The sequence below is a fragment of the Nocardia sp. PLKS1-43 genome, assembly GCF_059510335.1.
Map to the genome: position 1 here is coordinate 282,696 of NZ_JCAJZQ010000004.1, position 57,671 is coordinate 340,366.

The window sequence follows — 57,671 nt, forward strand, 5'->3', positions numbered from 1 at the left end:
ATAGGCGGTATCGCTCGGGGTGAGACCGCCCTCGCGCGCCCATTCGCCCAGCAGATCCGCCACGTCGCGCAACCGCGCCGCGTCCACCGGGGCCAGCTTCACCAGCGAGGGGGCACGCCCCTGCCGCCACCGCTCGACGTGCGCAGAGGTCAACCAGCCCAAGCCGACCAGAACATCGACGGTGGACACGTATTTGTGCTGGGCCAGTGCCGCTTCCGCGGCCGCGACCACCCGACGCCGGAGCTTGGACATGAGATGAACCATAGAACACGGCGGCGACAGTCCCCGCGCCCCGATTCACGGTGCGGGCCGGGGCCGATGACCCGTCGTATCGCCGCGTCCGGTCAGGGCGCCACCGATGTCCAATCCGCGAAGCCGGTCGGATCGTGCCGCCCGATACTGGCGTGTTCGAACAGGCCCCAGCCCTCGGCGTCACCACATCGAGCGCTCGCGACATGGTCGATCACACCCCACGGAATGCGTCCGGCGACAGCGGGATCGGTCAGATCGTAGCTGCTGGAGGACGACCAGTCCGCCCCCTTCCACATGCCGTGCTGCCAATCCGGGTCGCCGCCGTAGCCGCAGCCGATATGCAGTGCCATGAAGGTGCGCGGCTCGATCAGCACCTCCACCGGTTTTCCGTCCGCGGCCGTCATCTCCAGCCGGGCGCCCACGGGAATCCTTGTGCCGGAACGATAGTCGATGTGCACGCGAGGCCACCCGAGTTGCTCGACGCGACCGTCGGCCCAGATCCGGGTGGCGTCGTTGAGGGTGCGGTATCCGTCCGGATTCTCCTGCACGATGACCACGATGGCGAAATCCTCGAACCGCAGCGGCGCGTACATCCACCAGAAGCCGCCCGGTCCGGAGGCGCCGGCGCGCCCGGCCGGCTCGGTCTCCCCGACCGGCCGGATACCCCACGACCGGTCCCGGCTCCCGGTCCAGATCTGCGGATCCACCGCGATATCGGTCCCGTCCACGTGCAGCGTGCCCGCCCACGAGCCCACCTGCGCGAACCGGGACGCGTCGATGATCGGCCGATTGCCGGCCAGAATGAGATGCGGCTGTTCCAGGATCGCCGGGAAGGCTCCGGACCAGGTCAGGTCGAAACCGAGATCCTCGTGCTCGCAGACGACCCGGATGCGATCGAGCGGTTCGAGCACCTCGACGCGGTAGCCGCCGACCCGCTGGTCCAGGCCACGCTCGCCGAGTTCGGTCGAAAAGCGCACGGCACGTTGGGTTTCCCCGCGTCGCACGGCCGCGTACGCGTCGATGACGCCCAGGTTCGGATAGACCCCGAGACCGGTCACCAGGAAGGTGCCCCCGTCCCGGTCGTGTCCGTTGAAATAGCTGCGGTCGTAGAAGTTCCGGTCGCTGGTGCCGACCCGGGCCAGCGACAGCGGAGTCTGGTGGATCGGATATTCGTCCAGCGGTGCGGGGGCCGGGCCGACGCCGCGGCCGTCGGATGCGCTCATAGCTGTCGATCCCATTCGTAGGTGCGGTCGAGCAGAGCCTCGAGGCTCTTGCGGTGCATCACGTAGTCGTCCCGATCGGGGGTGTCGGTGTCCTCGCCGAAATGGATCATCCGGCGTTTGACCCGGGCCATCACCACGCCGTGCCGCAATGCGGCGTAGACCAGGTAGAAGTCCAGATCCCGCAGGCGATATCCGGTGGCCCGCTCGTACAGCGCGACCACATCCTCGCGGCGCAGGAAATCCGGCAGTCCCGGCTGACCGAACTGCGTCGCCAGGTCCTGGAAGAACCGGTGGATGAAGATAATCCACGCGACGTCGAGTTCGCGCGGGCCCAGTGCGGCCATCTCCCAGTCCAGCACCGCGACCGGATCGAACTCCCGGTAGATGATATTGCCCGGTCGCGAATCGCCCCAGCTCAGCACATCGGCGCCCGGATGCTCCGGCCAGTGCTGCTCGAGCCAGTCGAATGCGCGCTCCAGCAGCGGGATCGAGTATCCGTCCTCGGCCAGGGCCCAGCGGTACCAGGCGCGGGTGGCATCGACATGACGGCGCAGCGAGTCGCCGGGTTCGGCCAGCGCCGGGAACTTCGCCGCCGGATCGGCGATGGCGTGGATATCGGCGATGATGTCGATCGTGTTGCGGGTCAACAGCATTCGTTGCTCCGCGGTGGCATCGAACAGCCAGCCGATGAATACGTACGGCGGATTGTCCTCGGGGATGCGTCCGTCCACGCGCTGCATGACGAAAAACGGTGCACCGAGCGCGGATTCGTCCGCCTCGAACCAGCACAGCGGCGGCACCGGCACCGAACTGTGTTCGGCGACCCCGGCCATCACCCCGTATTGCCTTGCCAGATCATAGGTTTCGAAGACGGGGAAGGAATCCTCCTCCGGCGCCATCCGCGCCACGTAGGAGCCGCCGACCGTCTTCCCGTCCACCTGCCAGGAGGCGTCGAACAGGACCGACGAACTCGACATGCCACCGGCTCGAGGCCGGCGCAGGTCGGTGAGCACCGGCGTACCGTCGCAGCCGACCTTGTCGGCCAGCCAGCCGGTGAGGCGCTCGGCGAGGTCGTAGAGATCCCGGGCGCTGGTGGTGAGTTGTCGCCGCTGTTCGGGATCTGGCTCGGAATCGTCCGACATGATCGGGACCTCCTGGCTTGTGGAAATGCCTGCGTGTCGCGGGCGCGGCGCGTGCGCGGGCGGCACCATGGAGGGAATGTAACGCGTTCCAGTCGCTACGCGTGGTGGAATTCGGCAGGGCTTTTTCGCCGGTACCGATGACCGGGATGAGTGGTTGCCGTCGCCGGGGCGGCCTGCTGAGGATGCCGCTGCGGGGTGTATCAAGAGAACCTGAGGATTCGCGGGGGGGTGTCCGGCGGGAATCGATTTCGGCTGCGTGGATTCGATCGGGAGGGCGAGCATGAGCGACGGTGTCCAGGAGCGGGACGACGTATCGGAGATCCGGCCGCAGAGGCAGGACTCGACCGCGTGGAACCCGTTGACCCGCATTGCTTTTCGGTTCTTTTTCAGCTACGCAGGAGTGTTGTGCCTGACGATCCCACAGATCACGGCCGTATTCGCGGGTTGGTTGCACACCTGGTCGGCACAGCGGACGGTGACCGGGCCGGCGAAGTCGCTCGAACCGGTGTTCGGCTGGGTCGGCCGCACGGTATTCGGTGCGAACGATGTGCGGTTCTATCCGAATGGGAGCGGTGACCAGGCGATCTACTGGGTGCAGGTCTTCTGCTTGCTGGTCGTGACGCTCCTCGCCACAGCGGTGTGGTCGCTACTGGACCGGTGCCGGCTCGAATACCGCACGCTCGCGGGCTGGGCGCTGCTGGCGCTGCGACTGTTCCTCGGCGGGCAGATGCTCTTCTACGGATTCGTCAAACTGATTCCGACGCAGATGCGCGCTCCGTCGCTGAGCACGCTGCTCGAGCCGTACGGGCATTTCGATCCGATGGCGGTGCTGTGGAATCAGGTGGGGTCGTCCCATCCGTACGAGATGTCACTGGGACTGGCCGAGGTGCTGGCGGGGCTGATGCTGTTCATCCCGCGTACCGCCGTGCTGGGCGCGATGCTGAGTCTGGTGGATATGGCCCAGGTGTTCCTGCTGAACCTGACCTTCGATGTGCCGGTGAAGATCCTGTCCGGACATCTGCTGCTGATGAGCCTGATCCTGCTCGCACCGGAGGCCCGGCGGCTGGTCGACGTGCTGCTGCTCGGCCGCGCCGCCGGACCTTCGACCGCGCCGTATCCGTTCCACACGGCGCGGTCCCGGCGGATCGCGGCACTGGTCCAGGTGCTGCTGGCGGTCTGGGTGGTTATCGGCCTGGGCCACATGCAGTGGCTGAACTGGCATTCGTACGGCCCCGGCCGGCCGAAACCGCCGCTGTACGGCATATGGACGGTCACCCGGTTCACCCGGGACGGGCAGGATGTGCCACCGTTGGTCACCGACGGGGACCGCTGGTTCCGGGTCGTGTTCGACTATCCGGGCGTGCTCGGGTTCCAGCATATGGACGGCACGCTGGACGGCCTGCCCGTAACGGTCGATCCGGCGACGCACCGGATCACGATCACGACGGTGCCCGGTTTCCCGGCCCCCACGGGTGTTCTCACCTTCCAGCAGCCCGCGCCCGATCGCGCGGTGCTGACCGGTGAATTGAACGGCCACCCGGTGACCGTTTCGCTCGAGCACTTCGATGCCGATCGATTGCCGTTGCGCAGCAACGGATTCCACTGGGTTCAGAACAATCCGCGGCATCCCTAGGACAGCGGTTCGCCGTCGGGCCGGGTCCGCCGGGACGTCCCGGCCACGATTCGGCCGGTGCGGCTCGCCGGTCGTCGCGAGGACGCGCGGGAATTCCGTTGCGCCGCGCCGGGTTCGCATTCGGTATGACAGCCGAGTTCTCCGAAAATCTGAAAAAGCTGCTGGACGACACCGCGGTCTTCGCGACGTTGGCGACCGTCGGGCGCGACGGGCAACCGCACCTCACCGTGATCTGGCTCGAACGCGACGGCGACGAGTTGGTCTACTCCACCACGGTGGACCGACAGCAGTACAAGAACGTCGTGCGCGATCCGCGCGTGACGGTGATGATCGTGCCGCCGGGCGATCCGTACGTCTACGCGGAGATCCGCGGCAGCGTCACGGTGACTCCCGATACCGCCCGCGAGCTGCCGGATAGGTTGTCGCACAAGTACACCGGCAAGCCCTACGCCGAGTTCAACCCGGCCTCGGTGAACGACGGTGAGCGCGTGATCGTGCGCGTCACCCCCACGGCGGTGCGCGGACGTCTCTGAACGGCGCAAGGGCGGGTCGTGGGTGGTTGCCGGAGGCGAACGCGCGGCCCGTAGGCTCGAAACTTGTGCCGAACACGCAGGACGACCAGCAAACAGGTGACCCGAACTATGTCGTCGGGCTCGATCTCGTGGGCCGCCGCGTCGTCGTCGTGGGCGGCGGTTCGGTGGCCCAGCGCCGGCTGGGGCTGCTGATCGCCTCCGGCGCCGACGTGCGGGTGATCAGCCGGACCGTGACCCCGGCGGTCGAGGGGATGGCCGCCTCGGGGCAGATCGACGTCGAATTGCGCGATTACGCCCCGGGGGATCTCGACGGCGCGTGGTACGCCGTCGCCTGCACCGACGAGCCGGAGACCAATGCCGCGATCGTCGCCGAGGCGACCGAGCGGCGCATCTTCTGCGTGCGCGCCGACAACGCCCGGCTGGGCACCGCGGTCACTCCGGCCACCGCCCGGTACGACGGCATGACCCTGGGCGTCCTGGCCGGTGGGCGGCATCGCCGCTCGGCCGCGGTGCGCAACGCTCTGCTGGAGGCGTTGCAATCCGGTGTGGTGGCCGGGGATTCCGAACCGGCCGCACCCGGCGTGGCGCTCGTGGGCGGCGGGCCCGGCGATCCGGATCTGATCACCGTGCGCGGACGGCGGTTGCTGGCGCGGGCGAATCTCGTTGTCGCCGACCGGCTCGCGCCACCGGAACTGCTCGCCGAACTCGCCCCCGATGTCGAGGTGATCGACGCGGCGAAGATCCCGTACGGGCGGGCCATGGCCCAGGAGGCCATCAACAACGCACTCGTCGAGGGCGCGAAGGCCGGAAAATTCGTCGTGCGGCTCAAGGGCGGCGATCCGTACGTGTTCGGGCGCGGCTACGAGGAGCTCGAGGCATGTGTGGCCGCGGGCGTTCCGGTGACGGTCGTTCCCGGGGTCACCAGCGCCATCTCGGTGCCCGCCCTGGCCGGGATCCCGGTCACCCATCGCGGCGTCACCCACGAGTTCGTGGTGGTCAGCGGGCATATCGCGCCCGATCACCCGGATTCGCTGGTGGATTGGCCCGCGCTGGCCCGGCTGCGCGGAACGCTGGTGCTGCTGATGGCGGTGGAGCGGATCGAGAAGTTCGCGGCCGCACTTCTGGACGGTGGGCGGCCCGCCGATACACCCGTCACGGTCGTGCAGGAGGGCAGTCTGCGCACCGAGCGCGTGCTGCGCGCGGACCTGTCCAGTGTCGCCGAACGGGTACGCGCCGAGGGCATCCGGCCGCCCGCGATCATCGTCATCGGACCGACCGCCGGGTTCGATGCCGCGAGACCGGATTCCGCGCGGATCGCCGCGGCCGAGTAATCGTCGCCGAGTGTTCCGGCGTGCCATCGGGTTTCGCTTGTGATCAGCGGTTATGGCCGTATTTTCCGAAGTTCTCGCGGTTCTCGGGGCGGGATTGTACGACGCGATTTCTGTGTGACATGGATCACATATCAAGTTGTGTCAGACTTGCCACAATTCCAGGTAACCGGGTTACTGTGTGATCGGTAGATTCCCCCGTGGGGCAATGCGGCGCTACGGTCACCAGCCCTGATCTGTCGCATGCTCTCCGGTGCGATCCCGGCGTCGCGAGTGGCCGTCACCCTCGGGTGGGGGCTGATCGCCCCTGCCGGTCGTCGCGACGGCGGGGTGCTGCGTAGTGGCCCGGCCGAAGGACCTGCCGCGATCTTCACGTTCGAGAAGCGGGATGGAAATATGGCTGTACGATCTGTCGATCCCATTGGCCGAGGTGTCTGGGAGGTTGCCCGCTGGCGGGCTCATGTACGTAGGCATCCGTTGCGCTATCACCTGGTCGTCATCGCGCCGACTGCCGCGGAAGTGGTGCGGTGCGCGGGCGGATGGGTTTTCGACCGGACGAGTGCGGGCTGGGAGGTGACCGCCCTGGTGGCCGAGTGCTCGAATGTTCGCTCCCTCGGAATTCTCGGCGCGACGGTCCTGGATCTGGAGCAGGCCCTGACCGTCCTCGAGCGTGATATGCATCCGAACGCGGTGGCCGTGGCCTCGCAGACGTATCTGTCCGACGATCGTGTGCGCGAGGGCGTGCACGAATATCTCGACAGCCGGCCCGTCGAGGTCGCGCTGTGGGGGGATGGACTGCCGACGGAACTCGACGAGCGGATCGAGCCGGTCTCTCGCCGGATGAGCAACGCGGCGCGGGTATTCAAGACCTGCGCGCTGGCCGCCGCGGGCTTGCCGGGCGAATCGGCCGCTATGACCGAGGTGTTCCGCACTCGTGAGCTGCCGCCGCCGAGTTGTAGATACGACGGAGATCTCGTCTCCGCCAAGTGAATTCGCGGGTCGATCCAGCAAAGCCCTTGTGCCCGTGTGGGGATGGCGTTCGCGCTGTCGAGTCGAGGGTGTGATCGGCCGCGCGGCGCGAGCGCCCCGGCACTGCTGTGCCGGGGCTATCGGCGTCCGTAAGTTGTTCGGCGGCAACGGGTTTGGCGTCCGTTTCCGAAATCGTCCGTAGGCCCGTGAGAGGCCGCGCGGGCTGACGTATGCCAGTGCGAAATGATATTCTCGCGATCGAGAAGCAGACTTTCATTTCGCAAGAGTGAGGTACCGCAATGACGTTGCAGTCGGTATTGGACGATCTACGCAAGCTGCCCGGAACGGGTGAGGTCATTCCGGTCATCGACCCGGCGACCGAGGAGCCGATCACCGAATTCACCGACTGCGGGCCGGAGGCCGTCGACGAGGCGGTGAAGCGGGCCCGGGCGTCGTTCGAATCGGGTGTCTGGCACGTCATGCCGGGCCGTGAGCGCGCGAAGATCATGTGGCGCATCGCCGATCTGATGGATCACTACGCGGAGGATCTGGCCCAGCTGGACTCGCTCAATACGGGTATGCCGCTCGCGCAGGCACAGATGATCGTCCCCACCTGCGCGGAATTCTTCCGCTATTACGCGGGATGGTGCACCAAGGTCAACGGCACCGCGCACGAAGTGCAGATGACCGGCGGAATTTCCGGCGCCTACGCCGATATGCACGCCTACACCCTCAAGGAGCCGTACGGCGTGGTCGGGCTGATCTTCCCGTGGAACGGCCCGGTGTTCAACGCGTGCGCCAAGATCGCTCCGGCGCTGGCCGCGGGGTGCAGCAGTATCGTCAAACCCGCCGAGGAGACTCCGTTGTCGGCCCTGCTGCTGGACCGCATCATCGCCGAGGCCGGGGTGCCCGAGGGCGTGGTCAACCTGCTCAACGGCTACGGCCGCACCGCGGGCGCGGCGCTCACCGCGCATCCGGACGTGGAGAAGATCGCCTTCACCGGTTCGACCGAGGTCGGCAAGGAGATCGTGCGGGCCTCCGCGGGCAACCTCAAGAAGGTCATGCTCGAACTCGGCGGGAAATCGCCGGTGCTGATCTACGACGACGCCGATCTGGACATGGCCATCATGATGGCGGCGATGGGCATCTTCATCCATTCCGGACAGGGGTGCGTGTGCGGCTCGCGGATCTTCGTGCAACGCGGGGTCTACGAGCGGGTCGTCGAGGGCATCGCGACGATCGCGAAGAACCTGAAACTCGGCGGGCCCAAGGAGGAGGGGGCCATGATCAGCCCGCTGATCAGCGCCAAGCAGCTCACCCGGGTACTGGGATACCTCGAAGAGGGCAAACGGGACGGTGTCGAGATCGTGACCGGCGGTGAACGACTCGATCGGCGCGGATACTTCGTCCAGCCGACCGTGCTCACCAATGTCGACCCCGCCACCAGCCGCCTCTACCAGGAGGAGATCTTCGGGCCGGTGGTGACGATCCTGCCGTTCGACGACGATGACGAGGCCGTGGCCCTGGCCAACGACACCACCTACGGCCTGGCCGCGACCGCCTGGACGACCAACCTGAGCCGCGCCCACCGCATCGCCAAGCGCCTGCAGGCCGGCACGGTCACCCTGAACTGTCAGCTGGTATTCGACCACGCGGTGCCGTTCGGCGGATACAAGCAGTCCGGTTGGGGTCACGAATTCGGTCGCGAGGGTATCGAGGCGTACCTGCAGACCAAGTCGGTCTGGGCCCAGCTATAGTGAATTGCGCCAACGGTCCGTCCCGCTCGTTGTGAGCCGGGGACGGACTGTCGGCGCATGCGGAGTTGCGTGTCGCGTGCGACCGGTGCGATCGTGCCGGGATGCTGGAGGAATGGGAGCCGAACGTGGCGCGTGCGGCCGGAACTGGCGCGTTTTTGACCCGGCCGGTATCGGTTACAGTGGCTCACTGTGCCAGATAACCCCGCTGCGACCATGGACCATCCGATGACCCAGCGGGCGTTCGGGCTGCCGATTCTGATCCTCAGCGGGTTGAATCTGATGGTGATCCTGGACGGGACCATCGTGATTCTGGCGCTACCCCGGCTGCAGGAGCAGATGGGGCTGTCGAGTTCGGGCAGTGCCTGGACGGTGACCGCCTACGGTTTGACCTTCGCCGGACTCATGCTGCTCGGCGGACGGATCGGAGATCTGTTCGGGCGCAAGCGAGTTCTGATGATCGGTGTGGCGGTGTTCACGCTGTCGTCGCTGGTGTGCGGGTTGGCGCAGGACGAGATCATGCTCATCCTCGCCCGTGGCGTCCAGGGGATCGGCGGTGCGATCGCGGCACCGTCGGCCATGGCTCTGGTGGTCAGTACCTACACCGCCGGTCCGGTGCGCACGCGGGCGATCGCGATCTTCGGCTCCATGCAGGCCATCGGGTCGGTCGGCGGATTGGTGATCGGTGGTGCGCTCACCCAGCTGAACTGGCGGCTGGTCTTCTTGATCAACGTGCCGATCGGAATCCTGATCGTGCTCGGTGCGATCTTCGTGCTCCGCGACACCGAGCATCACCGGCTGCCGCTGGATGTGCCCGGTTCGGTGCTCGGCACCGCGGCCTGCGGTGCGGTCGTCCTCGGTGCGACCGAGGGACCCAACTGGGGTTGGACCAGCCCGGTGATTCTCGGTTCGCTGATCGCGGGCGCGGTATTGCTGGTGGCGTTCATCGCCGTGGAGCGGTATGCAGACAACCCGGTGCTGCCGTTGTCACTGCTCAAGAACCGCGACCGGTCGGTGACGTTCGTCGCGTTGCTGCTCGGGTCCGGTGTGCTGGGCGGGATGACCTACTTCGTCGCGCAGTTCCTGCAGAACGTCGTGGGCTACAGCCCGCTGGTCGCGGGTGTGGCCTCGATTCCGTTCACACTCGGGGCCGGTGTCGGCACGGCGGTGGCGTCCAAGTCGGTCGTCATGGTCAAGCCGCGCTGGTTGCTGGTGTTGGCGGGGGTCTTCCTCGCCGCCGCGGGCGTCTACGGATCGACGCTGGACGGGAGTGTCCAGTACTGGCCGACGTTGCTGATCCTGTTGCTGGGAGCCGGTTTCGGCGTCGGATTGGTGATCGTCACCGGACCGCTGTGCCTACTGGTCGGTGTACCGGTGGCCGAGGTCGGCCCGCTCTCGGCGATCGGGCAGATGATCTTCAGCCTGGGCACGCCGCTGTCGGTCGGCATCCTGACCCCGATCGCCGCCTCCCGCACCCTGTCCATGGGCGGGCGCACCGGACGTGCGGCGGGGATGACCGCGGCCCAGATCGAAGCGCTCAGCAGCGGTTACACCCTGGTACTGCTGATCTGCGGCTTCGGTGCGCTCATCGTGGGCCTGATCGGCTTCACCCTGCGCTACACCCCGCAACAGCTCGCGCTCGCTCAGGACGCGGAGAAGGAATCGCAGCAGTTCTGATCGCGCGCTGGTGATCGGGTCCGTACTCGTCATCGGCTGCTGCCATGGATCGCGGTGAGCAGCGGATCTCGTGGTAACCGGTGCGACTGTGGATCGTGCAGGCGGGATCGGTGGTCGTCGAGACCGCTGGACGCAGTCGGTCGCCGGCGAGGGGAGTCGGTCGTGCGCGGGCGCGAATTCATCGCACCCGTTTTCGGTAGACGCACTCGATTCATGGTGGGATGCGGGTGAGTTCGTTGTGCAACGGGTGCGGCTGCGAATTGATGCTGGTGGCTTGCCGCTGGGCCTGATTAGGGTGGGCCGGGTCGGGGGAATGGGCCCTCGCGCAGGGGACGGAGGGGATCATGTCTGCGGGAATGGGCGGTGGGGTCGGCGAGCAGTCCGGAGCCGGGCGGCGGTCTCGTGCGCAGTCGCGTGCGCTGGATCTGCCGCACGACTGGGAATTGGTGGAGGGGGTGGTTGTGGTGCGCGGTCGAATCGGGTACCGGCACAGGCTCGTTCGAGATGCGTTCGTCCGGACGCTGAGATCCGCGCGGCGAGCACCGTACGCGATTCACACTGACCAGCGCATGGTGCTCGGCGAGTGCAGTGTGCTGCGACCGGACGTCGTGGTGGTCGACGAGTCGGCCGTCGAGATGTACGCCGCCGAGGGGATTCCGGCGGCCGCGGCGGTGCTCGTGGTGGAGATCGTCCTGGACGATTCCCGCGGTGACGATCGGGTCCGCACCCCGCGGCTGTACGCCGCGGCGGGGATCGCCAATTTCTGGCGGGTCGAGCGCGGGCGGGACGATCGCCCGGTCGTTCATCAGTATTGGCTCGATCCGCAATCGCGTGACTACGTTCCGGCGCCCACGCCGATCCACAGCGGGATGTTGTCCACTGCGGTGCCGTTTCCGGTACGGCTGGACCTTTCGGCGATCTACACGCCCCGGCCGGATGGCTGGGCCTCGCGCGAGCCGGGTGGCAGCGGGCTGTCGTCGCGGTGCGGTGGCGGGTACCGGCGCCCGGTCGCGTCGGTTACGACCGGGCGGTGAGCGCGCATGTCGAGGCGGTCAGGCAGCGAGCCGGACCACGGCGATCGCGGGCTCGGCGAGGGTGCCCAGATACAGGGTGCCGTCCTGTTCGGCCACGCCCGTGACCATCGCGTAGCGATCACCCTCGCGTTGCAGGTCGTGCACGAGCGTGCCGTCGAAGCTGTAGGCCTGCACCCAGGCGGTGCGCACGGGTTTGGGTTGCAGACTCGCCGGTATCGCCCAGATCAGTTTGCGCAGGATGCCGGGCAGCGGAAGAAGCATGTCCAGCAACGGATTTCGCGGTGTCACCAGGGCGACCCAGACCAGTCCGTCGCTGCCGAGGCCCATATTGTCGGGAAGGCCGGGCAGATTCTCGATCAGATGGTCCGAGGTACCGGCCTTCGGGCCGGACAGGTGGTAGCGCGTGATGCGGTAGGCGGCGGTCTCGGCGACCAGGATGTGCGAGCGATCCGGGGCGAGCACCACGCCATTGGCGAATTGCAGTCCGTCCGAGAGGGTTTCGACCCGGCCGTCGGGTGTGCGGCGAAACAGTCGTCCGGTGCCGGAATGTTCGAAGAAGTCGCCCAGGTAGTCGTCGAACGAGTACCGGCGAGTGGAGGCGGAGAAGTAGATCGTGCCGTCCTCGTCGGCGACGACGTTGCTGGTGAAATTGAGCCGCTCGCCGTCCACCTCGTCCACCAGGACCTCCAGCGTTCCGTGCGGTTCGCTCAACCGCAGCAGGCCGCGTTCGGAATCGCAGATCAGCAAGGAACCGTCGGGGTAGGCGTGCAGTCCCAGCGGTCGCCCGCCGGTGTCGGCGATCTGCTCCACCGCGCGGTCGCGGGGATCGACCAGCAGGATCGCGCCGCCGCTGATCCCGGTCACGATCCGGCCGTCCGGCGCGAGCACCACGTCCTCGGGAACGGCGCCTGGCAAGTCGAGCAATCGCGGTTCGGGCATCGGCGGCACGCTGTGGCTCTCACGGGCGCGCGCCGGGGCCTTGGGCGGTGTCCATCGTTGTGGTCGCAGCGACATGACCGAACCGTACCGCTCCGCTGCCGGGCCGCGGTGCGAATCGTCTCCGGCCGTATCGATCACGCGATGCCGCACGGGCCGGGAGTGTCACCCCATACCGCGCCGACAGTTGCGGCGCCCGGTCGTCGGGGCCGTGGTGACCGGCGGTGGGGTGGCCGCGGGTGCGGGCCGAATTCAGGCTGTCCGGGCGTCGGCGATCGCGAGCGCCTCGTCGAGAATCGCCAGGCCCTCCTCGGCCTCGGCTCGGGTGATCGTGCACGGCGGGACGACATGCAGGCGGTTGGCGTTCACGGCCAGAAGCAGCCCGGCCGCACGACAGGCCGCGTCCACCTCGCGCACGGCCGTCCCGGTGCCGCCGCGAAGCGTCAGCGGTTCGCGAGATTCCTTGTCGCGCACCAGTTCCAGGGCCCAGAACACACCGAGTCCGCGCACCTCGCCGATGCAGCGATGCCGCTCGGCCAGCTCGTCCAGGCCGGGACCGAGCACGCGCTCGCCGATCTCGGCGGCGTTCTCCACGATGCGTTCCTCGGTCATCGCGGTGATCGTCGCCACGGCCGCCGCGGTGGCCAGCGGATGCCCGGAGTAGGTCAGCCCGCCCGGGTACACCCGGTCATCGAAGGTCGCCGCGATATGCGGTGCGATCGCGACGCCGCCCAGCGGCACGTAGCCGGAGTTGACGCCCTTGGCGAAGGTGAGCAGATCGGGCACGACAGTGCGGAATTCCGCTGCGGTGGAAGGGGATTGGGTGGCTCCGGCCGGGGCGGCATGTTCGATGGCGAACCATCGCCCGGTGCGTCCGAAACCGGACATCACCTCGTCGGCGATGAGCACGATTCCGTGGCGATCACACAGTTCACGGACTCCGGCCAGATATCCGGGCGGCGGCACCATGATCCCCGCGGTGCCCGGGACCGATTCCAGGATGATCGCCGCGATCGTCTCGGACCCTTCCAGCAGGATCGTCTGCTCGAGGTGTCCGAGGGCGCGCTCGCACTCCTGCGCATCGGATTCCGCGTGGAACTGCGAGCGGTACCGGAACGGCCCGTGGAAGTGCACCACCGCGGCGGCGCCGCGATCATTCGGCCAGCGGCGCGGATCCCCGGTCAGATTCACCGCCAGATCCGTTCCGCCGTGGTACGAGCGGTAGCGGGCCAGCACCTTCGTGCGGCCGGTATGCAGTCGCGCCATTCGCACCGCGTGCTCGACCGCGTCCGCGCCGCCGTTGGTGAAGAAGATGCGGTTCAGCTCGCCGGGGGTCCGCTCGGCGATGAGCCGGGCGGCCTCCGATCGCGCCGCGTTGACGTGCTGCGGCGCGACCGTGCACAGCCTGGCGGCCTGTTCCTGCACGGCCGCAACCACTTTCGGATGTTGATGGCCGATATTGGTGTTCACCAGTTGCGAGGAGAAGTCCAGCAGGCGGTGGCCCGCACCGTCCCACACGTAGCAACCCTGCGCGGCGCTGATCGTCATCGGGTCGAGTTGTCGCTGCGCGGACCAGGAGTGGAAGACGTGCCTGCGGTCCAGTTCGCAGGCGCGTTCGGCCTCGGCGCGGGCGGCGGTGATGCTCAGGCTGTTGGGCAGCGGTGCGTCCGGGATCGGTACGGTGCTGTGCGCCATCGTCCGGAAATCTCCTCTCGGTGGTCAGCTGTTCTGCGGGAAGCCGAGATTCAGGCCGCCGTGACTGGGGTCGAGCCAGCGGGAGGTGATGGCCTTCGTGCGGGTGTAGAAGTGCACTCCGTCCGTTCCGTGCGCGTGGGAGTCGCCGAACAGCGACGCTTTCCAACCGCCGAAACTGTAGTAGGCCATGGGCACCGGGATCGGCACGTTGATGCCGACCATGCCGACCTCGACCTCGTTGTGGAAACGCCGCGCCGCGCCGCCGTCGTTGGTGAAGATCGCGGTGCCGTTGCCGTACGGGTTCGCGTTGATCAACGCCAGCGCCTCCTCGTAGGTCGCGACGCGAACCACCGACAGGACGGGCCCGAAGATCTCGTCGGTGTAGACGCTCATTCCCGGGGTGACGTTGTCGAGCAGGGTCGGTCCCAGCCAGAATCCGTCCGCACCGCCGTCCGGCCGCACATGCCTTCCGTCGAGCGCCACCGTGGCGCCCTCCGATTCTCCGGCGGTGATGTAGGCGGCGACCTTGTCCCGGTGTGCCCGGGTCACCAGTGGGCCCATATCGCTGTCCCGGGTGCCGTCACCGGTCTTGATCGTCTTGGCGCGCTGGGTGATTCGCGCGACCAGATCGTCGGCGATCTCGCCGACCGCGACCAGGACGCTGATCGCCATACAACGTTCACCGGCAGAGCCGAAGCCGGCGTTGACCGCGGCGTCGGCGGCCGAATCCAGATCGGCATCGGGCAGCACCACCATGTGGTTCTTGGCCCCGCCCAGGGCCTGCACCCGTTTCCCGGCGGCAGTGCCGCGCTCGTAGACATAGCGGGCGATCGGCGTGGAGCCCACGAAGGAGACCGCCTTGATCGCCGGATTGTCCAGCAGTTCGTCGACGGCGGTCTTATCGCCCTGGACCACGTTGAACACCCCGTCGGGCAGGCCGGCCTCGGCCCACAGCCGCGCCAGCCACAGCGCCGCCGACGGGTCCTTCTCGCTCGGCTTGAGCACCACGGTATTGCCCGCGGCGATGGCGACGGGGAAGAACCACATCGGCACCATGGCCGGGAAGTTGAACGGCGAGATGATCGCCACCGGCCCCAGCGGCTGCTGGATCGAGAAGATGTCGACCTTGGTGGAGGCGTTCTCGGTGAAACCGCCCTTGAGCAGATGCGGTATGCCGCAGGCGAATTCGACGACCTCGAGACCGCGGGTCACCTCGCCGAGTGCATCGGAGAGGACCTTGCCGTGTTCGGCGGTGATGATGGCGGCCAGATCCTGCTTGCGCTCGTTGAGCAGTTCACGGAAGCGGAACAGCACCTGCACCCGCCGGGTGAGCGAGGTGTCGCGCCACGCCGGGAACGTCGCGGCGGCGGCCTCGATCGCCACCCGGACATCGGCGGTATCCGCCAGCGCGACCTGTCCGCTGACCTCGCCGGTGGCGGGATTGGTCACCGGCGCGGTCGCCTCGCTGGTTCCGGCGAACGGTTTGCCGTCGACCCAATGCGCGATGGTCTGCATATCTCTCCTCGAATCCGGACCGGACTGATGGTTCCACTGTGTCCCGCCGCGGCCGCAGTTGCGCCCGACGAAATGTCGGCCTCGGGCGCGGATGTATTACGATTCGTCGGTGCTGCCCACTGTCGCCGAAATTCTCGACATGCCCGTGGTCCGGGCCGGAGAACCTCGGGTGATCGGCGGTGCGCAGGGGCTGGACCGGCCGGTGCGCTGGGTGCATGTCAGCGAGACCGCGGATCTGGCCACCCTCGTCTCGGGCGGGGAACTCATCCTGACCACCGGTCAGCCGCTGGCATACGGAGCCCCGGCGACGGGGGCCTACTTGGAATCACTGTCCGCTGCCGGGGTGGCGGGGCTGGTCGTGGAACTGGGCCGGTACGTCGCCGAACTGCCCGCCTTCGTCGCGACCGTCGCCGACCGGCTCGGGCTGCCGGTGATCGCGCTGCGCCGGATCACCCGGTTCGTGGAGGTAACCGAGGCGGTGCATCGGATGATCGTGGCCGACCAGTATGCCGAACTCGAATTCGCCCACTCGGTGCACGAGACCTTCACCACCCTCAGCGTGCGCCGCGCCTCCCTCGAGGAGATCGTGAAAACCGCTGCGACCCTGCTGAATTCGTCAGTGGTACTGGAGGATCTGGCGCATCGGGTGCTGGCGGTGTCGGCGCGGGGCACCTCGGCCGCGGCGCTGCTGGAGAACTGGGAGAGTACCTCCCGCATGCTGCCCGACGACGCGGACAGCGCCGTCCCGGTCGGCCCGCACACCCAGCGTTGGGGACGCCTGCTGCTGCGTTCGGAGAGTATCCCCTCGGCCCGGGCGCGGATGGTCCTCGAGCGCGCCGCGCAGACGCTCACGCTGCACCGGATGATCGAGAAGGATCGGTTCGGGCTGCATCGGCAGGCACAGACCGGCCTCATCGACGATATGGTCGCCGGGCGCGTGATCGACGAGCAGGAGGCGGTGGCCCGCGCCGCGACACTGGGCCTGGCCCGTCGCGCCCGCTACGTTCCGGTCGCGGTCCGGGTGGCCGCGGTGAGTGAGCCGGATCCGGTGGCCCGGCAGCGGCGCGCGGCCACGCTGCTGGACGCGGCCGGTCATGGCGTGGCACTGAGCCGGGCGACCGCCCTGAGCGCTGCCGACGAGCTGCGGCTGACTCTCATTCTGGGCCTCGGCCGGGACGGCGAGCTGGACCTTCAGCTGGAACAGGTCTGTGCCGCGCTGGCCGCGGAGCTGCGCCGCACCGACGGCGTGCAGCGGATCGCGGTGGGTGTGGGCGCGGATTCGGAATCGCTGCTGGACGCCGCGCGCGAACTCGCCCATGCCGCGCACGTCGCCGAGATCGCGTTATCGCTGGAATCGGCAGTGCCGCGCTCGTTCTACCGCAGCGGCGACGTGCGGCTGCGTGGGCTGCTGTCGCTGATCCGCAACGAACCCGGCGTCCAGCGTTTCGCCGAGACCGAGCTGAGCGCCCTGCTGCGCCACGACATCCGCCACCGCGGCGACCTCACCCCGACGTTGCGGCGCTTTCTGGATCTGGCGGGCAACAAGACCGAACTCGCCCGGCGGCTGAACATCTCGCGCCCGGCGCTCTACGACCGCCTGGCCCGCATCGAGCGCATCCTCGGTGTGGATCTGGATGACGGCGAGATCCGCACGTCCCTGCATACCGCCCTGCTGATCCGCGATCTCACCGCGGAGCCCGCAGCGGTATGACACGCGCCTGAACACGAACTGCCGAGTTGCCGCCGCGAGGCGGTAGGGCAGCATGAGTCGCATGATCATCGCCGAACGCATGCTGGACGTCGCCATCGATCAAGCCCGGGTGGGGCTGTCGCAGGGCGGCATTCCGATCGGCGCCGCACTGTTCGACGCGGAGGGAAACGTCCTGGGCCGCGGGCACAATCGGCGGGTGCAGGACGATGATCCGAGCCTGCACGCGGAGACCGCCGCATTCCGTGATGCCGGGCGGCGGCGGGACTATCGCGACACCGTCATGGTGACCACACTCTCGCCGTGCTGGTACTGCAGCGGCTTGGTGCGGCAGTTCGGCATCGGCGCGGTGATCGTCGGGGAGTCGCGGACCTTCACCGGCGGACACGAGTGGCTCGCCGAAGCCGGTGTGTCGATCACGGTGCTCGATGATCCGAGGTGTGTGGAGATGATGAGCCGCTTCATCGCCGAGCAGCCGCAGCTGTGGTACGAGGACATCGGCGTGACGGGGTAGCGAACACCGGGAGTTTTCGGAGGCGCCCGGCGGCTTTGCCATCCACCGGGCGCCGTGTTGCCGCCCATTTCGCGCTCGGGCGAGGCGGGAACGGATCAGGTTCTCGGCGACGCGTCCTACCGTTGGACCACCTCCGCATGAGAGCGCGGAGAGCCGGAGATGAGCCGGCACCTCGTCGCGGTCGTCCGTTTCCCGCCTCCTCGAGTTCGGCGGCGAAATACTCAATCTGGAGCGAGAGTCTGAGCTTGCCGCGGCTGCCTCTACCGATTGGGCTACCCGGGCCCGTGCCCGGGGCGGGGTTCGAACCCGCACTGATACCGCGAATCAGATTCATGTTCAGTTTGAGCTTTGCGCTCCTCGCGCTTCCCCCGCCCGTGCGGCGGGGGAATTCCATGGGGATCCGGGCAAACCCGGATCCGGTGCTAACGGAACAGATACCCGAACACGACCTCGCCGACCTTGCGGTCGGTCACCTCCGTCGCATTGGCCTCCTCGCGGGCGAATTGCACTGCCTGACGCAGCTTTTCGATTCGGTCGGCGAGCTCGTTGACGCGCCGGGCGGGCAGGGCGCCGGAGAACTTGGTGGTGGTCCAGTATCCGATCGCGATGTCCTCGTAGTACACATCGACCTGGGCTGGGTGCTTCTCGGTGGCCTCGGCCTTGACGTGGTTGCGCGGAACCTTCTTGGTGCGGATCGTGCGCACCGCGTCGGTCCGCCACGTATCCGCGGAGTCGTCGAACACCCACGCCTCGGCGGCGTCGAGCACCGGCAGCTTCTTGGTGAAGGCCAGCAACTCGCCGAGCTGCTTCTCCAGGAACAGCAGATAGGTGACCGGTACGTCGTGCAGCAGCGTCTCGCCCTCGACGGTCACGTCGGCCGTGGCATGGCAGTTGGTCCAGTCCTTGGTCGCGGTGACGTCGAACAGGCGGGTCAGGGTGTCGGCCGTGCGGCGCAGCACATCCTCCGACTTCAGCTGCACGCGAGTCGCTTCGGGCGGCAGCTGCTCGCCCTCCTCGTCCTTGGGCTGATACGACCGCGAGATGCCGGCCAGCAGGGCGGGCTTGTTCAGGCCGGCCTGGACCTCGGCGAGTTCGCGCAGCGCGCCGCTCTTGACGCCCTTCTCCACCGCGATGATCTGATTGAGCTTGGTCATGGTGATGCCTCCCTCCGCACCGTTCTCGTACCGTGCAGCAGTCGTCGGAAAAGCTTGTGCCACACCTGGAGTCGTAACCGAGTGCGAGCGACGAACAGACGGTACGGGACTCGCCGCGAGGGCGCATCCGAATTATCGGGTGGTGCGCGGACCGATCAGTTGTAGGCCCGCGCCACACCGTCGAGCAGGTGCTCCATGGTGTCGTAGCTGGGCGTATCGACCACATCGACCAGCTGAGGGTTGACCGGCACGTGGTATTCGGTTGTCACCGAGGCGAATTGGGCCGGATCGCCGGTGCGGAAACCGTGTTCGGCGGCCAGCTGCTGTAGCTCGGGATCGGTGGACAGCAGCTTGCCGAGACGGTCGCCGTCGGTGTTCAGCGGTACCAGGGTGTGCCGGGACAGCACCGTCGGCGACGGGTACATCAGCACCATGTCCGGGGTGATCCGGCCGGCCACCGACGCCTCCACGTACTGCGCCTCGTAGATCAGCACCATCGGCGTCGGGCCCATGCCGCCGGAGAGGTACTCGTCGAACGGACCCTTACTGGAGTTGTCCGAATAACCCTGGCCGACAAACAGTTTCGAAACCTTCTGCACCGCATTGTCTTCGGCAGTGGCGCCCCGCACGATCGTGTTGTCGTTGGCCACATAGCTCGCGATCGCCAGATACATCGCGGCGGAGTTGGAGCTGCGCGGGTCGGTGGTGGAGACCAGGATGTTCTTCGGCACCTGATAGGTGGTGTTGCCGGGCAACTGATTCCACTGCGTGCCGGTGCCGACCAGATCCAGATAGCGCTGCATGTCCAGGGTCGGCACCGGGCCCGGCCGCACGACACCGGCCGCGGTGAGCAGATCGACGATCGGCTTGAAGGTCGCGATCGCCATCGGCGAGGAGAACGGTGTGTAGCGCGTGGTGATGTTGCGTTTGCGCAGTATCACTTCCGCCGCGGGAGTGCTCGACGGGAAGGCGAAATCGTACTTGTCCAGATCCACCGACGTGGCGATCTGCCGCGACCCGGCCGGCTCGACCTGCACCCGCAATCCGTGCCGGGCCAGTTCGTCGATCACCTTCGGGTCGTTGAAGTAGGCGAGCTTCTCCGACCCGATCACGCCGTGCAGGGTTGTCACCGAAGACGTTGCGGCCGTGATGGATTGATGTGAGCCGCCGACGCCGAAGGTGAGCGTTACCACGACCACCGCGACGATCGCGGCGGCGACCGGGCCGATCAGGTTCCGGCCACGCCACGGCGGCGGAAGCAGATCCATTGCCGCGGAACGCAATCGGTCCGCGATGTCGGCTCCGGTGGCCCGCGGCGCAGTCGACTCCGGCGCAGTCGACTCCGGCGCTGTCTCCGCGGACTCGGCGGTGTGCTCGGGTTCGCCGTCGAGTGTCCGGCGGGCGACCCGCTCGACCAGGATCGGAATGAAGTCGCGGATGGCGTGTCCGTCGAAGCGGCTGCGCGCGTCGCCGATCGCGGTGTGGACGTCCTGCTCGGCATGGGTGCCCGTGTAGTCCGCGACCAGTCGATCGGTCAATTGCCGCAATGCTTTGTCTTCGCGTTCGCGTGCGGCCTTGTCTTCACGTAGGGAATGGATACCCACGCCGAGCTCCTCGACATCACAGGGAATGAATGCGCGGCATTATCCGGTGCGTCCCGAAGACATTACGGCACGGACGCCGTCGTTCCCAAGCGAGACAATAAGTTACGTGTCAGTTGCTGCGGAAATGCCTGCATGCTTTGCGAATTCGGGAAAATAGTTGCATTTTCCGATGTGCCGCGTTCAATTTTGCGATACCGGAAATTCATCTCAGGTGAGCACGAGAAGTTCGGTGGAGGAGGCGATTTCGATACGCAGTCCGGCTTTTTCGGCGATCAGTGCCAGGCCCGCGATATCGGTGGGCTCGGCGCGGCTGAGCACAAGCGCGCGAGCGAGCAGGCCCTTGTGATGCTTGTTGAAATGACTCACCACGGTGCGGCTGCCGTCCGGACGCTCGGTGAGCACGGTCGCGGTGACCGCGCCGGGGACCCGGCCCAGCTGCTGATAGGTGCCCGAGCGCAGATCCACGACCAGCTGCCCGGCGGTCTCCTCCCGCAGCGCGGGCGTCAGCACCGGCTTCCACAGCGAGGCCAGCGTGGTCAGACCGGGCAGCTTGGATCCGCCCGACAGGCGGTAGGCCGGAATCGGATCGCCCGCGCGCACCACCCCGAACAGGGCCGAGCCGATGGCCAGCCGGGCGCGCGCCTTCGCGCGCTGCGCGGGGGTGAACGCGCGGGCGTCCAGTGCGTCGTAGAGCACTCCGGTGTACCGCTCCAGCGCGGGCCGCGTGGGCGAGGTGCGCAGCGCGGCATTGCGGGCGATCTCCATATCGGCGGCTTTGCCCAGGCCCAGGGCCGCGCGGGCGGCCGCCGGATCGGCGGCCAGCTCGACCAGTTCGGTCACCAGCTTGTCGCGCACGGTGGTGAGCTGCGGCAGGGACAGCTCGTTCAGGTCGAGCGGACCGAGTTTTCCACCGTCGGACTTGGTTTCGGAGGGAGGCAGCAGCACCAGCACGAGCCGATACGGTACCGGCGCGAAGCGCCTGCGTGGGGAGGTGGTGGCTCGCCGGTCCGAGCGCCGAGGCAACGGTCTACTCTGTGCATCCGTGATCACCCGTCTCTCACACCTGTTCCTGCGCACCCTGCGTGACGATCCCGCCGACGCCGAGGTGCCCAGCCACAAGCTTCTGGTCCGCGCCGGATACGTCCGCCGGATCGCGCCGGGCGTCTACTCGTGGCTGCCGCTGGGGTTGCGGGTGCTGCGCAAGGTGGAGCAGGTGGTGCGCGAGGAGATGAACGGCATCGGCGCGCAGGAAATCTCGCTGCCCGCGCTGTTGCCGCGCGAACCCTACGAGGCCACCAACCGCTGGACCGAATACGGTGACGCACTGTTCCGGCTGCAGGATCGCAAGAAGGCCGATTATCTGCTCGGACCCACGCACGAGGAATTGTTCGCCCTCACGGTGAAGGGCGAGTACAACTCCTACAAGGATCTGCCCGTCACCCTGTATCAGATCCAGACCAAGTACCGCGACGAGGAGCGCCCGCGCGCCGGAATTCTGCGCGGCCGCGAATTCGTCATGAAGGACTCGTACTCGTTCGACCTGGACGAGCGGGGTTTGCAGGCCAGCTACGACGCCCACCGCCAGGCATATCAGCGGATCTTCGACCGGCTCGGGGTCAGTTATGTGATCGTCGCGGCGACTTCCGGCGCGATGGGCGGCAGCGCGTCGGAGGAATTCCTGGCCGACAGCCCCGTCGGCGAGGACACCTACGTGATCTGCCGTGAATCGGGATACGCGGCGAACGTCGAGGCCGTCGTCACTCCCGCGCCCGCGGAGATTCCGCTGGACGGCCAGGCGCCGGTACAGGAATACGACACTCCAGGCACGCCGACGATCGCCTCGCTGGTCGATTGGGCCAACGGCGCCGGGATCGCCGAACAGTACGGCCGGCCGGTCACCGCCGCGGACACGTTGAAGAACGTGATGGTCAAGCTGCGGCACCCGGACGGCAAGACCGAGATCCTGGGCATCGGCGTGCCCGGCGACCGCGAGATCGACGACAAGCGTCTGGGCGCGTCGCTCGAACCCGCCGAGGTGGAACTGCTCACCGAGGACGACTTCACGGCGAACCCGTTCCTGGTGAAGGGTTATATCGGCCCGAAGTCGCTGCAGGCCAACGGTGTTCGCTATCTGGTCGACCCGCGGGTGGTGACCGGTACCTCCTGGATCACCGGTGCGGACGCACCCGGGCGCCATGTGGTCGGCCTGGTCGCCGGACGCGATTTCACCCCCGACGGCACCATCGAGGCCGCCGAGGTGCGTGACGGCGACCCCTCGCCCGACGGCCGCGGCACACTGGTGGCCGCGCGCGGTATCGAGATCGGGCACATCTTCCAGCTCGGCTACAAGTACACCGACACCTTCGAGGTCGACGTCCTCGGGGAGAACGGCAAACCGGTCCGGCTGATCATGGGCTCGTACGGCATCGGCGTCTCGCGCATGGTCGCGGTGCTCGCGGAGCAGATGCACGACGACAAGGGGTTGCGCTGGCCGCGCGAGGTCGCCCCGTTCGATGTGCACGTGGTCATCGCCAACAAGGACGAGGGCGCCCGCGCCGGTGCGGAACAGGTTGCCGCCCAGCTGGATTCGGCCGGCCTCGAGGTCCTGCTGGACGACCGCACCGCATCGCCCGGCGTCAAGTTCAAGGACGCCGAACTCCTCGGCATGCCGTTGGTTCTGGTCGTCGGCCGCGGCTGGGCCGACGGCAAGGTCGAACTCCGCGACCGCTTCGCCGGAACCGGCGACGAGATTCCGGCGGAGAGTGCTGTTCAGGCGGTCCTGGACAAGGTGCGCGGCTGATCCGGCCGGACGGTCGGCCGGGGGAATCTCGGGCCGTGATCGCGTCCGGTGATCGCCCGGCCGGATCGTGCCGACCCGGGACACCGCCGCACCGAGGCATTCGCCGGTGACGCTCGGACAGGGCGCAACCGGCAGGCCGAGGTGAGGTGGACCTCGCTGCGGCGCAGAACTTTCGGCGCACGGTATACCGCGCGCCGAATTTCGGTCCGGTGCGCGGGGCGACCTTTGCACGGGCGCTGCCGAGTAGGCTGCGCTCGCCAGGCCGTGTCCGGCTGTGCCCGCACCGTCCGGGTGCAGGTGACCGGTGCGGCTGGTCGCTCAGGCCCTGCCCGGAAACGCGACCGTGGCCGGATTCGTGCCCAGGATCTTCTGCCAGGTGGCCAGGCGGACCGAGCAGTCGGTGAGCGCTTGCGCGCCGGTGCGGCGGACGGCCTCGGACTCGGCGCGTTCGACCGCCGAGCGCCAGGCGATCGCCGTATCGGTCTCCACCGTGACGGCGAATTTGGCGGCGGGGATCGGATCGTTCACCGGGAACGGCGGCGGGTAGGCCGCCGCCGGACCGGGCACGGCCGCACCGGTGGCCTTCAACGCGTCGATGGTGGCGTCGCGGCGGGCGCGGTGGGCGGCGGTGAAGTCGGCGACGATCTGGTTGCGGTCCGCGGCCGCGTAGGCCGAGATGACGCCATAGGCGTAGACCGCGGCGTATTCGGCGTGCAGCGCATCGGTCAGCGCTTGCTGATCGGCGGTGCTCACAGCAGGACCTCCACATGGGCGGCGCAGGACGCGCTGATCGAGGCCAGCAGTCCGGCCCGGTAGGCAGAATTCGCCGGTGCGGCGTCGGCGGCCGACTTCTGCGACGCGGCCAGGCGGCTGCGCAGGGCGTCGAGGGTCGGCGGCGGCGACGGGGCGACCGGAGGCGTGACCGGCGGGCTCGCCGACTTCGGTTTGGTGCCGTCGCCGTACAGTCCGATGGCTCGATCGATCTCGGCGCGCAGGGCGTCGGCGTGGGCGGTGCGCTGGGTCGCGATTACGGTCAGCGCGGCGGCTTTGTCGGGCGCGGTCGCGGCGGCGGCCTTGGCCCACACCGCGTCGGTGCGAGCCGAAACCTCGTGCGGGAGTAGCGCGTCCGGCTCGAGCGGTTTTTCCTTCGCGCAGGCCGCGGCGCTCAGCGACATGATCGCGAACGCACCGCCGCCCGCGACCCGCAGCAACGCCCGGCGGTCGAGCGGGACGGAAATGCCGGCACCGGCGGTGGGCGGCGCGGAACTGCCCGGAGGATGGATGCGTTGACTGGTCGGCACGCGTACATCGTGCCAGTCATGGTCCCGACCGGGGACGGCGGGCGCACCCCGCCCCGCGCTGCCATGCCGTCCGCGATCCGCCCGGCGGATTCTGCTGCGGCCCGGACACGTTCGCTGCCCGGATTCGCGCCGAACCGGTCGATCGCGTCGATCGGAGCCCGCGGCGGCCGCTGTGAGCACGGGAAACCTGAGAACGGAGGCTGGTCCTTTACACTCTTGCAGCGCGTTACGCTAGACCTCCGAGGCGAGTATTCCGCAGCCGCCGCGCGCCGACCATGTTCGACCAGGACCGATACCGACAACTCCACCCCGCCACAACTGAACCAGGAGCCGCCCCACATGCCGATGCCGACCGAGGAAAGGGTGAGCCAGCTCGTTGCTGAGCTCGTCGAGAGTCGAGGGTTCGATCTCGAGGGCGTCGCTGTGTCGGGCGCGGGCAAGGACCAGGCGCGGGTCGTGGTCACCGTCGACAGCGATGCCACCGTCGATCTGGACGCCGTGGCGGATCTGAGCACCGATATCTCCGAGAACCTGGATCGCGCGGGGGATTTCGGTGAGACTCCGTATCTGCTCGAGGTCACCACACCCGGCGTGGAGCGCCCGCTGACCCTGCCGCGGCACTGGCGTCGCGCCCGCGGCCGCAAGGTGCGCATCACGCTGCGGTCCGACGCGCCCACCCCCGAGGGCAGCGGCAAGTTCGACGCCCGGGTCGGCGAGGTCACCGAAACCGAGGTGGCCTTGGTACTGGGCGGACGGCGCAAACCACACCGCGTTCGCATCCCGCTCGCCGATGTCGAGCGCGCGGTGGTCCAGGTGGAATTCTCCGCGCCGGGCGCGGCGGAGATGGAACTGGCCGGGGGAGTCGCCCCCGGACGCCCGGCGCCCGGGGCACAGGACGACCAGGGAGCAATCCAATCAGCGGCAGCTTCGACCGAAGGGACCATGGCATGAACATCGAAATCGAAGCCCTGCGCGCGATCGTCGCGGACAAGGGCATCGCGATGGAGACCGTGATCTCCGCGATCGAGTCCGCGCTGCTCACCGCCTACCGGCACACCGAGGGCCACGAGCCCAACGCGCGCATCGACATCAACCAGAAGTCCGGTGTGGTCCGCGTGATGGCCCGCGAACTCGACGCGGACGGCAACGTCGTCTCCGAATGGGACGACACCCCCGAGGGGTTCGGCCGCATCGCCGCGACGACCGCGCGCCAGGTGGTGCTGCAGCGGTTGCGCGATGCGGAGAACGAGAAGTCCTTCGGCGAGTTCTCCACCCACGAGGGCGATATCGTCGGCGGCGTCGTGCAGCGCGACGCCCGCATGAACGCCCGCGGCACCATCGTGGTGCGCATCGGGAGCGAGGCGCACGGGGCCGAGGGGGTGATCCCGCCCGCCGAGCAGGTGCCGGGAGAGCGGTACGAGCACGGCGACCGGATCAAGTGCTATGTCGTGGGCGTCTCGCGCGGTCCGCGCGGTCCGCAGATCACGCTCTCGCGCACCCACCCGAACCTGGTGCGGCGGCTGTTCGCGCTGGAGGTGCCCGAGATCGCCGACGGCTCGGTGGAGATCGTCGCGGTGGCCCGCGAGGCCGGGCACCGTTCCAAGATCGCCGTGCGGACCACCGTGTCGGGGGTGAACGCCAAGGGCGCGTGCATCGGCCCGATGGGCCAGCGCGTGCGCAACGTGATGAGCGAGCTGGCGGGCGAGAAGATCGACATCATCGACTACGCCGACGATCCGGCCACCTTCGTCGGGAATGCGCTGTCCCCGTCGAAGGTTGTCTCGGTCACGGTCGTCGACGCGGAGGGCCGTGCCGCGCGGGTCGTCGTCCCGGATTTCCAGCTCTCGCTGGCGATCGGCAAGGAGGGCCAGAACGCCCGCCTGGCCGCGCGCCTGACCGGTTGGCGGATCGACATCCGCAGCGATGCGGCGCCCGACGCGGCCGGTCCGGTGCGTTCGGAGGCCCAGCGCGGGTGAGAGATTTCTCGCACGGGATGACAGGTTGGTAACTAACCAGAGGGCTGGATGCGGGGTTCCGGACATGGCAGCGGTACAGTGGACGTTGGCTCAGCGCGAGTCTTCGGCTTCGCCGCGCACCGGACCCGTCCGGACGTGCGTCGGATGCCGGAAACGCGAGCTGGCCGCCGATCTGTTGCGGGTCGTGGCGCAATCGTCCGAATCGGACAGCATTGCGGTCGTTCCCGATCCGCGGCGCAGACTTCCCGGAAGGGGTGCCTGGTTGCACCCCTCTTCAGCTTGTCTGAGCACTGCGGAACGGCGCCGATCGTTCGGCAGAGCACTACGAGTGTCCGGAAAACTGGATATCTCAGCCCTGGAGCACTACGTCGAGAACAGGCACGAGCACTCATGAGCACACCGTGAAGTACCAGCGATGAACGTCCATCGGAGATAACCCGAGGTCGTGCGGGCCACCCGTCCATAGGTGACGGGCCGCCACGCTCGACCTCTCAGTGAGGAGAGCAGTGGCAGGCAAGGCCCGCGTGCACGAGTTGGCCAAGGAACTCGGTGTCACGAGCAAAGAACTACTCGCAACGCTCAAGGAGCAGGGCGAGTTCGTGAAATCGGCGTCGTCGACGGTGGAGGCACCCGTCGCGCGTCGTCTGCGGGAATCGTTCGCGTCCAAGTCCGCGCCCGCGAACGGGAGCGCCAAGTCCGGCGGCCCCCGCCCCGGTCCGGGACAGCAGTCCGCGCGTCCGGGACCCAAACCCTCGTCCGGCGCGACGCCCGGTCCCCGTCCGGGACCGCGTCCGGCGCCGTCCCCGGCCCCGTCGCAGCCCGCGGCTCCGGCCGCCAAGGCGCCGACGCCGAGCCCCCGTCAGGACAACGCGCCGGCCGCCAAGCCCGGTCCCGCGGTCAAGCCGGGTCCGGCCGCGGCCGCCAAGCCCGCACCGCAGGAGCAGGCGCCGCGGCCGAACGCGGACCGGTCCGGCCCGCGTCCGACTCCCGGTGGCCCGCGCCCGGGTCAGCAGCAGCGTCCGGCCCCCGCGCAGGGCGGCGGCCCGCGTCCCGGCGGCCCCAAGCCCGGCCCGAAAACCCCTCGGGTGGGTAACAATCCGTTCTCCTCGGCGCCCGAGCGTCCCGCGCCGCGTCCGGCTCCCGGGCCCAGCGGCCCGCGTCCGGGTCCGTCGCAGGGCGGTGGCCCGCGTCCGACTCCCGGCCAGCGTCCCGGTCCCGGCCAGGGCGGTCAGCGTCCGGCGGCGGCGCAGGGCGGTGGTCCGCGTCCCGGTGGTCCGCGGCCCAGCCCGGGCTCGATGCCGCCGCGGCCGAATCCGGGTGCGATGCCGCAGCGCGCGGCGCGTCCGGGTCCCAGCGGCGCCGGTCGTCCGGGTCGTCCGGGCGGCGCGCCCGGCGGTGGCGGCGGACGTCCCGGTGGCGGCGGTGGCGGCTACCGCGGTGGCGGTGGCGGCGCGGGTGGTCCCGGCGCCGGTGCGGGTGCTCCCGCGGCCGGTGGCTTCCGGGGACGTCCCGGTGGCGGCGGTCGTCCCGGTGGTCCGGGTGGTCGCGGCGGTGCCGCGGGCGCCTTCGGACGTCCCGGTGGCGCGCCGCGTCGCGGCCGCAAGTCCAAGCGGCAGAAGCGCCAGGAATACGACTCGATGCAGGCGCCCGCCGTCGGCGGCGTGCGGCTGCCGCGCGGTAACGGCGAGATCATCCGGCTCGCCCGCGGCGCGTCGCTGTCCGACTTCGCCGAGAAGATCAACGCCAACCCGGCCTCGCTGGTGCAGGCGCTGTTCAACCTCGGTGAGATGGTCACCGCGACCCAGTCGGTGAACGACGAGACGCTCGAGCTGCTCGGCAGCGAGATGAACTACGTCGTGCACGTGGTCTCCCCGGAGGACGAGGACCGCGAGCTGCTGGAGAGCTTCGACCTCACCTACGGCGAGGACGAGGGCGGCGAGGACGAACTGCAGGTCCGTCCGCCGGTGGTCACCGTCATGGGCCACGTCGACCACGGTAAGACCCGACTGCTGGACACCATCCGCAAGACCAACGTCCGCGAGGGCGAGGCCGGCGGTATCACCCAGCACATCGGCGCCTACCAGGTCCTGACGAACGTCAACGACGAGGATCGCCTGATCACCTTCATCGACACCCCGGGTCACGAGGCGTTCACCGCCATGCGTGCCCGCGGTGCGAAGTCCACGGACATCGCGGTGCTGGTGGTGGCCGCCGACGACGGCGTCATGCCGCAGACGGTGGAAGCGATCAACCACGCGCAGGCCGCGGACGTGCCGATCGTGGTGGCGGTCAACAAGATCGACAAGGAGGGTGCGAACCCGCAGAAGATCCGCCAGCAGCTGACCGAGTACAACCTGGTGGCCGAGGAGTTCGGCGGCGACACCATGTTCGTCGACATCTCCGCCCGGCAGAACATCAACATCCAGGGGCTGCTGGAAGCGGTCGTGCTGACCGCCGACGCGGCGCTGGACCTGCGGGCCAACCCGGACATGGACGCGCAGGGCGTCGCCATCGAGGCGCACCTGGACCGCGGTCGCGGTCCGGTGGCCACGGTGCTCATCCAGCGCGGCACCCTGCGGGTCGGCGACTCGATCGTCGCGGGCGACGCCTACGGGCGCGTGCGCCGCATGGTCGACGAGCACGGCGAGGACGTCGACGCGGCCCTGCCGTCGCGGCCGGTCCAGGTCATCGGCTTCACGTCGGTGCCCGGCGCGGGTGACAACCTGCTCGTCGTCGAGGAGGACCGCATCGCGCGGCAGATCGCCGACCGCCGCAACGCGCGCAAGCGCAACGCGCTGGCCGCACGCAGCCGCAAGCGGATCAGCCTGGAAGATCTGGACGCCGCTCTGAAGGAGACCTCGGAGCTGAACCTGATCCTCAAGGGCGACAACTCGGGTACCGTCGAGGCGCTCGAGGAGGCCCTGCTGGGCATCGAGATCAGCGACGAGGTGCGGTTGCGGGTCATCGACCGCGGTGTCGGTGGCGTCACCGAGACCAACGTCAACCTGGCCTCGGCGTCGAACGCGATCATCATCGGATTCAACGTGCGCGCGGAGGGCAAGGCGACCGAGCTGGCCAACCGCGAGGGCGTGGACATCCGGTACTACTCGGTGATCTACCAGGCCATCGACGAGATCGAGAAGGCCCTCAAGGGCATGCTCAAGCCGATCTACGAAGAGGTCGAGCTGGGGCGTGCGGAGATCCGGGCGATCTTCCGCTCCTCGAAGATCGGCAATATCGCCGGTTGTATGGTCACCGCGGGTTCGGTCAAGCGCAACGCCAAGGTGCGCCTGATCCGCGACAGTGTCGTGGTCGCCGAGACCACGCTGCAGTCGTTGCGCCGGGAGAAGGACGATGTCATGGAGGCTCGCGAGGGCTTCGAATGTGGTATCACCCTGGGCTACAACGACATCAAGGAAGGCGACATCATCGAGGCCTTCGAGCTTCGGGAGAAGCCGCGGGACTGAGCGGATTTCCGTACCTGCCACATCGTCGTCGTTCCGCGCTTCCGGCCGGGCCCTCCGGCCGGAAGCGCGGGTGCGGCGGCGGTGCGGCCGGGTCGGTATCGCTGGAGAACAGATGAGGTGAGCCCTTGTTCGTCGGAGCGCTCGAGCTCGACATCCTGCTCGGCGACGTTCACTCGCTGAAGCAGAAGCGTTCCGTGATCCGCCCTATCGTGGCCGAGCTGCAGCGTTTCGGCGTGTGCGCGGCCGAGGGCGGAGAGCACGACAGACATCGCCGCACCCTGCTGGGCGTCGCCCTGGTCAGCTCCGAGATGGGCCATCTCACCCAGGTGCTGGACAAATGCGAACGCCACGTAGCGGCTCGTCCGGAGATAGAGTTGCTGGCAGTACGCCGCAGAATCTTCGGGCCAGAGGACTGAACGGCGGCCTCGCCGCTGGTGGATACTTCAGGAGGACGCCATGGTGGATCAGGCCAGGGCACGCCGACTCGCGAAGCGGATCGTCTCGATCGTGGGTACGGCGATCGAATACGAGATCAAGGATCCGCGACTGAGTTTCGTGACGATCACCGATGCCAAAGTGACCGGTGATCTACGCGAGGCAACGGTCTACTACACCGTGCTCGGCCAGAATCTGCAGTCCGAGCCCGACTACGCGGCCGCGGCCGCGGGGCTGGACAAGGCGAAGGGCGTATTGCGGTCCAAGGTCGGCGCGGCGACCGGGATCAAGTTCACTCCCTCGCTCGCCTTCGTACTGGACACCGTGCCGGATGCGGCGCGGGAGATGGAGGAACTGCTGGCCCGTGCCCGCGCGGTCGACGAGCGGGTGGCCCAGGTCGCGGCGAACGCGACGCATGCCGGTGACGCCGACCCGTACAAGACCGAACCGGACGAGGAAAACTGATCACGGTTTCGTGGTCGCCGCGGTGGGAAAGCCGTTCCAATAGGCGGCGACGCTCGGTGTAATCGCATCGGGGCCGCCCCATCGCCAGAGGAAACGTGGTCGAGACCATGACAGCAGTTACGCCGGCGGCCGATCTCGCTGCGGCCGTGCAGGTTTTGGATACGGCGCGGTCGGTGACCGTGCTGTGTCACGTTCAGCCCGACGCCGACACCATCGGCAGCGGGCTGGCTCTCGCGCAGGTGCTGCACCGGCGCGGAACACCGGTACGGGTCTCGTTCGCCGCACCGGCCGAGTTACCGATCTCGATGCGTTCGCTGCCGGGCACCGAACATCTCGTGCCCCCGGAGCAGGTGCCCGCCGATGTGGACGTGCTGGTCGCCGTGGACTGCGGCAGTGCCGGTCGGCTCGGCGCCCTGGCGGACCGGATCGACGGTGCGACAACGACTCTGGTGCTCGACCATCATCGTTCCAACACCTGTTTCGGCTCGGTGAACGTGGTGGACCCGACCGCGGAATCGACCACCGCGCTGCTGGCCCGCATCCTCGATGCCTGGGGTGAGCCGATCGATCACGACATCGCCTTCTGCCTGTTCGCGGGCCTGGTCACCGACACCGGTTCGTTCAAGTGGGCGGGTCCGGGCACGCATAAGCTGGCCGAAAGGTTGCTGGCGACCGGGATCGACGGTGCGGGCATCACCCGGACGCTGATGGACACCCATCCGTTCGGCTGGCTGGGCATGCTCTCGCGGGTTCTGGGCACCGCACGGATCGAGCCGTCCGCGGCCGGTGGCGCGGGCCTGGTGTATGTCTTCGTGCGCCGAGCCGATATGGACGGGGTGCGCTCGGAGGAGGTGGAGAGCGTCATCGACGTCATCCGCACGACCGCCGAGGCCGCAATCGCGGTGGTGTTCAAGGAATCTCGCACCACAGACGAACTCTGGACGGTCTCGCTGCGCTCGCGCGCCTCGGGAATCGGTGCGGACGACGGCGTCGATGTGGCGCGCGTCGCGGCGCTGCTGGGTGGCGGCGGTCACCGCTATGCGGCGGGCTACACGACCACCGGAACCCCCGAACATCTCGTCGGGGCATTACTCACCGCGCTCGGCACGGTCGGTTAGCTCATCGATTGCTCATGCTGTGCGGACAGATCGCGCTGGGACGGGCGCCAGCCATCCCGCGACGGTTGAGCGGTGCGCACGGCGTGGTCGCCGGTGTTGTTCCGCGCCATGCCGATCGACCGTGGGCCGGTTCGGCGAACCGGTGAATCCGGTGTGGGGGCCCAAGCGTCCGGCGATCGCCGTCCAGGTAACTCCGTGTTGTCCGGACCGTGCCCGATAGGCGGCTTGTCGGTCCCCTGTGCGATCGTGGTGTCGGTTTTGTCGGGCGATCGGGAAGGGCTGTGGTGGACTCGATCGAAGGGGCGCTGTCCGCCGGCGCGGACGGGCGCTCTCGATGTGGGAGGGGTGGCCGCGATGTCCGGTGAGGTGCGCGAGGACGTGGCGCCGCAGGCCGTCGAACCGGCTACGGCCGGTCCCGGGCGGATTCTGCGGATCGCGATTCCGACGCTGGGCGTGCTGGTGGCCGAGCCGATCTATCTGCTGTTCGATATGGCGGTGGTCGGGCGGTTGGGTGCGCTGGCGCTGGCCGGGCTCGCCGTCGGCGGGTTGATTCTCGGGCTGGTCAGCACCCAGCTGACTTTTCTCAGTTACGGCACCACCGCGCGGGCGGCCCGGCGGCACGGCGCGGGAGACACCCGCGGGGCCGTGGGGGAGGGCGTGCAGGCCAGTTGGCTGGCGATCGGGATCGGGGTGGCCATCATCGTGGTGCTGCAGGCGTTCGCGGGGCCGATCACCCATGCGGTCGCGGGCCGGGCCGATATCGCGGACCAGGCCGTGACCTGGGTGCGGATCGCCTGCTGCGGCGTGCCGATGATCCTGCTGGCCAATGCCGGTAACGGATGGATGCGCGGTGTGCAGCGGATACGCCGTCCACTGGTGTACGTGATCGCGGGACTGGTGATTTCGGCCGTTCTGTGCCCGGCGCTGGTGCACGGCCTGCTGGGCGCGCCGCGCATGGGACTGGCCGGATCGGCGACGGCGAATCTGGCCGGGCAGCTGGTATCGGGCGGACTGTTCCTGAATTCACTTGTGCGGCAACAAGTTCCGCTGACTCCGCAGCCGGAGGTGATGCGCGATCAGTTGCGGCTGGGCCGGGATCTGATCATGCGCAGTTTCGCCTTCCAGGCGTGTTTCGTCTCCGCGGGCGCGGTGGCCTCCCGATTCGGCGCGGCCTCGGTGGCAGCCCATCAGCTGGTGTTGCAGCTGTGGAACTTCCTGAGCCTGACGCTCGATTCGCTCGCGATCGCGGCCCAGACGCTGGTGGGCGCGGCGCTGGGTGCGGGGCAGGCGGCCGGTGCGCAGCGCCTGGCCCGCCGGGTCACGGCCTGGTCGACGCTGTTCGCCGTCGTGCTCGCGGTGATCTTCGCGGCGGGTAGCGTGCTGGTGCCGGAGGTGTTCACCCGTGACGCGCAGGTTCTCGATCGCGTCCACGTCATCTGGTGGTTCTTCGTCCCGCTGATCCCGGTGGCCGGAGTGGTCTTCGCGCTGGACGGTGTGCTGCTCGGCGCGGGCGATGCGGCCTACCTGCGCAACACCACCATGCTCGCCGGGCTGCTCGGCTTCCTGCCGATGATCTGGCTGTCGCTGGTATTTCATTGGGGGATAGCCGGAATCTGGGCAGGGCTGAGCGGGTTCATCGTCGCGCGCCTGGTCGCGGTCGGTATCCGGGCGGTTTCGGGACGCTGGGCGCGGGTAGGCGCGGAACTGCCGTCGTAGCGCGGTTGGCCCGCGCGGGCGGGCGCATGGGAATGTGGAGGGGGATGGCCGCGGTTACGCAGGGGACGCGGGCGAGCAGAGAGGTTGTGCCGGGTGGTTCCGAAGTTGATGGCGGTAAGCGATATCCATGTCGGGCATCAGGGCAACAAGCCCGTGGTCGAGGCGATCCGCGCCGACTCGCCCGAGGACTGGCTGATCGTCGCCGGGGACGTCGGAGAGCGCAGCGACGACATCCGCTGGGCGCTGAGCATTCTGCGGGAGCGGTTCGCCAAGGTGATCTGGGTGCCCGGGAACCACGAGCTGTGGACCACGGCCAAGGATCCGGTGCAGATGCGCGGCGCGGCGCGTTACGACTATCTGGTGTCGCTGTGCCGCGACCTGGACGTACTCACTCCGGAGGACCCCTTTCCGGTATGGGAGGGCGAGGGTTCGCAGGAGTTCGGCGGTCCGGTGACGCTCGCGCCGATGTTCCTGCTCTACGACTACTCCTGGATGCCCGAAGGCGCGTACACCGCGACCGATGCACTGCGCATCGCCCGGGACCGCAACGTCGTGGCCACCGACGAGTTCCTGCTCTCCCCGGATCCGTACATCACCCGCGACGCCTGGTGCGAGGCCCGGGTGAAGTACACCCGACGCCGGCTCGACGATCTCGAGCCCGGCACGCCGGTCGTGCTGATCAACCATTTCCCGCTGAATCGCGAGCCCACCCGGATGCTGTTCTACACGGAATTCGCGCTCTGGTGCGGCACCGAACTCACCGCCGACTGGCACAAGCGGTACAACGTGGTCTGTTCGGTCTACGGCCACTTGCACATTCCGCGCACCACGTACTACGACGGAGTTCGCTTCGAGGAGGTCTCGCTCGGTTATCCGCGCGAATGGAAACGTCGCGGGCTGCCCGACAAACTCCTGCGTCAGATCCTGCCAGCGCCGCACTACGGTCCGGGCGATCTGAATCAGTGGGGCGGCCATTTCAAGGTCACCCCGGAAATGGCCGAGGCCGCCGAGAAGATGCGCCAGACGGCCGAACGTCGCCGGGGCCTGGCCTGAGTCATCGCAGCGCGGGGCCCGGTCCGATGCGAGGCGACGGTACGGCGGGCCCGCGGCGCACAGGGCCCTCGCGCCGATTCGGGAGTTGCGTTCGAACGATGCGGCGTCGGTGTGGGTTTCGTCCGCTGCCGATGTAGGCGCGGACAACGCGTCCGAGCCCTCGGCTAGGCTCGTGCGGCAGGTTGAACATCGATTCAGGAGGCGGTCATCGAGGAGTCGGCGAGCGAGATGCGCGCGGCAGGCAGCGCGTCCGACCACGATGGGACCGGTGCGCATACCGAGCGACCCGAGCCCGCACGCATACTCGGCCGAATTCTGCCCAGCGGTGTGGCCACATCGGAACTGGTGCGGTATCCGGAAGATCTGCGGGTGCATCCGGGCGAGGAACACTTGATCGCCAAATCGGTGGAGAAGCGGCGGCGGGATTTCATCGGCGCTCGGTACTGCGCGCGGCAGGCGCTGGCGCAACTGGGGGAGCCGCAGGTGGCGATCGGCAAGGGGGAGCGGGGGATGCCGCTGTTCCCGCGCGGCGTCGTCGGCAGTCTCACCCATTGCGACGGGTACCGGGCCGCGGCACTGGCACATCGATTGCGCTGGCGGTCGATCGGGATCGACGCCGAGCCGCACGGCCCACTGCCCGAGGGGGTGCTGGAATCGGTGAGCCTGCCCGCCGAACGCGCGTGGCTCGCGGGCGCCCTGCCGGCGACGGGGCTGCACATGGACCGGCTGCTGTTCTGTGCGAAGGAGGCCACCTACAAGGCGTGGTTCCCGCTGACGTTGCGCTGGCTGGGGTTCGAGGACGCGCACATCACCTTCACCATCGACGACGACGGCGCATCCGGCGGTTTCCGCAGCGAGCTGCTGGTTCCCGGGCAGACCAACGACGGCGGCGCACCGCTGCTGTCCTTCGACGGGCGGTGGCAGATCGGCGAGGGACTGATCCTGACCGCGATCGCGGTGGGCTGATGGGCCGCGAACCCGCGCTGGTGGATACCCTGGGCGGCCTGCTGATCGTGGATAAAGCGGGCGGTATGACCAGCCACGATGTGGTCTCGCGCTGCCGGAAGATCCTGCGCACCCGCAAGATCGGCCACGCCGGAACACTGGATCCCATGGCGACCGGCGTACTGGTGCTGGGCGTGGAGCGCGCCACCAAGATGCTCGGTCTGCTCAGCCTCACCACCAAGGCGTATGCCGCGACGATCCGGCTGGGACAGTCCACGGTGACCGACGACGCCGAGGGCGAGGTCCTGGCCACCACACCGGCCGCTCATCTCACCGATGCCGATATCGCTTCCGGCACAGCGCGTTTGACCGGCGATATCGAACAGATTCCCGCGACGGTCAGCGCGATCAAGGTGAACGGTGAACGTGCCTACGCGCGCGCCCGCGCGGGCGAAGAGGTCCAGCTCGCCGCGCGCCCGGTCACCGTCTCCCGTTTCGATCTGCTCGCCCGCCGCGATATCGACACCGGCACAGCCACATTCGTGGACCTGGACGTCGAGGTGGAATGTTCCTCGGGCACCTACATCCGCGCCCTGGCCCGCGATCTCGGTGAAAGTCTCGGCGTCGGAGGCCATCTCACCGCCCTGCGCCGCACCCGGGTGGGACCGTTCACCCTGGAGCACGCCCGTACGCTGGAATCCCTGGCCGAGGACCCCGCACTGAACCTCGACATCGATTCCGCCGCGCGCCTTGCCTTCCCGCACCGCACCGTCTCATCCGAGCAGGCCGAATCCCTGCGCGACGGCCGCTGGCTGGACCCGATCGGCCAGCGCGGCGTGCACGCCGCCCTCACCGAGGACGGCCGGGCGATAGCGCTGCTGGAAGAGAAGGGCAAGCGCTCGTCACCGGTCCTGGTGGTCCGCCCCCGCGGCCTGATCGACTGAGCCGCAACGATTTTCGGTCCGGCCTGGCGGCTTGCCGACCGGCCGCGACACAATTCGGTCGCCGAGGTCAGAACTGTGGTCGTGTCACGGGTACAACAGTGAGCAGTTTTTCAAGCCCGAGGTAATCGTCAGGATTCGTCGTGAACAGAGGCAACTCCTCCACGATTGCTGTTGCGGCGATCATCAGGTCCGCCAGTCGCCGTCGCGGTTTTCGTCCGATTGCGATCACGGAGGCCGCGATTCGCCCGTATACGCGAGCGGCATGTGCATCGAACGGGATCGGGTCGAATTCGTTCTCGACTCGCTGCAAGACGTCCAGGCGGCGGGCGCGTTCCTCGTGTTCGATATAGATGTTCTGTTCGGCGTTGGTGCGTACCTCATGGGGGCCCGCTGACAGCTCGGCGAGAGTTATTGCGCTGACAGCCATTCGCTCGGGCAGTTCGAGTGGATTGATGAACTGACGCAGGATGAGAATATTCGTATCCAACAGCCCAGTGTCGATTGGGTCAGTAGTCATAGGGGCTGCTCGCCTCGTGATCGACGGCGGCTTCCTGATCGGCGCGGAAGGCATCGACGTCCAGGGCTGGGGCGGTGCGCGACATAGCAACGAACTCGGCTCTGTCAACGAAGCGGCGTCGGCGACGTAGTGGAATCAATTCCCCGATCTGATGCCCGTCCCGTGTGACTGTGAACGACTGGCCGTGCTGGACGGCATCCATGATCTCTTTGGATCTATTGCGGAGATCTCGTTGAGTGATTTCAGGTTGCGCGCTCATATCCTTCACTCTAGCTCGCGTATAGCACTGTGTGCTACCTGGTGTCACGCGGAGAGCTATGGGCTGACGGCGGTCTCAGCTCACCTCCGGCTCGTGCTGGAGCGGACGAAGCCGCTCGACCGCGTCGTGCATGTGGTGGATCAGGAGCGTGCGGGCGTGCTCGGGGGAGCCGTTGCCGATGGCTTCGCGCAGGTCGACGTGTTCGCGGGCCTGTTCGCCGATGTCCGGATAGGCCGACTGCAGAGCGCCGAGGCACATCCGGGTCTCGATCAGCAGGGTGCGGGCGGCGCGGGTGAGCCGGGTGCTGGCGGCGCTTTCCACCAGTGCCTCGTGGAAGGCCTGGTCGGCGGCGGAGACGCCCGCGGCGTCACCGCGCTCGGCGTAGGTCAGCATCTCGGCGACGCTCGGGCCGAGGGCCTCGTAGGCGATCGCGCGACGCCCGTCCAGGATCAGCTCCAGCGCACCGCCCTCGATGGCGGTGCGCGCCCGGTAGACGTCGACCACGTCGTCGGGGGTGAGCTCGATGACGAAGATGCCGCGATGCCGGATGCTGTGCAGCAGGCCCTCGGATACCAAGCGCTGCATGGCTTCTCGGACCGGCCCGCGCGAAACGTCGAACTGGGCGGCGAGATCCGCCTCGACCAGCTGCGCGCCGGGGCCGAGGGTGCCGTGCATGATGGCGTCGCGCAGCCGGTCGGCGATCATCTCGGCGGTGGACTGCCGATTGACCGGCTCGAATTCAATCACCGACATGAGTCAGCCTTTCGGACAATAGCTTTCCCAGTCCCGAGGGTTCGATGACGGAGCCCGTCGGGGCGCCGGGCGAGGGTGCGGTGCCGGGAGCATATCCGGCCAGGCGCAGCCCCTCCCAGATCGTTACCTGATTGGCGGTGAGAACCGGTTTGCCCAGCGTCGCCTCGAGCTTCGGCAGCACCTCCAGGGTGTGCATGGCGGTATCGGGAATCAGCAGCGCCTGTGCGTCGGGGTGATCGTTGGCCACGGCCAGTTCCAGGACCTGATCGGGACGCAGCGTGCCGACCTCCGCGGCGGTGTCGATACCCGCGCTGGACATCGACAGCACCTCGATGCCCTCGGCGGCGAGGAATTCCACGAACAGCCGGGCGACGTCGTCCGGATAGCTCGCGCACACCGCGACCCGCGTCACCCCGATCGCCCGCGCCGCGTTGACGAAGGCGAAGCTGGTGCTGGACGCGGGCGCCGCGGCGGCCTCGGCGAGCCCGCGAACCTGCTCTCGCGCACCCTCGGGGCCGTAGACGAAACTCCCGGAGGTGCACGCCCACACCACCGCGCTCGGCTCGTACTCGGCCAGCAGCGCCGCACCCTCGCGCAACCGGGCCGGGCTGCCCAGATCGAGCAGTTCGGGTACCGCGTGCAGGTCGGTGCCGTAGATGTGCACGACACGCAGATCCACACCCAGCGCCGCCGCGGCGCGGGGGTAGTCGTCCTCGGCGGCGTGGTCGGGGTAGATGAAGCCGATCGTCGGTGTCATGGGTCTCCTTCGGTCAGAACACGTTCTGGAGCCATTTGCCGGGCCCCATCATCGGCAGTTTCATCCGGCCCAGGCATGCCCACATGGTGAGTTGGTTGGCGGTGAGCACGGGTTTGCCCAGGGCCTGTTCGAGCGGTTCGATCAGGTCGTAGGTGGGCAGGTTGGTACAGCTGACGAAGATCGCCTGCGCCTGCGGGTCGTCGGCGTTGATGATGCGTTCGGCGATGGTGCGGTAGCTGACCTTCCAGATGCCGCCGCCCAGGCCGAGATGGTCCGAGCGGATGACATCGCAGCCGGCTTCGTCGAGGAAGTCGTGCAGTTTGTGGGTGAGGATCTCGTCGTACGGGGTGATCACCGACAGCCGGCCGATCTCGAGTTTGGTGATCGCCTCCACCAGCGCCCCCGAGGTGGTCACCGCGTCCGCGGCGCCGGCCCGGCAGATCGCCTCGACCAAAGACCGCTCGTACTCCAGCCCCTTGATGAAACTGCCCGAAGTGCACAGATAAGCGATGACCTCCGGATCCACATGTAGCACGTTGCGGGTGGCCGCGGTGAGATGCACTGCGTCGGAAACCAATTCGGCCATTTCGACCGAAACCGGCACGGGTTCGTACGGGGTCCGCGCGAGGTGCAGGCTCACCTCGAGCGGCGCCCAGCGCCATAGTTCCCGCTCCAACGCGAGATCGAACGGCGCGATGATGCCAATGCCCCGTTGGGCCACCGGCCCGTCGAATTCGGGCAAATTCAGTTCCACGAGGGCCCCTCTCGCGTCCAGCCTGGTAGTCCTCCGCACACGATCGGATTGTTGACAATCATACGATGTGTTTTTAGTCTGTCAATGTGAAAGAGGGCCCCATAGTCACCGTCCTGCACGATGGCACTCGGCCCGATGCGCAGCTGATGCGCCCGGTCGAAGAGCGGGCCGAGGTTCGCTACACGGCTGCGGATGGGTTGGCCGAGGCCTTGCGCGGTGCCGAAGCACTGTTCGTCTACGACTTCCTGACCACGGCGCTGCCGGGCGCATGGCCCGCGGCGGACCGCTTGTCATGGTTGCACGTCGGCGCGACCGGTGTCGATTCGGTGTTGTTCGACGACCTCGTCGCCAGCGATGTCACCGTCACCAACACCCGCGGCGTCTTCGATACGTCCATCGCCGAATACGTTCTCGCGCAGATACTTTCCTTCGCCAAGGATCTGCCGGAGTCGCAGCGCCTGCAGCGCGACCACCAGTGGCATCATCGAGAATCCGAACGAATCGCGGGTGCTTCGGTGCTGATCGTCGGTACCGGATCGATCGGCCGGGCGATCGCGCGGCTGCTGCGTGCGGTGGGTATGCGCGTGCGCGGGCTGGGCCGTCGCCCGCGCACCGACGATCCCGATTTCGGCGCCGTCGGCACCGATCTGCACGCCGAACTTCCCGAAGCGGACTATGTCGTCGCCGTCGCGCCGCTGACCGCGCAGACCCGGGAGATGTTCGATGCTCGAGCTTTTACGGCCTTCAAACCACATGCCCGTTTCATCAACGTGGGTCGTGGGGAATCAGTAGTGACAGACGACCTCGTGGCCGCACTGCGGGCCGGTGCTCTGGCCGGTGCTGCACTCGATGTCGTCGATCCCGAGCCGCTGCCACCCGGCCATGCGCTGTGGGATCTGCCGAATGTTCACCTCACGCCACACAATTCCGGTGATTTCGTCGGATGGCGTCGCGAGATCGTCGCGGCGTTCGCCGCCAATTTCCGGAAGTGGATCGATGGCCGGCCGCTGGACAACGTGGTCGACAAGAGGCTGGGTTACGTGCCCGCCTGAAGGGAGTCAGCTATGGCCCACCCCGATATCGATATTCCCACCGAGCCTGCCGCCATGACCGCGGTCGAGCTGGTCACGGCATACTCGGCGGGTGCGTTGTCGCCGGTGGAAGCGACCCGCGCGATCCTGGACGCGATCGCCGCTCGCAACGATTCGGTCAACGCGTACTGTCTCGTCGACCCGGACCGGTCGATGGTGCAGGCCAAGGAGTCCGAGGCGCGCTGGCATTCCGGGCATGTCCAGGGTCTGCTGGACGGGGTGCCGATCTCGATCAAGGACATCTTCCTGACCGAGGGCTGGCCCACCCGCCGCGGTTCCACCTCGATCCAGGCCGATGTGCCGTGGCCGGTGGACAGCCCGGTGGCCGCCCGGCTGCGCGAGGACGGCCTGGTGTTCGTGGGCAAGACGACGACTCCGGAGCTGGCGTGGAAGGGCGTCACCGACAGTGCGCTGACGGGTATCACCCGCAATCCGGTGGATCCGACCAAGACCGCGGGCGGCTCGTCGGGCGGCAGCGCCGCGGCGGTCGCGGGCGGGATGGGCCCGATCTCGGTCGGCACCGACGGCGGCGGCAGCGTGCGGATTCCGGCCTCGTTCTGCGGCATCGTCGGGTTCAAACCGACGCACGGCCGCATCCCGCTGTACCCGGCGAGCCCGTTCGGCCCGCTCGCGCACGCGGGCCCGATGACCCGCACCGTCGAGGACGCGGCGCTGCTGATGGACATCCTGTCGCTGCCCGATCCGCGCGACCCGACCGCGCTGGCCCCCACGCTGACGACGTTCCGCAGCCAGCTCGCCCGCGACGTGCGCGGCTGCACGGTCGCCTATTCGGGCACGCTGGGCTATGTCGACGTCGATCCGGAGGTCGCCTCGCTCGTGGAGGCGGCGGTGCGCCGGCTGGACGAGGCGGGCCTGCACGTGGTGGCGGCGGATCCGGGATTCGCCGATCCGCTCGAGGCCTTCGAAGTGCTGTGGGCCGCGGGGGCGGCGACGATGCTCTCGAAATTCCCCGAGGGCACCCGCGAGCGCGTCGATCCGGGGCTGGGTGAGGTCTGGGATCGCGGCAAGACCTGTTCCGCGGTCGACTACCTGGACGCCCGCGCCATCGCGGCCGAGGTCGGCATCGTGATGGGCGCGTTCCACACCGCGCACGACGTCCTGATCACCCCCACCATGCCCATCCCCGCGTTCGAGGCCGGACACGACGTCCCGCCGGGCAGCGGTCTGAGCAGCTGGCCGCAGTGGACCGGTTTCACCTACCCGTTCAACATGACCCAGCAGCCCGCCATCTCCATCCCCGCGGGCACGACCGCCGCCGGGCTGCCGGTGGGCCTGCAGATCGTCGGCCCCCGTCACTCCGACGACCTGGTTCTGGCGGTAGCCCGTTTCGCGGAGACGGTCCTGGCCTCCTGACGCGCACCACGGCCCCCGAACACGACGTTCGGGGGCCGCTGTGTGTCGACGCCACCGAGCTGTGTGCCGGCACGCCCGAGCCCGGTCCACCGACGAGGTTGGTGGACCGGGCTCGGGCGTATCGGCGGATGTCCCGCTATTCGGCGCGCGCGAAAGCGAGCGTTTCCCCCTCGACGCCGCGCAGCCACAGGTTGTTGCAGGCGGTGGCGAGGGCGGGCAGACCCTCTTCGATCGTGGCGAAGACATTGCCCGGGACCCAACCCACGTCGCCGTTGAGCAGCAGGTTGTTGCGTCCGTAGAAGAGGGCCAGGTCGGTCGCGCCCTGAGCGTGGTGGGCCTCGGAGCCCGGCTCGTAGCCGTAGGCGGGGTTGCCGATTTCCCAGGGTTCGAAGTCGAAGAGGCAGACGTCGCCGGGAATCGGTGTGATGGTGGGGTTTTCGCGGTGCGGTGCGGCGGTGATGCGGGGCACCAGGGTGTAGACCTCGTTGCGGGCGTACTTGGCGTGGAACGCGTCGCCCTCCTGTGGGAGGGCGTCCCACACCGCGGCGCAGGTGAGCGGGGCTTCGTCATCGAGAAGCCTTGCCCGGCAAGAGATTCCGGCCTTGGTCAGGGTGATGGTCAGATAGCGCGGCATAGCAACTCCTAGAGTTCGTCGAGGACGTCGGACCACAGCGCCAGTGCGTCGTCGACCTGGCTCTCGGACACCACCAGCGGCGGAATCATCCGCACGACATTGCTGTACGCGCCGCAGGTCAGCAGCAGCAGCCCCTTCTGCGCGGCCAGGCGCTGCGCCGCGCTCGCGGTGGCGGTGTCGGGTTCCCCCGTGGCCGTGGTGAATTCGGACCCCACCAGCAGGCCCAGGCCGCGGACGTCGCCCACCGCGGCGGTGGCGGACTTGCGGACGCCCTCGACCAGCTGACGTCCGCGCACGGCGGCATTCTCGACCAGTCCTTCGGATTCGATGACCTCGAGCGTCGCGACGGCCGCCGCGCAGGCGACCGCGTTACCGCCGTAGGTGCCGCCCTGCGAGCCGGGCCAGGCCTTGGCCATCAACTCCTCCGACGCGGCGATACCCGAGAGCGGGAAACCGCTGGCCAGGCCCTTGGCGATGGTGATCACATCGGGCCGCACGTCGAAATGCTGATGCCCGAAGAACTTTCCGGTGCGCCCGAATCCGGTCTGGATCTCGTCGAACACCAGCAGGATGCCGTGCCGGTCGGCGCGCTCGCGCAGTCCCTGGAAGAACGCGGTGTTGCCGGGGATGTAGCCGCCCTCGCCGAGCACCGGCTCCACGATGAACGCCGCGGTCTCCGCCGGGGAGCTCAGCGTCGCGAACAGGTAATCCAGTTCGCGCAGTGCGAATTCCGTCGCCTGCTCCTCGGACCAGCCGTACCGGTACGCGGTGGGGAACGGCGCGACGTGCACCCCGCCCATCAGCGGGCTGAAACCGGCCGAGAACCGGGTACCGGAAGTCGTCATGGTCGCCGCCGCGACGGTACGGCCGTGGAAGCCGCCGTGGAACACGATGACATTGGGCCGGCCGGTGGCCTGCCGCACCAGACGCAGCGCCGCCTCGATCGCCTCACTGCCGGAATTGGCGAAGAACAGTGAATTCAGCCCCTCGGGCAGTACCGCACCCAGCTTCTCGGTGAGTTCGAGCAGCGGGCGGTGCATGACGGTGGTGTACTGGCCGTGGATGAGGCTGCCGACCTGGGCACGGGCGGCCTCGACGACCCGCGGGTGGCAGTGGCCGGTACTGGTGACCCCGATACCAGCGGTGAAGTCCAGATACCGGCGGCCGTCGGTGCCGTACAGATAGCACCCCTCGCCGTGGTCGACCGTGACGGGAGTGGCTTGTTTGAGGAGAGGGGAAAGCTCGGACATGGTAGCCGCCTCGGAAAGTCGGGTCGGATTGTCTGTTGTAGGATTGTTGACAATATGCATATCATGGCGGGGAGGGCCGCAGCAATGGTCTGCGGGGATCGAGGAGCAGGCAGTGACGCACACCAGCGAAGGCGTGAACGAGACCGAACGTCTGGCGATCGAGAGCGTTCCCACGGGACTGTTCATCGGGGGCGGCTGGCGCCAGACCGCCGCGCGGCTGCCGGTCGAGGATCCGGCGACCGGGCAGGTGCTGTGTGAGGTGGCCGACGCCACCCCCGACGACGGCCTGGACGCTCTGGCGGCCGCCGCGAACGCGCAGGCCGATTGGGCGCGCACCCCGCCGCGCGAGCGCAGCGATCTGCTCATGCGCGCCTACCGCCTGCTGCTCGAGGAGACCGAGCGCCTCGCCCTGATCATGACCCTGGAGATGGGCAAGCCGCTGGCCGAGGCGCGCGGCGAAATCTCTTATGCCGCTGAGTTCTTCCGCTGGTTCGCCGAGGAGGCGGTCCGCCTGGACGGCGGCTACATGCCCGCGCCCGGCGGCGGATCGCGTTTCCTGGTCACCCGCCAGCCGGTCGGCCCGAGCCTGCTCATCACGCCGTGGAATTTCCCGCTCGCGATGGGCACCCGCAAGATCGGCCCGGCCCTGGCCGCGGGCTGCACCTGCGTGGTCAAACCCGCCGAGCAGACCCCGCTGTCCATGCTGGCCCTGGCCGACATCCTGGTTCGCGCGGGACTGCCCGCGGGTGTGGTGAACGTGGTGACCACCTCCGATCCGGCCGCGCTGATGACGCCGATGATCATGGACGAGCGTTCCCGCAAACTCTCCTTCACCGGATCCACCGCCGTCGGCAAGATCCTGCTGGAACAGTGCGCCCGCACGGTGATGCGGACCTCGATGGAACTCGGCGGCAACGCGCCGTTCGTGGTGTTCGAGGACGCCGATCTGGACGAGGCCGTGGCGGGACTGCTCGCGGCGAAGATGCGCAATATCGGCCAGACGTGCACCGCGGCGAATCGAATCCTGGTGCAGCGCACCGTCATCGACGATTTCGCCCGCCGGCTGACCGAGCGGATGGCGGCGCTGCCGATGGGGCGCGGCACCGAGCCGGACGCGGTGGTCGGTCCGCTCATCGACAGCGACGCGGTGACGAAGGTGACCGACCTGGTGGCCGACGCCAAACAGCGCGGCGCGACCGTCCTGCTCGGCGGCGAAGCCGACGGCCGTCCCGGAAACTTCTATCCCGCAACGGTTCTCACCGGCGTGCCGGACGATGCGGCGATGTGCCACACCGAAATCTTCGGCCCGGTAGCGGCTCTGACCGCCTTCGACACCGAGGCCGAGGCGGTCGAACGCGCCAACGACACCCCCTACGGGCTGATCGGCTACGTCTACACCGAGAGCCTGCGGCGCGGCCTGCGGGTGAGCGAGGCGCTGGAAACCGGTCTGGTAGGACTGAATCAGGGCGTGATCTCCAACCCCGCGGCTCCGTTCGGCGGGGTGAAGGAATCGGGCCTGGGTCGCGAAGGCGGATTCACCGGAATCGACGAGTTCCTCGAGACCAAGTACATCGGCGTGAAGATCTGAGCGGCGCGACCAGGGTGCGGGAATACATCGGCAACACTGTGAGGGAGATTCGTTGAGTACCTACCGAATCGCGACCATCCCCGGCGACGGCATCGGGGTCGACGTGACCGCCGAGGCGGTGCGAGTCGTGGACGCGGTACTGCCCGGCATCGAATGGACCGAATTCGACTGGTCGTGCGAGAACTACCTGCGCACCGGATCGATGATGCCGCCGGACGGCCCGGTCCGGCTCGCCGGATTCAACGCGATCCTGCTCGGCGCGGTGGGCTTTCCGGGGGTGCCGGACCATATCTCGCTGTGGGGCTTGCTGATTCCGCTGCGCCGCGCCTTCGGGCAGTACGTGAATCTGCGTCCGGTGCGCCTGCTGCCGGGCACCGAATCGGCGTTGCGCGACCGCACCGCGGCGGATCTGGACATCCTCATCGTCCGGGAGAATTCCGAGGGCGAGTACTCCGAAATCGGCGGCATCCACAATCCGGGCCGTCCGGAGGAGTTCGTACTGCAGGAATCGGTATTCACCCGCGCGGGCTGTGAGCGCATCATCCGGTACGCCTTCGAGCAGGCCGCCCAGCGCGGCGGGCGGCTGTGCTCGGCCACCAAATCCAACGGCCTGATTCATTCGATGCCGTACTGGGACAGCGTCTTCGAGCGCATCGCGAGCGAATACCCCGCCGTGCAGACCCGGCAGATGCATGTGGACGCCCTGGCAGCGGAGATCGTGCTGCATCCCGATCGCCTGGACGTCATCGTCGGCTCGAACCTGTTCGGTGACATCCTCTCGGACCTGGCCGCGGCCGTCACCGGCGGACTGGGCCTGGCGCCGTCGGGCAATATCAACCCGCAGCGCGATACGCCCTCGATGTTCGAGGCCGTACACGGCAGCGCACCCGATATCGCGGGTCAGGGCATCGCCAATCCGGTCGCCCAGATCCTGGCCGCCGCGATGATGCTCGATCATCTGGGCGAACGCGCGGCCGCGGCCGCCATCGATCGCGCGGTTTGCGATGTGCTGGCCGAGGGCGCGATCCGCACCCCCGACCTGGGCGGAACCAGCACCACCACCGACGTCGGCACGGCGATCGCCGAACGCGCGGTGAGCCTGATTCCCTGACGCGGTAATTGATTCCGTTCGGTGGGCCGTCGCGATCGCGCGGCGGCCCACCGCCGCGGCGGGTTCATACGGCGGGCCGCTGAGCGCACCTCGCCGTCGGGCCGGTCAGTCCGTCGCGATATCGGCGAGGAACAGCTTGACCCGGGTGCCGGCGAGTCGTGCGGCCAGCGGCAGCCCGGGGCCGGCCTCCTCGCGATCCACGACGCGGGGATTGACGATTCGCCGCCGGCGCCCGAGGATCCGCACCTCGGCCTTGCCCGCGGTGAGTACGTTCTTCACCCAATCGGTGCGGCCGTGTCCCAGGGCGACGCACAGGGTGTCGTCGAAGCGGAAGGCGTTGACGGGCGTGGAATACGCCCGGCCGGTCTTTCGCCCCTCGTGTTCGATGACGGCGAACCAAGGCAGATACGGGGCCAGCGGCCGAACCACCGGATTCACGTATCGGGTCTGGATGCGATCCAGCCACTCCGGGAACAAGCTGACTTCACGGTCGGGCGTAGGCATACGGTCACCCTTTCAGTGGGGCGCAGTCGTGCGCGCCGGATTGTCGACTCCGATGAAAATATGGCAGATCCACAGCGACCGCAGCGCCGAATACCTGATGGTGTCCGGTGGCTGCCTACGGGCCTGCCGGGCACTGTCTCGGATACGACCGCCGCCGGCGCTCGATGAGCATCTGAGCCGCTTTCGAGCGCCGGCGGCGGCCGGCGGCGTCACCGAAACGCCGGTCGCCTGCCATGATTCCGGGCGATGATCGTCCCCTCGCGCGAGGTCGGCACCCTCGAAGCGCTGGCCCGGTCGGCTTCGGACCGGAATCATCGGGGCTGACCTATCGCATCGAGCGGCCCTGGCGGTGGGGCCACGCCGGGGTGTGCTTCCGCGGTCGCCTGCCACCTGCGGCAGCCGTTCGATGCCGGTGCACCGAATTCGATGTATGTCCGCACCGCACGGGCCCTCCACCCGTCTGGCCACCGGCAATGTCGGCACGTTCGTCTGATCGGTTCGATAGTCGATGACCTCGGGACCGGACGATAGTGTCTCATGGCCGCCGATCCGGGGGATGCGGAGCAGAACGCACCGGACGGATATCTGCCGACGTCGAGGGCGAAGGCGGCCGCGCTCCGCCCTGGGCTGCGGCCACCGCTCGGGCTTCGAGTCCGACCGCCTGGACGGCGGCCCCGGCCCGCTGACCACACGCTGGCTGAAAGCCATTGCCCCGGAGGAGGTTTCACGAACTCTGGCGGCCGGGGTCGCGGGTGCGTGGCGTCCATTGCCTGACAGTGGCCGACGGGGAGATTGTATTGTCGTTCGAGCGCTGCGATATCCGGCATGCCGTCGCGGATCTGCCGACTGTACTGGGGGACCATTGCCGCTCACATCATTGGTCACCGGACCGCAGCTTGCGCTTCGGGACTGCATCTCGGGGGTGCCGGCCGCACTGGACACCAGCAGGAGTGTCGGTTGACGGCCTCGTTCCGGGGATTCGGCGTCCTAGCGCATGCGGAGTTCAGAAAGCTGTTCACAGCGTATTCGACATCCGCGGTTGGCGATGGACTGCAATTGTTCGCGCTGACGTTCGTGGTGCTGCGAATCGGCGGTGGCCCAGCGCAATTGGCGCTCGTGCTGGCGGCTCGGCAATTTCCCACAGTCGCGCTGACATTGCTCAGCGGCGTGTGGGCGGACAGATTGGAGCGACGCCGTTTGCTGGTGTTCTCCGATCTGGTGTGCGGCAGTTGCCAGCTCGCGGTGGCCGCGGTTGTGCTGACCGGGTGCGCGCGGGTATGGCACCTTGCCCTGTTGGGACTGGTATTCGGCTCCGCGCGTTCACTTTTCGTGCCCGCGGTCGCCGGTTTGGTGCCGGCGACGGTGCCCGCGGACCAGTTACGCCAGGCCAATTCGCTCATGCAGACCGTTCGGGCTTCGACATATGTGGCCGGTGCCCCGATCGCCGCCTTCGTCATCAGCGTCAGCTCGCCGGGAGTGGCGGTGCTGCTGGACGGGATCAGCTTCGTGATCAGCGCGGCGTTCCTCGCGGCGATGCGACAACGGGCGGCCGCCGGGGCCGCCACACCGAACCGCGGCATGTGGCGTGAACTGCGCGGCGGATGGCACGAAGTCCGTTCTCGGCGTTGGCTGTTGGCCGAACTGTTGCGTTCCTGCATCGACCTGCCGCTGGTCATCGCGCCGATGACAGTGCTGGGCCCGATCATTGCCGCGCACCGCCTGGGAGGTGTGTCCGCGTGGGCGATGATCTCGACCGCGTTCCTGGTCGGCACCCTTGCGGGACCGGTGCTCGCACATCGGTCGCGGCCGGCTCGCCCGATGCTGGTGTGCACCGCGCTGATGTACATCGGCGCGGTTTCGCCCCTGTTGCTGGCCTATTCGAGGTGGGCGTGGCCCATCGCGGCGTCGGAGCTGGTGAAAGGGTGTGTGGTGGGCTATTTCGGTGCGCTCTGGGCGACGCTGCTGCAACAGAAGGTGGCGGACAACGTCCGCTCACGGGTGAGCGCCTGGGATTTCACTCTCACCACCGGGTTGACACCGCTGGGGCTCGTCGTGGTCGCGCCGCTCACACAGCACGTCGGTACCGCACTCCTGCTCACCACGGGCAGCGTGTGGGTGCTGGTCAGTGTCACCGCAGTCCTGTGCCTCCCGGAGATCAGGAATTTGACTTGGGGGGATGATGAATGGTCGGTGCTCATCAAATCCGGATTCCGGAACGGCATTTTCTGCGCGGCGCTGCGTGCTCAGGTCATTCGGCTGGTCGAGGGCATGCGAGCCGCGGGGCATCAGGTATCGAACGCACACGAATACGGAGGCTTCGCAAGACTTGTGGTGGTCGACTCCAGCGGTTCGGCCCGGTGGGACCGATCCGGGCGATGGTGCTCTCGATCTCTTCAGGACGTGAGCCAGATGGCTTCCGCGGCCGGACTGCCCAGATCCACGATCTGTTCGCCGATCCGTATCGCGATGGTGCCCGCGAAATCTCGCCGCTCCACCACCGTGATCGGGGTATCCAGCGCGATGCCGACCGAGTCGAAATACCGCAGCATCGCCGGGTCGAAATCGGAAATCCTTGCCACCCGGCCGTTTTCGCCGGCCTGGAAGTCACTGAGCTGCCGGGCGGGGGGCGTGGGCACCGCCCCGTCCACCGACGGAATCGGATCGCCGTGCGGATCGCGGTCCGGATGACCGAGTTTGGTGTCGATGCGTTCCATCAGCGTCTCGGAGACCGCGTGCTCGAGCACCTCGGCCTCGTCGTGCACCTCGTCCCAGCCGTAGCCGAGCTCGTTGACCAGGAACGTCTCGATGAGCCGATGACGGCGCACCATCGTGATGGCCGCGCGGCGGCCCTCCTCGGTCAGCGTGATCGCACCGTAGCGGGCATGTTCGACCAGGCCCTGGTCGGCGAGTTTGCGCACCGCCTCGGACACCGTGGACGCCGAGACGCCGATGCGTTCGGCCAGCAGTTTGGTGGTCACCTTCTCCTGCGACCATTCCTGCGTTGTCCAGATCACCTTGAGATAGTCCTGGGCGACCGAGGACAGCACCGGAGCGATACTCCCGCCGGAACCGAGCCCGGACTCGGTCTGCGAGGAGCCCTGGGATATCGGCGACACGGCGGGGTCGACGAGCTCACGTCGGGTGGCGACATCGCGTTTTCCGGGCACACATCGAGCTTAGCCGGGCAGGTCGCGCCGACCGAGCCGTAGCGGTGCGGGCGATGCGCGGGCGGGGGAGCGGCTCCGGGGAAGATGACGGATGCGTGACGCGGGACGGATCCGCGTCCTGCGCGGCTGTGAACATCCACACCGCGGAATGCCCGCCACGGGCGGGCGTGACTAGGCTGCGGTGTGTGCAGAGATGGCGAAGTCTCGAGGAGATGCCCGCTGACTGGGGCCGTTGTGTCCTGACCATCGGGGTGTTCGACGGCGTGCACCGCGGTCATGCCCAGCTGATCGGTCGCGCCGTGAAATCCGCGGCCGTGCGCGGTGTTCCCTCGGTGCTGATGACCTTCGACCCGCACCCCATGGAGGTGGTCCGCCCGGGTTCGCACCCCGCGCAGCTGACCACCCTGACCCGCCGGGCGGATCTGGTCGAGGAACTCGGCGTCGACGTCTTCTGCGTGATGCCGTTCACCCACGAGTTCATGAAGCTCACCCCGGCGCGCTACGTGCACGATCTGCTGGTGGAGAAGCTGCACGTGTGCGAGGTCGTGGTCGGGGACAACTTCACCTTCGGCAAGAAGGCCGCGGGCACCGTGGCGACCATGCAGGAGCTCGGCGCGCGTTTCGGCTTCGAGGTCGACGGGGTCAAACTGGTCGGCGAGCACGCGGTCACCTTCTCCTCCACCTACATTCGCGCCTGCGTCGATGCCGGTGACATGGCCGCGGCGGCCGACGCGCTGGGCCGCCCGCACCGGCTCGAGGGCGTCATCGTGCACGGCGACGGCCGCGGCCGGGACCTGGGTTACCCGACCGCCAACGTGGCCCCGCCCATGCACGCGGCCATTCCGGCGGACGGCGTGTACGCCGGATGGTTCACCGTTCTGACTCCCGGCGCGGTGATCGGCACGACCCAGCCGGGCAAACGGATGATGGCGGCGATCTCGATCGGCACCAATCCGACCTTCTCCGGCCGCACCCGCACCGTGGAGGCGTTCGTCCTGGACACCGACGCCGACCTGTACGGACAGCACGTCGCGGTGGATTTCGTGGAACACCTGCGCCCGATGCGCGCCTTCGCCTCGGTCGAGGAGTTGACCGCCGAGATCGCCCGCGACGTGGACCGCACCCGCGAACTGCTCGCCGAACCCGGGCGGTAGCCCGGCGCCCGGCGTCGTCCGCGACCTCGAAAACTGTTCAGGCCGAGATGAATTCGGCGATGTCGGCATTCAGCGTCGATGCGTGGGTGACGTAGAGCCCGTGCCCGGCCGTGGGGTACTCCTTCAGCTCGGCGTCCTTCAACAGCTGCACCGCGACGCGGCTGGTCGGCTCGATCGGAATGGACTGATCGGCCAGGCCGTGCAGCAGTAGCACCGGGATGGTGATCTCCGCCAGATCGGGACGCAGATCCGACTCGCCGATCGCGCGTTGCATCGTCTTCGCCGCCCAGGGAGCGGCCGACAGGCAGCGGCGGACCTCCTCGTCGATGAGCGCCGCGGACACGTCGTTACCCAGATGCGTCGCGAAGTAGCCCTGCGCTCGATCGGCCATCCACTTGGCCCGGTCCGCGCACAGCGCCGCGATCGAGGCGTCGATCATCGCCTGCGGGATGCCGGCGGGATGATCCGGACTCCAGCTCAGCTTCGGCACCGCCGCGGCGATCAGCACCATCCGCCGAATCCGGTCCTGACCGTGGCGGGCCAGGTAGTGCACCGCTTCCGCGCCACCGCCGGAGTGCCCGATCAGCACCGCGTCGCGGATGTCGAGGTGGTCCAGCAGCGCGGCGACGTCGTCCGCGCGGGTGTCGTTGTCGTAGCCCTCGGCAGGACGATCGGAGCGGCCGTGTCCGCGCCGGTCGAGCAGAATGCACCGGTAACCCCGCTCGACGAAGTACGGCACCTGGTGCTCCCACATATCGGTGTTGAGCGACCACCCCGCCAGGAACACGATCGGCGCGCCCGACCCGTAGACCTCGTAGGCGAGGGTGGTTCCGTCGGTGCTCTGGAAGTACGGCATCGTTTTCTCCTGTTCTGTGGTGTGTCACCGATATTCGCGGCTCGAGGGAATGAACGCGATTACCTCCGGGGTAACGGGCGCGGTACGTCACGCGGCCGATTCGGATCGCCGCAGGTGATCCGGTATGCTGGCTCGTCGGGTTTGCTGCGGTTCGTGGCGGCGCCCGCCCGGGATTCGTTCCCGGTCCCTCGAGCGCGGACTGAAACATCAGGAGTGATTTCGTGGCTCTGACCACCGAGCAGAAGTCGGCCATCCTCAAGGAGTACGGCCTGCACGAGAAGGACACCGGTTCGCCGGAGGCCCAGATCGCGCTGCTGTCCAAGCGGATCTCCGACCTCACCGAGCACCTGAAGGTGCACAAGCACGACCACCACACCCGGCACGGCCTGCTGGCCCTGATCGGTCGTCGTCGTCGCTTGTCGAAGTACCTGCAGGCCAAGGACATCGAGCGTTACCGTTCGCTGATCGAGCGTCTGGGCCTGCGTCGCTAGGACTGTCCGCGATGCCGGAGATCACCGGATTTCCGCAGCGACACAGTGAGGCAGTTGACAAGGCAGCCGACGGGGAGGCATACAATCTCCCCGTCGGCTAGTCGTGCATGCGGACCCCCTGGGGTTCCGGTACGGCGGTGCCACATGCCGTACGCATCCGTCCTCGTGGCGTCGGTCCTCGGTAGTGGCCTTTCGGCAGGAGACGACTCCGCCGTAGGGCTTCGATCGATGGCCGCCTCCGCGTCGCCGCTTCCAAGGGGGAACCGGTCGGGTGTACGCGTAGCAACCAGGAGGGTTGCCGCGCGCCCAAGCCTGGGTACGGACTATCCCTCAGCCGGGGATTTGGTTGAGGGCTGAACAGCCGGATCGCGCTCATGTGCGCTGGATCCGGCGAAGACGAGAGGTTGAGAAGAAGAGATGACAGACACAGTGAGCTCGGCCGTCGAGGTCGAACCGGGTGTGTTCGAGTCGGTCGCCCTGATCGACAACGGGTCCTTCGGTACCCGCACCGTCCGGTTCGAGACCGGACGCCTCGCCAAGCAGGCCGCCGGTTCGGTGGTGGCCTACCTGGACGACGAGACCATGTTGCTGTCGGCCACCACGGCCGGTAAGCAGCCCAAGGATCAATTCGATTTCTTCCCGCTGACGGTGGACGTCGAGGAGCGCATGTACGCCGCGGGCCGCATCCCCGGCTCGTTCTTCCGCCGCGAGGGCCGCCCCTCCACCGACGCGATCCTGACCTGCCGCCTGATCGACCGCCCGCTGCGCCCGTCGTTCGTCGACGGTCTGCGCAACGAGATCCAGGTCGTGGTGACGGTCATGTCGCTGGATCCCAAGGATCTGTACGACGTGGTCGCGATCAACGCGGCCTCGGCGTCGACGCAGATCGCGGGACTTCCCTTCTCGGGCCCGGTCGGCGGCGTGCGCGTCGCGCTGATCGAGGGTCAGTGGGTCGCGTTCCCGACCAACGAGCAGCTCGAGGACGCCGTGTTCGACATGGTCGTCGCGGGCCGGGTCGTCGACGGTGACGTCGCGATCATGATGGTCGAGGCGGAGGCCACCGAGAAGGTCATCGCCCTGGTCGCCGACGGCGCCCAGGCGCCCACCGAAACCGTTGTGGCCGAAGGGCTCGAGGCGGCCAAGCCGTTCATCGCCCGGCTGTGCCGCGCGCAGCAGGACCTGGCGACGCTGGCCGCCAAGCCCACCGAGGAGTTCCCGCTCTTCCCGCCGTACGGCGAGGACGTCTACACCGCCGTCGAGGGCACCGCGAAGCGCGAGCTGAACGAGGCGCTGTCCATCGCGGGCAAGCAGGAGCGCGACGAGCGGACCGACGAGATCAAGCTCGCGGTGCTGTCCAGCCTGGCCGAGGATTTCGCCGGGCGCGAGAAGGAGATCGGCGCGGCGTTCCGCTCGGTCACCAAAAAGCTTGTGCGCCAGCGCATCCTGTCCGACGGCTTCCGCATCGACGGTCGCGGCCTGGCGGATATCCGCGCGCTGTCGGCCGAGGTCGCGGTGGTTCCGCGGGCGCACGGTTCGGCGCTGTTCGAGCGCGGTGAGACCCAGATCCTGGGCGTCACCACCCTCGACATGGTGAAGATGGCGCAGCAGGTCGACTCGCTCGGCCCGGAGACCAGCAAGCGCTACATGCACCACTACAACTTCCCGCCGTTCTCCACCGGTGAGACCGGTCGCGTCGGTTCGCCGAAGCGTCGCGAGATCGGCCACGGCGCCCTCGCCGAGCGCGCGCTGGTGCCGGTGCTGCCCTCGCAGGAGGAGTTCCCGTACGCCATCCGTCAGGTCTCGGAAGCGTTGGGCTCCAACGGTTCCACCTCGATGGGTTCGGTCTGTGCCTCGACCCTGGCGCTGCTGAACGCCGGTGTGCCGCTGAAGTCCCCGGTCGCGGGCATCGCGATGGGCCTGGTCTCCGACGAGGTCACCAACGACTCCGGTGAGTCCGAGACCCGTTACGTCGCGCTGACCGACATCCTCGGCGCGGAGGACGCGTTCGGCGATATGGACTTCAAGGTCGCGGGCACCCGGGACTTCGTCACCGCGCTGCAGCTGGACACCAAGCTCGACGGCATCCCGTCGAAGGTGCTGGCCGGTGCACTGAACCAGGCCCGCGACGCGCGGCTGACCATCCTGGACGTGATGGCCGAGGCCATCGCCACCCCGGACGAGATGAGCCCCTACGCCCCGCGCGTCACCGCGATCAAGATCCCGGTCGACAAGATCGGCGAGGTGATCGGCCCCAAGGGCAAGGTCATCAACCAGATCACCGAGGACACCGGCGCGAACATCTCGATCGAGGACGACGGCACCGTGTTCGTCGGCGCGACCGACGGCCCGTCCGCGCAGGCCGCGATCGACGCGATCAACGCGATCGCCAACCCGCAGCTGCCGAAGGTCGGCGAGCGTTTCCTGGGCACGGTCGTGAAGACCACCGCCTTCGGCGCGTTCGTCTCGCTGCTGCCGGGCCGCGACGGTCTGGTGCACATCTCCAAGCTGGGCAACGGCAAGCGCGTGGGCAAGGTCGAGGACGTGGTGAACGTCGGCGACAAGCTGCGCGTGGAGATCGCCGATATCGACAACCGCGGCAAGATCTCCCTCATCCCGGTGGACGAGGACGACACCGCGGAGGCCCCCGCCGCCGACGAGAGTGCTGCGGTCGAGGCCGGTGCCGAGTAAACATTCTGGTGTGACGAAGAAGAACGCCGCGGCGCTTTCGACCCCCTTGCTCGTGAACGGCGGGCAGGGGGGTTCGTCTCTGCTGAACACGGCGCCGCCCCTGCCGGGCGAGAGCGGGGTGCGTCGCACCGTGCTGCCCGGCGGGCTGCGCGTGGTCACCGAATTCGTGCCCGGGGTGCGGTCGGCATCGGTCGGAGTGTGGGTCGGCGTCGGTTCGCGCGACGAGGGCCCGAGCGTGGCCGGCGCCGCGCATTTCCTGGAACATCTGCTGTTCAAGGCGACTCCGACCCGCACGGCACTGGATATCGCGCAGGCCGTGGACGCGGTCGGCGGTGAGCTGAACGCGTTCACCGCCAAGGAGCAGACCTGTTACTACGCGCACGTGCTGGACGAGGATCTGCCGCTGGCGGTGGATCTGGTGTCCGATGTCGTGCTCAACGGGCTGTGCCGAGCCTCGGACGTGGATGTGGAGCGTCAGGTGGTGCTCGAGGAGATCTCGATGCGCGACGACGATCCGGAGGACATGGTCGGCGATGCGTTCCTCACCGCGCTGTTCGGCGACCATCCGGTGGGCCGTCCGGTGATCGGCACGGTCGAGTCCATCGAGTCGATGTCCGCGAATCAGCTGCGCGGGTTCCATCAGCGTCGTTACCGTCCGGACCGGATGGTCGTCGCGGTGGCCGGAAACGTCGAGCACGAGCACACGGTCGAGTTGGTGCGGCGGGCGTTCGCGGCCCGGCTCGACCCGGTTCGCGAGCCCGCTCCGCGCCGGGAGGGCCGGTTCCGCACGCACACCCCGCCGCAGCTGCAATGGATGTACCGGGACAGCGAGCAGGCGCATCTGGTGTTCGGCGTCCGCGCGTTCGGGCGGCACGAGGGTGAGAAGCGCTGGCCGCTGTCGGTGCTGAACACCGTGCTCGGCGGCGGTCTTTCCTCGCGGTTGTTCCAGCGCATCCGGGAGGAACGCGGCCTGGCGTATTCGGTGTATTCGAGCGTGGACACCTTCGCCGACACCGGCGCGTTCTCGGTGTACCTGGGTTGCCAGCCCGAAAACCTGGGCCAGGTAGCGAGTTTGGCGCGTGGCGTCCTGGAAGAGGTTGCCGCGGAAGGCATCACCGATGCCGAATGCGCCCGGGCCAAGGGCTCGCTGCGCGGCGGTCTGGTTCTGGGCCTGGAGGATTCGGGTTCCCGGATGAACCGCATCGGCCGCAGCGAACTCAGCTACGGCAACCACCGCAGCGTCTCGGAAACGCTGACCCGCATAGATTCGGTCACCACGGCCGAGGTTTCGGCGGTAGCCCGCACCCTGCTGTCCCGTCCCTTCGCAGTCTCGGTGGCGGGCCCCTACCGTCGCGCCCGGGATCTGCCGGCCGCGGTACGCCGTTTGGCGGATTGATTCCAGTCAGCGGGCCCCTTTGCTCATAGGATAGATCCTATATAAGGTCTATCCTATGAGCCTCTATGCTGTTGAGGTGCAACCTGAGTAGCTGATTGGTTGCGTTCGCTTTCGGACAAGGATTTCGGTCGCGTGGATACCTACGTCGGCATGCTTGCGGAGTGCGCGGAGACGTTGGGGGAGCCCTGGTCTCGTTATCTCGGAGACGGGGTGCGAGAACTTCGGTTTCATTTGCACCCGAAGGAGATGCGCATTACTTATTGCTCGCCCCCGGGCGGCGGATCGTGCTGCTGACGGTATTCCGCAAGACTCGGACGCGAGACTGCAGAGGTCGAGCGAGCAGAGGTGCTACGGAAGGTGTGTGAAGCCGACCATGAGCACGCCCGAATCGGCTTCGACAGGGAAGGTGAATGGCGATGACTGAAGGCATGTCCAT

At 68.1% G+C, this 57,671-nt stretch carries 52 protein-coding genes and 1 pseudogene (2 of these 53 cut by a window edge); 32 read left to right on the forward strand and 21 right to left on the reverse strand.

Features of this window, described 5'->3' with window-relative positions:
- The 3 genes from AC5WS7_RS16865 to AC5WS7_RS16875 form a co-directional block, all read right to left on the reverse strand.
- Positions 1 to 252, reverse strand: partial view of a DUF2293 domain-containing protein gene (locus tag AC5WS7_RS16865; protein WP_495955440.1) — the 5' portion only. The gene continues 783 nt to the left of window position 1, outside the view; only the first 252 of its 1,035 coding nucleotides appear in the window; the start codon lies at positions 250 to 252; its stop codon lies beyond the left edge, outside the window.
- 92 nt (positions 253 to 344) lie between these two features.
- Positions 345 to 1,475, reverse strand: coding sequence for an Rv3169 family protein (locus AC5WS7_RS16870; RefSeq protein WP_495955441.1), 1,131 nt, complete (start codon positions 1,473 to 1,475; stop codon positions 345 to 347).
- Positions 1,472 to 2,617, reverse strand: coding sequence for a phosphotransferase family protein (locus AC5WS7_RS16875; RefSeq protein ID WP_495955442.1), 1,146 nt, complete (start codon positions 2,615 to 2,617; stop codon positions 1,472 to 1,474). The genes AC5WS7_RS16870 and AC5WS7_RS16875 overlap by 4 nt, the downstream gene beginning before the upstream one ends.
- Before the next feature lie 280 nt (positions 2,618 to 2,897).
- Between AC5WS7_RS16875 and AC5WS7_RS16880 the strand changes: the two genes are divergently transcribed.
- The 7 genes from AC5WS7_RS16880 (at position 2,898) to AC5WS7_RS16910 (ending at position 11,545) form a co-directional block, all read left to right on the forward strand.
- Positions 2,898 to 4,250, forward strand: a complete 1,353-nt coding sequence (locus AC5WS7_RS16880; protein WP_495955443.1) for a DoxX family protein — start codon at positions 2,898 to 2,900, stop codon at positions 4,248 to 4,250.
- A gap of 125 nt (positions 4,251 to 4,375) precedes the next feature.
- Positions 4,376 to 4,783, forward strand: a complete 408-nt coding sequence (locus AC5WS7_RS16885; protein WP_495955444.1) for a PPOX class F420-dependent oxidoreductase — start codon at positions 4,376 to 4,378, stop codon at positions 4,781 to 4,783.
- Between the two features lie 65 nt (positions 4,784 to 4,848).
- The gene (gene cobA, locus AC5WS7_RS16890; protein ID WP_495955445.1) at positions 4,849 to 6,114 is read left to right on the forward strand and encodes a uroporphyrinogen-III C-methyltransferase; all 1,266 of its coding nucleotides are present in this window, start codon (positions 4,849 to 4,851) and stop codon (positions 6,112 to 6,114) included.
- A 393-nt stretch (positions 6,115 to 6,507) separates the two neighbouring features.
- Positions 6,508 to 7,101, forward strand: a complete 594-nt coding sequence (locus AC5WS7_RS16895) for a hypothetical protein (RefSeq protein WP_495955446.1) — start codon at positions 6,508 to 6,510, stop codon at positions 7,099 to 7,101.
- A 278-nt stretch (positions 7,102 to 7,379) separates the two neighbouring features.
- Complete coding sequence (locus AC5WS7_RS16900; protein ID WP_495955447.1) at positions 7,380 to 8,837, forward strand: aldehyde dehydrogenase family protein; 1,458 nt, start codon at positions 7,380 to 7,382, stop codon at positions 8,835 to 8,837.
- 213 nt (positions 8,838 to 9,050) lie between these two features.
- Entirely contained in the window at positions 9,051 to 10,511 is a 1,461-nt protein-coding gene (locus AC5WS7_RS16905) for an MFS transporter (RefSeq protein ID WP_495955927.1), read from the forward strand.
- Between the two features lie 344 nt (positions 10,512 to 10,855).
- Positions 10,856 to 11,545, forward strand: coding sequence for a Uma2 family endonuclease (locus tag AC5WS7_RS16910; protein ID WP_495955448.1), 690 nt, complete (start codon positions 10,856 to 10,858; stop codon positions 11,543 to 11,545).
- 18 nt (positions 11,546 to 11,563) lie between these two features.
- On the opposite strand, the gene AC5WS7_RS16915 is transcribed toward AC5WS7_RS16910, so the two are convergent.
- From AC5WS7_RS16915 to AC5WS7_RS16925, 3 genes are all read right to left on the reverse strand, one after another.
- Entirely contained in the window at positions 11,564 to 12,559 is a 996-nt protein-coding gene (locus tag AC5WS7_RS16915; RefSeq protein WP_495955449.1) for an SMP-30/gluconolactonase/LRE family protein, read from the reverse strand.
- 174 nt (positions 12,560 to 12,733) lie between these two features.
- Positions 12,734 to 14,176, reverse strand: coding sequence for an aspartate aminotransferase family protein (locus AC5WS7_RS16920; RefSeq protein WP_495955450.1), 1,443 nt, complete (start codon positions 14,174 to 14,176; stop codon positions 12,734 to 12,736).
- A gap of 24 nt (positions 14,177 to 14,200) precedes the next feature.
- Positions 14,201 to 15,691, reverse strand: coding sequence for a CoA-acylating methylmalonate-semialdehyde dehydrogenase (locus AC5WS7_RS16925; RefSeq protein ID WP_495955451.1), 1,491 nt, complete (start codon positions 15,689 to 15,691; stop codon positions 14,201 to 14,203).
- Between the two features lie 109 nt (positions 15,692 to 15,800).
- On the opposite strand from AC5WS7_RS16925, the gene AC5WS7_RS16930 reads away from it, so the two are divergent.
- Together AC5WS7_RS16930 and AC5WS7_RS16935 are read left to right on the forward strand one after the other, a co-directional pair.
- Entirely contained in the window at positions 15,801 to 17,402 is a 1,602-nt protein-coding gene (locus AC5WS7_RS16930) for a PucR family transcriptional regulator (protein ID WP_495955452.1), read from the forward strand.
- A gap of 79 nt (positions 17,403 to 17,481) precedes the next feature.
- Complete coding sequence (locus tag AC5WS7_RS16935; protein WP_495955928.1) at positions 17,482 to 17,913, forward strand: nucleoside deaminase; 432 nt, start codon at positions 17,482 to 17,484, stop codon at positions 17,911 to 17,913.
- Between the two features lie 422 nt (positions 17,914 to 18,335).
- On the opposite strand, the gene AC5WS7_RS16940 is transcribed toward AC5WS7_RS16935, so the two are convergent.
- The 3 genes from AC5WS7_RS16940 to yaaA all read right to left on the reverse strand — a co-directional run bounded on the left by AC5WS7_RS16940 (position 18,336) and on the right by yaaA (position 21,622).
- A complete protein-coding gene (locus AC5WS7_RS16940; protein WP_495955453.1) occupies positions 18,336 to 19,067 on the reverse strand; it encodes a DUF7873 family protein in 732 nt (243 codons plus the stop codon).
- 155 nt (positions 19,068 to 19,222) lie between these two features.
- Positions 19,223 to 20,671 (reverse strand): three-helix bundle dimerization domain-containing protein, encoded by a 1,449-nt coding sequence (locus tag AC5WS7_RS16945; RefSeq protein WP_495955454.1) that lies wholly within the window; start codon positions 20,669 to 20,671, stop codon positions 19,223 to 19,225.
- Positions 20,672 to 20,878: 207 nt separating this feature from the next.
- Entirely contained in the window at positions 20,879 to 21,622 is a 744-nt protein-coding gene (gene yaaA / locus AC5WS7_RS16950; protein WP_495955455.1) for a peroxide stress protein YaaA, read from the reverse strand.
- A 91-nt stretch (positions 21,623 to 21,713) separates the two neighbouring features.
- Here yaaA and AC5WS7_RS16955 point away from each other — a divergent pair, with 91 nt between their 5' ends.
- Positions 21,714 to 23,471: a proline--tRNA ligase gene (locus AC5WS7_RS16955; RefSeq protein ID WP_495955456.1), complete on the forward strand. Its 1,758-nt coding sequence runs from the start codon at positions 21,714 to 21,716 to the stop codon at positions 23,469 to 23,471.
- Between the two features lie 318 nt (positions 23,472 to 23,789).
- Here AC5WS7_RS16955 and AC5WS7_RS16960 read toward each other — a convergent pair whose 3' ends face one another.
- Positions 23,790 to 24,224, reverse strand: a complete 435-nt coding sequence (locus AC5WS7_RS16960) for a ferritin-like domain-containing protein (protein ID WP_495955457.1) — start codon at positions 24,222 to 24,224, stop codon at positions 23,790 to 23,792.
- On the reverse strand, positions 24,221 to 24,772 hold the full coding sequence (locus AC5WS7_RS16965) for a hypothetical protein (RefSeq protein ID WP_495955458.1): 552 nt from the start codon (positions 24,770 to 24,772) through the stop codon (positions 24,221 to 24,223). Before AC5WS7_RS16965 ends, AC5WS7_RS16960 begins: the two co-directional genes overlap by 4 nt.
- 339 nt (positions 24,773 to 25,111) lie before the next feature.
- Here AC5WS7_RS16965 and rimP point away from each other — a divergent pair, with 339 nt between their 5' ends.
- The 11 genes from rimP (at position 25,112) to truB (ending at position 36,891) form a co-directional block, all read left to right on the forward strand.
- Positions 25,112 to 25,723 (forward strand): ribosome maturation factor RimP, encoded by a 612-nt coding sequence (gene rimP / locus AC5WS7_RS16970; RefSeq protein WP_495955459.1) that lies wholly within the window; start codon positions 25,112 to 25,114, stop codon positions 25,721 to 25,723.
- Complete coding sequence (gene nusA / locus AC5WS7_RS16975; RefSeq protein WP_495955460.1) at positions 25,720 to 26,748, forward strand: transcription termination factor NusA; 1,029 nt, start codon at positions 25,720 to 25,722, stop codon at positions 26,746 to 26,748. The genes rimP and nusA overlap by 4 nt, the downstream gene beginning before the upstream one ends.
- Before the next feature lie 85 nt (positions 26,749 to 26,833).
- A complete protein-coding gene (locus AC5WS7_RS16980; RefSeq protein WP_495955929.1) occupies positions 26,834 to 27,142 on the forward strand; it encodes a YlxR family protein in 309 nt (102 codons plus the stop codon).
- Positions 27,143 to 27,254: 112 nt separating this feature from the next.
- A complete protein-coding gene (gene infB / locus AC5WS7_RS16985; RefSeq protein ID WP_495955461.1) occupies positions 27,255 to 30,215 on the forward strand; it encodes a translation initiation factor IF-2 in 2,961 nt (986 codons plus the stop codon).
- Positions 30,216 to 30,340: 125 nt separating this feature from the next.
- The gene (locus tag AC5WS7_RS16990; RefSeq protein WP_495955462.1) at positions 30,341 to 30,631 is read left to right on the forward strand and encodes a DUF503 domain-containing protein; all 291 of its coding nucleotides are present in this window, start codon (positions 30,341 to 30,343) and stop codon (positions 30,629 to 30,631) included.
- A gap of 40 nt (positions 30,632 to 30,671) precedes the next feature.
- Positions 30,672 to 31,115 carry a 30S ribosome-binding factor RbfA gene (gene rbfA, locus AC5WS7_RS16995; protein ID WP_495955463.1) on the forward strand — a complete coding sequence of 148 codons (444 nt, stop codon included), beginning with the start codon at positions 30,672 to 30,674 and terminating at the stop codon, positions 31,113 to 31,115.
- A gap of 107 nt (positions 31,116 to 31,222) precedes the next feature.
- Complete coding sequence (locus AC5WS7_RS17000; protein WP_495955464.1) at positions 31,223 to 32,233, forward strand: DHH family phosphoesterase; 1,011 nt, start codon at positions 31,223 to 31,225, stop codon at positions 32,231 to 32,233.
- Positions 32,234 to 32,587: 354 nt separating this feature from the next.
- On the forward strand, positions 32,588 to 33,949 hold the full coding sequence (locus AC5WS7_RS17005) for an MATE family efflux transporter (protein ID WP_495955930.1): 1,362 nt from the start codon (positions 32,588 to 32,590) through the stop codon (positions 33,947 to 33,949).
- Positions 33,950 to 34,042: 93 nt separating this feature from the next.
- Positions 34,043 to 35,002 carry a metallophosphoesterase family protein gene (locus AC5WS7_RS17010; RefSeq protein WP_495955465.1) on the forward strand — a complete coding sequence of 320 codons (960 nt, stop codon included), beginning with the start codon at positions 34,043 to 34,045 and terminating at the stop codon, positions 35,000 to 35,002.
- Positions 35,003 to 35,302: 300 nt separating this feature from the next.
- A complete protein-coding gene (gene npt, locus AC5WS7_RS17015; protein WP_495955931.1) occupies positions 35,303 to 35,968 on the forward strand; it encodes a 4'-phosphopantetheinyl transferase Npt in 666 nt (221 codons plus the stop codon).
- Positions 35,968 to 36,891 carry a tRNA pseudouridine(55) synthase TruB gene (gene truB / locus AC5WS7_RS17020; RefSeq protein ID WP_495955466.1) on the forward strand — a complete coding sequence of 308 codons (924 nt, stop codon included), beginning with the start codon at positions 35,968 to 35,970 and terminating at the stop codon, positions 36,889 to 36,891. Before npt ends, truB begins: the two co-directional genes overlap by 1 nt.
- Positions 36,892 to 36,958: 67 nt before the next feature.
- Here the strand turns inward: truB and AC5WS7_RS17025 are convergent, their stop codons facing one another.
- From AC5WS7_RS17025 to AC5WS7_RS17045, 5 genes are all read right to left on the reverse strand, one after another.
- Positions 36,959 to 37,408 carry a type II toxin-antitoxin system VapC family toxin gene (locus AC5WS7_RS17025; RefSeq protein WP_495955467.1) on the reverse strand — a complete coding sequence of 150 codons (450 nt, stop codon included), beginning with the start codon at positions 37,406 to 37,408 and terminating at the stop codon, positions 36,959 to 36,961.
- The gene (locus AC5WS7_RS17030; protein ID WP_495955468.1) at positions 37,398 to 37,667 is read right to left on the reverse strand and encodes a type II toxin-antitoxin system Phd/YefM family antitoxin; all 270 of its coding nucleotides are present in this window, start codon (positions 37,665 to 37,667) and stop codon (positions 37,398 to 37,400) included. Before AC5WS7_RS17030 ends, AC5WS7_RS17025 begins: the two co-directional genes overlap by 11 nt.
- A gap of 75 nt (positions 37,668 to 37,742) precedes the next feature.
- Positions 37,743 to 38,420, reverse strand: a complete 678-nt coding sequence (locus tag AC5WS7_RS17035; protein ID WP_495955469.1) for a GntR family transcriptional regulator — start codon at positions 38,418 to 38,420, stop codon at positions 37,743 to 37,745.
- On the reverse strand, positions 38,407 to 39,177 hold the full coding sequence (locus tag AC5WS7_RS17040; RefSeq protein ID WP_495955470.1) for a maleate cis-trans isomerase family protein: 771 nt from the start codon (positions 39,175 to 39,177) through the stop codon (positions 38,407 to 38,409). The genes AC5WS7_RS17035 and AC5WS7_RS17040 overlap by 14 nt, the downstream gene beginning before the upstream one ends.
- A 13-nt stretch (positions 39,178 to 39,190) precedes the next feature.
- Positions 39,191 to 39,931, reverse strand: a complete 741-nt coding sequence (locus tag AC5WS7_RS17045; protein WP_495955471.1) for a maleate cis-trans isomerase family protein — start codon at positions 39,929 to 39,931, stop codon at positions 39,191 to 39,193.
- 86 nt (positions 39,932 to 40,017) lie between these two features.
- Between AC5WS7_RS17045 and AC5WS7_RS17050 the strand changes: the two genes are divergently transcribed.
- On the forward strand, positions 40,018 to 40,983 hold the full coding sequence (locus tag AC5WS7_RS17050) for a D-2-hydroxyacid dehydrogenase (RefSeq protein ID WP_495955472.1): 966 nt from the start codon (positions 40,018 to 40,020) through the stop codon (positions 40,981 to 40,983).
- 27 nt (positions 40,984 to 41,010) lie between these two features.
- Positions 41,011 to 42,396: an amidase gene (locus AC5WS7_RS17055; RefSeq protein ID WP_495955932.1), complete on the forward strand. Its 1,386-nt coding sequence runs from the start codon at positions 41,011 to 41,013 to the stop codon at positions 42,394 to 42,396.
- Between the two features lie 136 nt (positions 42,397 to 42,532).
- Here AC5WS7_RS17055 and AC5WS7_RS17060 read toward each other — a convergent pair whose 3' ends face one another.
- Both AC5WS7_RS17060 and AC5WS7_RS17065 read right to left on the reverse strand, forming a co-directional pair.
- Positions 42,533 to 43,030, reverse strand: a complete 498-nt coding sequence (locus tag AC5WS7_RS17060; RefSeq protein WP_495955473.1) for a DUF3830 family protein — start codon at positions 43,028 to 43,030, stop codon at positions 42,533 to 42,535.
- Positions 43,031 to 43,038: 8 nt separating this feature from the next.
- Positions 43,039 to 44,280: an aspartate aminotransferase family protein gene (locus AC5WS7_RS17065; protein ID WP_495955474.1), complete on the reverse strand. Its 1,242-nt coding sequence runs from the start codon at positions 44,278 to 44,280 to the stop codon at positions 43,039 to 43,041.
- Between the two features lie 178 nt (positions 44,281 to 44,458).
- Between AC5WS7_RS17065 and AC5WS7_RS17070 the strand changes: the two genes are divergently transcribed.
- Positions 44,459 to 45,868, forward strand: coding sequence for an NAD-dependent succinate-semialdehyde dehydrogenase (locus AC5WS7_RS17070; RefSeq protein WP_495955933.1), 1,410 nt, complete (start codon positions 44,459 to 44,461; stop codon positions 45,866 to 45,868).
- Positions 45,869 to 45,920: 52 nt separating this feature from the next.
- Positions 45,921 to 46,979, forward strand: a complete 1,059-nt coding sequence (locus tag AC5WS7_RS17075) for a tartrate dehydrogenase (protein ID WP_495955475.1) — start codon at positions 45,921 to 45,923, stop codon at positions 46,977 to 46,979.
- A 105-nt stretch (positions 46,980 to 47,084) separates the two neighbouring features.
- Here the strand turns inward: AC5WS7_RS17075 and AC5WS7_RS17080 are convergent, their stop codons facing one another.
- Entirely contained in the window at positions 47,085 to 47,483 is a 399-nt protein-coding gene (locus AC5WS7_RS17080; RefSeq protein WP_495955476.1) for a nitroreductase family deazaflavin-dependent oxidoreductase, read from the reverse strand.
- Positions 47,484 to 48,308: 825 nt separating this feature from the next.
- Between AC5WS7_RS17080 and AC5WS7_RS17085 the strand changes: the two are divergent.
- A pseudogene (locus AC5WS7_RS17085) lies at positions 48,309 to 49,616 on the forward strand (MFS transporter); the annotation flags it as partial.
- A gap of 260 nt (positions 49,617 to 49,876) precedes the next feature.
- Here AC5WS7_RS17085 and AC5WS7_RS17090 read toward each other — a convergent pair.
- The gene (locus AC5WS7_RS17090) at positions 49,877 to 50,539 is read right to left on the reverse strand and encodes a metal-dependent transcriptional regulator (protein ID WP_495955934.1); all 663 of its coding nucleotides are present in this window, start codon (positions 50,537 to 50,539) and stop codon (positions 49,877 to 49,879) included.
- Between the two features lie 296 nt (positions 50,540 to 50,835).
- Between AC5WS7_RS17090 and AC5WS7_RS17095 the strand changes: the two genes are divergently transcribed.
- Complete coding sequence (locus AC5WS7_RS17095) at positions 50,836 to 51,804, forward strand: bifunctional riboflavin kinase/FAD synthetase (RefSeq protein ID WP_495955477.1); 969 nt, start codon at positions 50,836 to 50,838, stop codon at positions 51,802 to 51,804.
- A 37-nt stretch (positions 51,805 to 51,841) separates the two neighbouring features.
- Here the strand turns inward: AC5WS7_RS17095 and AC5WS7_RS17100 are convergent, their stop codons facing one another.
- Positions 51,842 to 52,660 (reverse strand): alpha/beta fold hydrolase, encoded by an 819-nt coding sequence (locus AC5WS7_RS17100; RefSeq protein WP_495955478.1) that lies wholly within the window; start codon positions 52,658 to 52,660, stop codon positions 51,842 to 51,844.
- A gap of 221 nt (positions 52,661 to 52,881) precedes the next feature.
- On the opposite strand from AC5WS7_RS17100, the gene rpsO reads away from it, so the two are divergent.
- The 5 genes from rpsO to AC5WS7_RS17125 form a co-directional block, all read left to right on the forward strand.
- A complete protein-coding gene (gene rpsO / locus AC5WS7_RS17105; RefSeq protein ID WP_067678534.1) occupies positions 52,882 to 53,151 on the forward strand; it encodes a 30S ribosomal protein S15 in 270 nt (89 codons plus the stop codon).
- A gap of 417 nt (positions 53,152 to 53,568) precedes the next feature.
- The gene (locus AC5WS7_RS17110; RefSeq protein WP_495955479.1) at positions 53,569 to 55,839 is read left to right on the forward strand and encodes a polyribonucleotide nucleotidyltransferase; all 2,271 of its coding nucleotides are present in this window, start codon (positions 53,569 to 53,571) and stop codon (positions 55,837 to 55,839) included.
- Positions 55,840 to 55,918: 79 nt separating this feature from the next.
- Positions 55,919 to 57,235, forward strand: coding sequence for a M16 family metallopeptidase (locus AC5WS7_RS17115; protein WP_495955935.1), 1,317 nt, complete (start codon positions 55,919 to 55,921; stop codon positions 57,233 to 57,235).
- A 99-nt stretch (positions 57,236 to 57,334) separates the two neighbouring features.
- The gene (locus AC5WS7_RS17120; RefSeq protein WP_495955480.1) at positions 57,335 to 57,529 is read left to right on the forward strand and encodes a type II toxin-antitoxin system RelE/ParE family toxin; all 195 of its coding nucleotides are present in this window, start codon (positions 57,335 to 57,337) and stop codon (positions 57,527 to 57,529) included.
- A 122-nt stretch (positions 57,530 to 57,651) separates the two neighbouring features.
- A protein-coding gene (locus AC5WS7_RS17125) for a helix-turn-helix domain-containing protein (RefSeq protein ID WP_495955481.1) crosses the window boundary here: on the forward strand, positions 57,652 to 57,671 show its beginning. It continues 292 nt past the right edge of the window; only the first 20 of its 312 coding nucleotides appear in the window; its start codon is at positions 57,652 to 57,654; the stop codon falls past the right edge of the window.

Excerpts from the sequence above, each read along its gene's own strand:
- AC5WS7_RS16870 (WP_495955441.1), bottom strand. The coding sequence starts at position 1,475 with ATGAGCGCATCCGACGGCCGCGGCGTCGGCCCGGCCCCCGCACCGCTG.
- AC5WS7_RS16875 (WP_495955442.1), bottom strand. The coding sequence starts at position 2,617 with ATGTCGGACGATTCCGAGCCAGATCCCGAACAGCGGCGACAACTCACC.
- AC5WS7_RS16880 (WP_495955443.1), top strand. The coding sequence starts at position 2,898 with ATGAGCGACGGTGTCCAGGAGCGGGACGACGTATCGGAGATCCGGCCG.
- AC5WS7_RS16885 (WP_495955444.1), top strand. The coding sequence starts at position 4,376 with ATGACAGCCGAGTTCTCCGAAAATCTGAAAAAGCTGCTGGACGACACC.
- AC5WS7_RS16895 (WP_495955446.1), top strand. The coding sequence starts at position 6,508 with ATGGCTGTACGATCTGTCGATCCCATTGGCCGAGGTGTCTGGGAGGTT.
- AC5WS7_RS16900 (WP_495955447.1), top strand. The coding sequence starts at position 7,380 with ATGACGTTGCAGTCGGTATTGGACGATCTACGCAAGCTGCCCGGAACG.
- AC5WS7_RS16905 (WP_495955927.1), top strand. The coding sequence starts at position 9,051 with ATGGACCATCCGATGACCCAGCGGGCGTTCGGGCTGCCGATTCTGATC.
- AC5WS7_RS16910 (WP_495955448.1), top strand. The coding sequence starts at position 10,856 with ATGTCTGCGGGAATGGGCGGTGGGGTCGGCGAGCAGTCCGGAGCCGGG.
- AC5WS7_RS16915 (WP_495955449.1), bottom strand. The coding sequence starts at position 12,559 with ATGTCGCTGCGACCACAACGATGGACACCGCCCAAGGCCCCGGCGCGC.
- AC5WS7_RS16920 (WP_495955450.1), bottom strand. The coding sequence starts at position 14,176 with ATGGCGCACAGCACCGTACCGATCCCGGACGCACCGCTGCCCAACAGC.
- AC5WS7_RS16925 (WP_495955451.1), bottom strand. The coding sequence starts at position 15,691 with ATGCAGACCATCGCGCATTGGGTCGACGGCAAACCGTTCGCCGGAACC.
- AC5WS7_RS16935 (WP_495955928.1), top strand. The coding sequence starts at position 17,482 with ATGCTGGACGTCGCCATCGATCAAGCCCGGGTGGGGCTGTCGCAGGGC.
- AC5WS7_RS16940 (WP_495955453.1), bottom strand. The coding sequence starts at position 19,067 with ATGACCAAGCTCAATCAGATCATCGCGGTGGAGAAGGGCGTCAAGAGC.
- rimP (WP_495955459.1), top strand. The coding sequence starts at position 25,112 with ATGCCGATGCCGACCGAGGAAAGGGTGAGCCAGCTCGTTGCTGAGCTC.
- nusA (WP_495955460.1), top strand. The coding sequence starts at position 25,720 with ATGAACATCGAAATCGAAGCCCTGCGCGCGATCGTCGCGGACAAGGGC.
- rbfA (WP_495955463.1), top strand. The coding sequence starts at position 30,672 with ATGGTGGATCAGGCCAGGGCACGCCGACTCGCGAAGCGGATCGTCTCG.
- AC5WS7_RS17000 (WP_495955464.1), top strand. The coding sequence starts at position 31,223 with ATGACAGCAGTTACGCCGGCGGCCGATCTCGCTGCGGCCGTGCAGGTT.
- AC5WS7_RS17005 (WP_495955930.1), top strand. The coding sequence starts at position 32,588 with ATGTCCGGTGAGGTGCGCGAGGACGTGGCGCCGCAGGCCGTCGAACCG.
- truB (WP_495955466.1), top strand. The coding sequence starts at position 35,968 with ATGGGCCGCGAACCCGCGCTGGTGGATACCCTGGGCGGCCTGCTGATC.
- AC5WS7_RS17025 (WP_495955467.1), bottom strand. The coding sequence starts at position 37,408 with ATGACTACTGACCCAATCGACACTGGGCTGTTGGATACGAATATTCTC.
- AC5WS7_RS17030 (WP_495955468.1), bottom strand. The coding sequence starts at position 37,667 with ATGAGCGCGCAACCTGAAATCACTCAACGAGATCTCCGCAATAGATCC.
- AC5WS7_RS17035 (WP_495955469.1), bottom strand. The coding sequence starts at position 38,420 with ATGTCGGTGATTGAATTCGAGCCGGTCAATCGGCAGTCCACCGCCGAG.
- AC5WS7_RS17040 (WP_495955470.1), bottom strand. The coding sequence starts at position 39,177 with ATGACACCGACGATCGGCTTCATCTACCCCGACCACGCCGCCGAGGAC.
- AC5WS7_RS17060 (WP_495955473.1), bottom strand. The coding sequence starts at position 43,030 with ATGCCGCGCTATCTGACCATCACCCTGACCAAGGCCGGAATCTCTTGC.
- AC5WS7_RS17065 (WP_495955474.1), bottom strand. The coding sequence starts at position 44,280 with ATGTCCGAGCTTTCCCCTCTCCTCAAACAAGCCACTCCCGTCACGGTC.
- AC5WS7_RS17080 (WP_495955476.1), bottom strand. The coding sequence starts at position 47,483 with ATGCCTACGCCCGACCGTGAAGTCAGCTTGTTCCCGGAGTGGCTGGAT.
- AC5WS7_RS17100 (WP_495955478.1), bottom strand. The coding sequence starts at position 52,660 with ATGCCGTACTTCCAGAGCACCGACGGAACCACCCTCGCCTACGAGGTC.
- AC5WS7_RS17110 (WP_495955479.1), top strand. The coding sequence starts at position 53,569 with ATGACAGACACAGTGAGCTCGGCCGTCGAGGTCGAACCGGGTGTGTTC.